Raw genomic sequence first — 55,544 nt, 5'->3', positions numbered from 1 at the left:
TTACATGTACATGCCGCCATTGACTGGAATGACCGCTCCTGTGATATAGCTGGCCTCATCACCTGCTAAAAACAGTACGGCAGCGGCGATATCTTCTGGTTGACCTAAGCGGCCAATAGGTACAGCATCTAACATAGAGTTGAGTAGCCGCTCGTCAAGCTCATCGGTCATATCTGTTTCGATCAGACCAGGCGCCACACAATTGATAGTGACTTGTCGTGAGCCAATCTCGCGCGCTAAAGTACGACTAAAACCTTCCAGACCTGCTTTAGTCGCTGCATAGTTGGATTGTCCAGCATTACCCATCTTGGCGACCACTGAGCTAATATTAATAATACGGCCACGGCGCGCTTTCATCATACCGCGAATCGCACGTTTACTCATACGGTATACGGAGGTGAGGTTAGTATCAATAACACTTTCCCAATCCTCATCTTTCATGCGCATCAGTAAGCCATCTTTGGTAATACCTGCGTTATTGACCAATACTTGTACGGCGCCATAAACACTCTCGATCTCTTCAAACAGCTTATCAATCTGCTCAGGATCGCGGACATCTAACACACGGCCTATACCGCCAGAGTCATGCAAATAATCATCAATAAGGGCGGCCCCTTTCTCAGTCGTTGCGGTACCAATGACAAAGTGACCTTCTTTTGCAAAGCGTTTGGCAACAGCTTTGCCTATGCCTCGGCTAGCACCAGAAACTAAAGTAATCGTGCGACTCATGATAATGCCTCCACTAATTTATCAAGGCGGGCAGGCTTATCCGTTGGATAGCTCGTAATAGGCTGCGCTTGACGCTTGGCCAAATTACTCAGTACGTTACCGCTGCCACATTCAATTAGAATATTGATTTGTTTATCCGCGAGCTCTTGCATAGTCTTTGACCATAACACTGCTTCACTGAGCTGCTCAGTCAAAGCTTGCTTAATGCCGGGTGAACTGGTTTCAACCCGTGCATGACGGTTTTGAATAACCGGAATCGTCGCTTGATCAAAATTAATAGCTGCCAAAGCTTCAGCTAGCGCTTGGCTAGCCGGTTCCATTAAAGCGCAATGCGAAGGCACGCTTACTTTAAGAGGAATAGCTTTTTTGCCCGTATTTTGTACTTTGTCGATGACAGCAGCAACGCCAAGAGCATTGCCTGAGATTACCACTTGCCCCGGACTATTGAAGTTTGCAGCGTTGACGATAGCGTCGTCCACATGCTCAGTCGCTTGCTCACATAAGGTTTTAACGCGGCTATCTTCGAGACCCAATACCGCCGCCATAGCGGTATCGATACCGGCGACTGCTTCTTGCATTAACTGACCACGTGTATGTACTAGCTGTATTGCATCAGCGAAACTAAGCACTCCAGAAGCACACAATGCGCTGTACTCTCCAAGAGAATGTCCCGCTAAGTAGCAAGGAGCAATATTCGCTTCAGTCAGCTTTTCTTGTAAGATACGCCAAATGGCGATACTCGCAGCTAATAGAGCTGGCTGAGTATATTGCGTCTGGTTTAGCTTTTCTTCGTCCTGACAAATCGCCCACAAGTCCTCTCCCAGCGCGGTGCTGGCCTCAGCGAAAGTATCACGAATCTGCGGATAAATCTCGCTGAGCTCTGCGGTCATACCGACTGCTTGCGCACCTTGCCCAGGAAAGACAATTGCAATACGGGGTTTTGTTGTTATCGTATCAGGCGTTAATGCCATAGCCAATATTCCTTAGTGATTAAAAGCGCTTTTAACAATAAGCAAATATAATAAACATTCTAGTTATCATAACTGATTTTAGCCGCTCATCGTCTGTATTAATAACTTGTTTATTCATGATTCAAAATAACCATGAGCAAACTATACACTGCTCAGCTTCATTATCATAGTTAACAACTGTACTCAGAGCATTATAACTATAATGAATTGCATCGATTAAAGACAAGCTATTAAGATAGACTTAACCAGTTAATAATTTATCAAATTTCAGATAACAAAAAGCCAAGCCACCGCGCTATACAATGTAGGATAGCAAGATAACTTGGCTTTTTTATAATCTGCTGGTTCAACAGTAAATATCATTATTAATAGCAGCTATCATCATTATAGCTAGCTACTATATTTAATGTGTTTACTTATTAAACAATAGATTATGCGTCTTGAGCGACTTTGAACAACTGACGACCGCGATAGAACCCGTCTTTAGTCATATGATGACGACGATGTTTTTCACCAGTAGTAGCATCTACGCTAAGCTCAGCCACTTCCATACGGTGGTGTGAACGGCGCATGTCACGACGAGAACGGCTTTTACGACTTTTTTGAACAGCCATGATATAGCTCCTATACTTAAAAAAAGGTAAGCTTAAAATTCAGCTTTAATCGATACTGACTTAAGCTTATGATCTATCAAACATCAACCACGAAAACTTAACACAGTACTAAATTAATGAGTTTGCTATCTATATTACTTGCCGATTGAGTCTAACTAAACCTTAGATTACGATAGGGTTAGCGGCCAACAGCGACTTACTAGAATGCAATAAACGGGATATTATACGCGGGTTTGTCAAATTAATAAAGCCCTGTGACAAACTCTTCTATCCCTATGCCTAAAAAAGACTACAGCTTGCCTTTGAGCGCTGATAAAGCAGCAAAAGGGTTTTCGCTCTCTTCCTCTTCTGGAATTTCTCCAAACTGCTCAACACTCATTTCACAATCATCATGTTTTGGTGCTAAAGGCATCTTGAGCAGCAGCTCATCTTCAATAAGCTTCTTAAGCGGTAGTAGGCGCTCAGGGGTCTGGTTGTCAACTATTTCCTCAAGGAGCAAATAGTCTTGCTCTTCATCCATTGAGCTTGCCTGACTCTCATCATCTAACAGCGCAATATCATAATCATCGGTCAGAGCCGTAGCTACGGGCTGCAAACAGCGTTGGCAAGTCAGCCATACCTCGCCTTTTGTTTCAAAGGATAAATGTAAAACATTATTACGACGATATAGATGCGTGTGCAGTGGCAAATTAGCTTGTTGATGCTCATCCGTCAATGAGGTGGCTAAGCGCTCAAAGGAGGTAGGATCAACCTCACCTTGCCATTCAAAGCCAGTATCTTCCCATTTAGTTAAAGAAATATATTCAGGTATACGCACAAGAGATGGCGCTTGATTATCATTAGTAGCAGCCTTTGATACAGAGTTAGTTTGAGAAGGTGACATAAGCGGCCTCGCTGATCAAAATGGGGTATAATATTGCTTGCCATACTAACCGAAAGCGCGCTAGGACACTAGAGCTAGTATGTTACTGTTTTTGCAGCGTAAAAACTGCGATTCATTAGCCCTGACAGCTATTCTTTTGCCCGTTATGTTTAGTCTTTTAGCGCTAATTTTACGATTTATTTTTCTATATAATTATTTTTATGACATTGCAAATTCCTACAACTGATACTCAACCTGAATTTTCTACTCTGTTGACTGATGATGACGCAGATACACTATTAGCGGCGCTCAATGGCTTAGCTATAGATGAAGGTCGTTTGCCTAGCTTGAGTAACAACAGTCTTGAGACCAATCTCAATGGCTTTGACGCTAATCACCTAAAGCGACTGGAAGACGATGATAAAGCCACTACAGCTTTAATGCAGCTATTTAATCAGCTATTTATCGATCAGCAAGTACAACTGGTACGCGGTGGTCATGAGCCTGAATACTTTCCAGCGCATAACGGCGAGTTGGCTCGTATTGAATTCGCACATGGATTTTTTAATAGTGCTTTGCATGAGATCAGCCACTGGTGTATCGCAGGCAAGGCTCGTCGGCAACTTAGCGACTTTGGTTACTGGTACGCTGCAGACGGACGCAGTGAAGCTCAGCAGCACGCGTTTGAGCGCTTAGAGATCAAACCACAAGCTTTAGAGTGCTTATTTACCTTAGCCTGTCAGCGGCCTTTTCAAGTCTCCCAAGATAATCTATTCGCTGATTTTGATAGCAGTCACAGCACTTTTGCCAGTGACGTCTATCGGCAAGCGCAAAGCTATATTGCTCAGCCGCAAAGCTTACCTAGAGATGCTCAAACCTTACTAAAAACACTTTTGGGCCTATTTATGAATAAAGACAGTCATTTGACTTATTAATAACAATAGTCATTTAACGATTTACCATCATTTGTAACGTCTCGCTACTACTATCTAAAACCTTTTTGATTTTATACTGTGTATTGAATAACCATTTATTTAATGTAAATGAGAAAAACAATAAACGAGGAGCCATTATGCAAACGCTGTATGTTCATCCGGAAAATCCGCAACCTCGGCTTATTGAACAAGCCGCTGCTATGCTGCGTGATGATAAGCTCATCATCTATCCAACCGATACGAGCTATGCATTTGGCTGTCGTTTGGGAGCGAAAGACGCGCTAGAAAAACTGAAACATATACGCGCTCTTGACGATAAGCATCAATTCACTTTATTATGCCGTGACCTAAGCGAGATTGCCACTTACGCCACGGTTGATAATATCCAATTCAAACAGCTCAAGGCACACACCCCTGCTCCTATCACCTTCATTTTAAATGCCACCAAAGACGTTCCTAAGAAATTGGCACACGCGAAGAAAAAGACCATTGGTATTCGCGTACCGAGCAACCCTATCGCGCAAGCATTACTGGAAGCGATGGATGAGCCTATCTTGACTAGCTCACTTATTTTACCTGATCGTGATGACATCTTAGATGACCCTTTCGATATCGAAGAGCTGTTAGATAATCAAGTCGATGGCCTAATTAATGCCGGCATTAAAACCACAAAGCTGACCACTATCGTTGACATGACCAACAGTCAACCTGATATTATCAGACAAGGCGCGGCTGACGTGAGTGATTTGCTCCTTTAAATCATACAAGCTCAAAACGATTAAACACAAAAAAGCGCCAATCAATTGGCGCTTTTTTATATAACATTCAGATTGCTTATAGATTAGTCACGATCAACTAACTCTACATAAGCCATTGGCGCATTATCACCATCACGGTGACCGCATTTAACGATACGTAAATAACCACCTGGGCGCGCTTGATAACGAGGACCTAGCGTGCTAAATAGTTTACCTACCATAGCTTTGCTACGCATACGGCTAAATGCCAAACGGCGATTAGCAACGCTATCTTCTTTTGCTAAAGTGATTAATGGCTCGGCAACGCGGCGCAATTCTTTAGCTTTAGGTAAAGTTGTTTTGATCAGTTCATGCTCAAATAATGAGTTAGTCATGTTCTGGAACATTGCTTTACGATGACTGCCGGTACGACCCAGCTTGACTCCACTCTTACGATGGCGCATAGTCAAATATCCTTAATGTTTAACGGCTGCGATAAGAGAAGCGATCATCAACCCGCAGGTCAGCTGGTGGCCAGTTATCTAGGCGCATCCCAAGCTCTAAATCTTTAGACGCAAGAACGTCTTTGATTTCGGTTAATGACTTCTTACCAAGATTTGGGGTTTTTAGAAGTTCAGTCTCTGAACGTTGTACCAAATCACCGATATAGTAAATGTTTTCAGCTTTTAAGCAGTTGGCTGAGCGAACCGTTAGTTCAAGATCGTCCACAGGGCGTAATAGCACAGGATCGACCTCTTCTTTTTCTTTCACAGGCTCAGGCGCTTCTTCAGCTTCTAAATCAACAAAGATAGAAATCTGTTGTTGTAAAATAGTGGCCGCTTTACGAATTGCTTCTTCTGGATCTATAGTGCCATTAGTTTCAAGCTCAATGATGAGACGATCAAGGTCAGTACGCTGTTCAACACGAGCGTTCTCTACTTGATAGGCAACACGAAGCACAGGGCTAAAGCTTGCATCAAGCTTTAAGCGGCCAATTGCTTTGGTATCACCATCTTCACGGCGCTGATTTGCTGGCTCATATCCACGACCCATTACTACACGCAAACGCATCTTAAGATGACCGCGCTCACTCAATGTACCCAATACTAAGTCTGGGTTAATAATGTCTACATTGTGCGGCAAGTCAATATCTGCAGCAGTAATGGTGCCTGGACCTTGTTTATCCAAGGTCAAGAATACTTCATTTTGGTCATGAAGCGTCAATGCCAAGCCTTTTAAATTCAAAAGCAAGTCAAGCACGTCTTCCTGCAGACCCTCTAAAGTTGAGTATTCATGGTCAACACCATCAATCTCCGCTTCAATGACTGCAGCACCAGGTAATGAAGATAACAAGATGCGACGCAGGGCATTCCCTAAGGTATGACCAAAGCCGCGTTCTAACGGTTCGAGCGTGACTTTCGCAATCGTCTCGTTAACCGTATCCACGTTAATGGCATTCGGCGTTAGAAACTCAGTTGCATTTAGCATCATGATGTCACCTCGATTTGTTTATCTGGATTAATTAACGTTAATGGCTCAATGCTATAGACATAACATTGAGCAGTACGTTACTTACTTAGAGTATAGCTCAACGATCAAGCTTTCGTTAATTTCAGCAGGTAGATCAATACGATCTGGAGCATGCTTAAACGTGCCCTGTAGTTTGCTGTTATCAACATCAAGCCATTCTGGAATGCCACGTTGTGACGCTAGTTCAATAGCGTTTTTGATACGTAGCTGTTCGCGAGACTTCTCTTGAATAGCAATGACATCACCATCTTGCAACTGGATCGATGGAATGTTCACACGAACAAACTCATCACGACCAGCTCTTTTTACCATAACGGTGCGATGGCTGACTAGCTGACGTGCTTCAGCGCGAGTTGAGCCAAAGCCCATGCGGTATACCACGTTATCCAAACGACTCTCAAGCATAGCTAGTAGGTTTTCACCCGTAGCACCGCGCTTACGCGCCGCTTCTTTATAGTAGTTTGCAAACTGACGCTCTAGTACACCATAAATACGCTTAACTTTTTGTTTTTCGCGTAGCTGTAGAGAATACTCTGAGCTTTTGTTACGGCTAACGCCGTGCTGACCAGGTGGACGACCAGCTTTCTTTGTTTTAACATCATACGGCTTAACACCAGACTTAAGGCCTAAGTCAGTGCCTTCGCGACGTGATAATTTGAGTTTTGGTCCAATATAACGGGCCATTGTTCTGTCTCCTTTAAGCTCTTATTATTAAAAGCTTCGTCTCTAATATTAGACGCGGCGCTTTTTCGGCGCACGGCAACCATTGTGTGGGATTGGGGTTACATCAGAGATGCTGTTAATTTTATAACCCAATGCACCTAGTGCTCTTACCGCAGACTCACGACCCGGTCCTGGTCCTTTGACCAAAACATCGACATTCTTAACACCATATTCTTGCGCCGCTTTACCAGCAACTTCAGCTGCAACCTGAGCTGCAAATGGTGTAGATTTACGTGAACCACGGAAGCCTTGTCCACCTGAAGTGGCCCAAGCCAATGCATTACCTTGACGATCGGTAATCGTTACAATGGTGTTATTAAAAGACGCATGGATATGGGCAACGCCCTCCGATACTGAACGACGAGTCACCTTTTTGCGACTACGAGTGTCTTTAGCCATCTTTTAGCTTCCTAAGTTAATTATCTTTTGAGAGGGCGTGTCGGACCCTTACGAGTACGAGCGTTGTTTTTGGTATTTTGACCACGAACAGGTAAGTTACGACGATGACGGATGCCACGGTAACAACCTAGATCAACCAAACGCTTGATATTCATTGACACTTCACGACGAAGATCACCTTCAGTCATGTATTCTGCAACTTGTGCACGGATAGCATCTAACTGTGTATCATCTAACTGACTGACTTTAGTAGTAGGGGCAATGCCAACTGCTTCTAAGATTTTCTGAGCAGTGGTACGACCTACACCGAAGATGTAAGTTAGTGAAATAACAGCATGCTTATTATCCGGAATGTTTACGCCGGCAATACGAGCCATTGATTTCTCTCCATTAAAGAAAAATATGCATTATTTATCATAAATAGCGCATTTTTTCAGATTTGTTGCTGTTAATACCGAACTGCTATTTTTTCTGCTTTAAAACTTTTATTGGCATTAACAAACAATAAAAATAGCATTAAAGCAAAAGCAATAAAAGTTTCTGGTATGAACTACGGCAAGTGGCGGATGATATCGCATCCGCCACTTTTTTTCAAGTATTAATTTAATAAATTGCTTAGGCTTAGAGCCATGACAAGTTATCAATTAACCTTGGCGTTGCTTGTGGCGCGGTTCTGCTGTGCATATAACATGTACACGACCTTTACGGCGTACAATTTTGCAGCTACCACAAATCTTTTTTACTGAGGCTTGAACTTTCATGGAATGCTCCTTGAATAACCACCGCACTCTTCTATGACTGAGTGGGCGATTGAATTAACGTCTGATCATGGTATTGATGGGTCATCAAATGCGCTTGAATTTGCGAAATGAAGTCCATTACCACAACCACCATAATCAGTAGCGACGTACCACCAAGTTGGAACGGCACACCAAATGAGGATTGAACGACCATCGGCATCAAACAAATAACCGTCATGTACATCGCGCCTATGAAGGTCAGTCGATTTAAGACATGGTCAAGATAACGCTGAGTTTGTTGTCCGGGGCGGATACCTGGAATATACGCACCACTACGTTTAAGGTTTTCAGCAACCTCGCGTGGACTAAAAACCAATGCCGTATAAAAATAGCAGAAGAAGATAATCATCGCGCCGAACAGAACTAAATAAAGCGGCTGTCCAGGAGACAACACTAACGCTATATTTTGTAATATCTTTTGGGTAAAAGTAGGATCAGCAGATTGACCAACCCATTGTCCTAAACTCGCTGGAAACAATAATAAGGAGCTGGCAAAAATAGCAGGAATAACCCCTGCCATATTTAATTTCAGCGGCAAATGCGACTGCTGCTGAGCATAAATTTTGCGACCTTGTTGCTGCTTTTGCGCATAGTTTACGGGGACACGGCGCTGAGCACGTTCGATATAAACGATACCCGCGGTCACCGCGATGCCTAATACCACAAAGATAAAAAGTACAATCAAGTTCATCTGCCCTTGATTGACCTGTTCGATAGATTGAGAAATCATCCCTGGCGTACCGGCGACAATGCTTGCAAAAATCAGCATCGAGATACCGTTACCTACGCCGCGCTCTGTAATCTGCTCACCAAGCCACATTAAGAACATAGCGCCTGCAACCAGTGAGGTCACAGCAGGAATATAAAAAGTCAAACCGCTAGATAAAGTCAGATTCTGACTGATTAAACCGGCACACATCCCTAATGACTGCACTAGCGCTAAAGCAAGCGTCCCTTGACGGGTATACTTGTTCAGCGTGCGTCGACCTGCCTCCCCCTCTTTTTTGAGGGCTTCAAGCGAAGGTACAACTGCGGACATCATCTGTACAATAATTGACGCTGAAATGTACGGCATGATACCTAGTGCCATAATCGACATACGTTCAAGCGCTCCACCTGAGAACATATTGAACATGCTCAAAATAGTGTTTTCATTACGCGAGAACAGATCTGCCAAATTAACCGGGTTAATACCCGGTACCGGAATGTGCGACCCTAAACGATAAACAATCAATGCGCCGATCAAAAATAACAAACGCGTCCAAAGCTCATCATACTTACGTATAAAAGCAAAAGGATTGAGCGGAATACCACTTGAGGTCATTGATTGTTTTGACACGTTACTACTCCTCGATGCTACCACCAGCAGCTTCGATTGCTTGCTTAGCGCCTTTCGTTACTTTGATACCTTTAAAGGTATAAGCTTTAGTAACTTCACCTGACAGCATAACACGGGCACGTTTCATGTCGTGACGGATAAGATTAGCTGCTTTTAGAGTTTCTAAGCTAACCACATCGCCTTCAACTTTATTCAGCTCAGACAAACGTACCTCAGCGGTAGTCATTGCCATTTTACTGGTAAAGCCAAATTTAGGTAGACGGCGATATAAAGGCATTTGGCCACCTTCAAATCCTGAACGAATGCTAGAACCTGAACGTGATTTTTGACCTTTAACACCGCGGCCACCTGTCTTACCAAGACCTGAACCGATACCACGACCACGACGCTGGGCGGTTTTTTTCGCGCCAACACCTGGTGATAATTCGTTTAATCTAAGTCCCATTACGCTTCCTCCACTTTTACCATGTAGTTGACGCGATTGACCATACCACGGGTTGAAGGAGTATCTTCAACTTCTACAGTATGATTAATACGGCGTAAACCCAATCCTTTCAAGCTCGCTTTGTGGCTCTTGAGGCGATGGGCACCTGATTTAAATTGAGTGACTTTCATTTTTTTCATCGTAACTCACCTAGTCTAAGTTAACCCAAGATTTCGTCTACAGATTTACCACGTTTCGCTGCCATCTTTTCTGGAGTTGACATATCACGTAAACCGTTAAATGTCGCGCGAACGACGTTAGCGGTATTGGTAGAACCATAACATTTAGTCAAAACATCTTTGACACCAGCAACTTCTAATACCGCACGCATTGCGCCACCAGCGATAACGCCAGTACCTTCAGATGCAGGCTGCATAAAGACTTTACTCGCACCATGACGTGCTTTGATCGGATGATATAAGGTAGCTTCGTTTAGCTCAACCGTAATCATATTGCGTTTTGCTGCTTCTAAAGCTTTTTGAATAGCAGCAGGCACTTCGCGGGCTTTACCACGACCGAAACCAACGCGACCATTACCATCACCCACTACTGTCAAAGCAGTGAAAGAGAAGATACGACCACCTTTAACCACTTTTGCAACGCGATCAACGGTAACTAGGCGTTCTACTAAACCATCGCTTTGTTCATTTTTATCATTTCTATCGTTTCTAGCCATGATTAAAACTCCAATCCATTTTCGCGAGCAGCTTCAGCTAAAGCTTTTACTCGACCATGATATTTAAAACCACTACGGTCAAAGGCAACTTTAGTAATGCCAGCTGCTTTTGCGCGTTCTGCGATCATTTGTCCTACAGACGTCGCTGCATCAGCGTTACCAGTCGCGCCTGAGCGCAAGCTGCTGTCTAAGGTAGATGCCTGAGCGATCACTTCACCACCGTTTGGAGAGATAATCTGGGCATAGATGTGCTTTGGCGTGCGGTTTACCGTTAGACGATTAACGCCTAAATGACGGATATGTGCACGGGTTTTCTTAGCTCGACGCAGACGAGCTGCTTTTTTATCAAACATGTCCTCTCACCTTATTTTTTCTTGGCTTCTTTGCGAATCACCTTCTCGTCACTATAACGAATACCTTTACCTTTGTAAGGCTCTGGTGGACGGAAACCACGGATATTAGCCGCTGCTTGACCAAGCTGCTGTTTATTGTTTGATTTCAAAACAATCTCAGTTTGCGTTGGTGTTTCAGCTGACACGCTTTCAGGCAATGTATATTCTACTGGATGCGAATAACCTACGTTTAAGGTTACTTTATCGCCAGCAGCTTGTGCGCGATAACCAACACCGATGAGTTGAAGGCGTTTTTCGAAGCCTTCACTAACGCCAGTAACATGATTGTTAAGCAAGGCGCGAACGGTGCCAGTGTGCATCATGGCTTCTTTTGAGTCGACTGTAGGTGAGAGAATGATAGCATCATCTTCCTGTTTCAGCTCGACCAATTCATGCAGGTGTAAAGACAAAGTACCATTCTTGCCTTTCACTTCGACCTGCCGATCGTTCAAAGTAACACTTACGCCGTTTGGCAGTGTCACTGGGGCTTTAGCCACACGAGACATAGGAATATTCCTTAAAAAAATTAAAACATCTGTTAGCTGACTACCATCAAAACATAAATTAAATTCAGTTAGGATAATAGCGAAAAAACTAACAGGCTAAAAAGCGTGTTAGTTTATCATAATTGATCTTAATTAACACCTATCAATTTATAATTAGTAAGTGCTGATGTGATATCAGGCTTACAGCTATTCAAAAAATAGTCTGTAAGCTTAATAAGATACAAATAGACTTTATCGTTTTATTGCTTAGCAAAAATGCTGATTAAGCAACAAAGGCAACGATTTCACCACCGATACCAGCAGCGCGCGCAGCACGATCACTCATGATACCTTGACTGGTTGAAACGATAGCCACACCCATACCTTGCTTAACAGTAGGGATGTTATCTTTGCCGCGATGCTGGCGTAGACCAGGACGGCTATAACGTTGAATCGTTTCGATGACAGCTTTGCCCTCGAAGTATTTTAATTCAATAGTTAATGTCGCTTTATTGTTCGCTTCTTCGCTAACTTCAGCGCTGGCTACATAACCTTCACTAACCAAAAGATCAGCGATAGATTTACGTAGTTTTGAGCTTGGCATAGCTACGGACACTTTATTAGCCATTTGTGCGTTACGAATACGGGTTAGCATATCCCCAACAGTATCTTGCATACTCATGTGATTACTCCTTACCAGCTTGCTTTACGAACACCAGGCACATCGCCTTGCATGACACGCTCACGCAGAATATTGCGTGATAAGCCAAACTTACGGAAATAGCCATGAGGACGACCAGTGATAGCACAACGATTACGTAAACGTACTGGCGATGAGTTGCGTGGCAGAGCTTGTAGCTCTAACATCGCATCCATACGCTCTTCATCACTTGCGTTCATGTCACTGATAGTTTCTTTTAGCTTCACACGCTTTTCAGCGTATTTAGCAACCATTTTTTCGCGCTTTAATTCGCGATTGATCATGCTCTTCTTTGCCATAACGTCTTTACCTTATTTAAATGGGAAGCCGAATGCTTTGAGTAACGCACGACCTTCTTCATCAGAGCTTGCTGACGTAGTAATTGTCACATCCATACCACGGATACGATCAATCTTATCAAAATCTACTTCTGGGAATACGATTTGCTCTTTGATACCCAATGAGTAGTTACCACGTCCGTCAAAAGCCTTAGGTGAAAAACCACGGAAGTCACGAATACGAGGAATCGCAATAGCAATGAGACGATCTAAAAATTCGTACATTTGCTCACCGCGAAGCGTTACTTTACAGCCGATTGGCCACTCTTCACGAATTTTGAAACCAGCAACTGATTTGCGTGCTTTGGTAACCACAGGCTTTTGACCAGCAATAGCGGTCATATCTGCTACGGCACCTTCAAGTAATTTCTTATCTTGTGATGCGCCGCCGACACCCATGTTCAATGTGATTTTAGTGATTTTAGGCACTTGCATCACATTTTCTACACCGATTTCTTTTTGAATCTGTTGCTTAAGTTCATTGTTATATAAAGCTTTTAATCTTGCCATTACTATTACACCCTTAGTGTCTTACGCAGTCGCCACTACTTCACCGTTTGAGCGATAAACGCGTTGTTTAACGCCTTCATCATTCGTCTGATAAGTAATACGGTCTGCTTTTTGGGTTTGCGCATTTAAAATTGCGACATTTGAAATATGCAAAAAGGCTTCTTGCTTAACGATACCACCTTCAACACCAGTCGCCTGATTTGGCTTTTGATGTTTGGTGACGATGTTAATGCCTTCAACTTTGATGCGATCGTTTTTAACAGCTTGTACAGTACCTTGCTTGCCTTTGTCTTTACCAGCAATCACGATAACTGTATCGCCTTTACGTAATTTAGCCATGGGTTACCTCACAATACTTCTGGTGCTAGGGATACAATTTTCATAAACTGATCACCACGTAGTTCACGAGTTACCGGTCCAAAAATACGAGTTGCAATAGGTGCTTTATTTTGATTGAGCAATACCGCAGCATTGTCATCAAAACGAATCACTGAACCATCAGGGCGACGAACGCCTTTTTTGGTACGTACAACTACCGCATTCATCACGTCGCCTTTTTTAACACGACCACGAGGAATAGCTTCTTTAACCGTTATCTTAATGATATCGCCGACAGATGCATAACGACGATGAGAACCACCCAGTACTTTAATGCACTGAACTCTTCTTGCACCGCTATTGTCTGCAACTTCCAGCATAGATTCGACCTGAATCATAGCGTTACTCCACACGTATGAGCAATAAAAGCCAGTTGCTGCCGCTAGCACAGTATGAGTAAGCGGCAGGTTTACACTAGTAGCCGCATTTTACTCATAGGTGTGTGATAAACGCTCGGCGCAATCAGCATCCCTAAAAAGGCGGATATTTTAACAGCTTCTGACTTTCAATGCAATTTACTTAAATTTTTTCTACAGTTTCAACCACGTCAACTAAAGTCCAAGACTTCGTTTTTGAGATTGGACGCGTTTCTTTGATGCGGACAAGGTCGCCTTGTTGGCAGACATTGTTCTCATCGTGGGCTTTGATTTTAGTAGAACGACGAAGCTGCTTGCCATACAAAGGATGACGAACCAGACGCTCAATCAAAACCGTGATGGACTTATCCATCTTGTTGCTGACAACACGACCAGTTAGGACGCTAGCATTGGTAGTTGCTTGATTGTTATCGCTCATGAGTCGCCTCGTTGTTTCTCGTTGATCAAAGTCTGAAGCTGAGCAATCGTACGACGATTGCCTCTGACTTCATGGGTATTCCCCAACTGACCGGTTGCTTTAGCCATACGAATACGGAAAGCATCAAGTTGCTTTTCATCAAGTAACTGGGTCAGTTCTTCTAATGATTTATCACGTAATTCACTGATCTTCATTACATTATCGTCCGCTTAACAATGGTAGTTTTAAAGGGCAGTTTTGCTGCTGCAAGCGTTAAGGCATCGCGAGCAAGCTCTTCTGAAACCCCTTCGATTTCATATAGCACTTTACCAGGTTTGATTTCGCAGACCCAATACTCGACAGGACCTTTACCTTTACCCATACGTACTTCTAGAGGCTTATTAGTAATTGGCTTGTCTGGGAAGACACGAATCCAAATCTTACCACCACGCTTAATTTTACGGGTGATGGTACGACGTGCTGCTTCAATTTGACGGGCAGTCATACGACCACGAGTCAAAGATTTTAGACCAATTTGTCCAAATGCAACGGTGCTTCCACGATGAGCGAGCCCTGTGTTACGACCTTTGTGCATTTTACGAAACTTGGTACGTTTTGGCTGTAACATAGTTTAACCTCTGTCTGAGTTTCGACGGTTTCCGTTTCCGCGACCACGGCGTTTTGGCGCACGAGTCTGCTCTTCTTTGACCGGATTATAAACACTGTTCATACCGTCAAGGATTTCACCGCGGAAGATCCAAACTTTTACACCGATAGTGCCGTAAGTGGTTTCCGCACGTACTGATGCGTAATCAATGTCAGCACGTAGTGTATGCAAGGGCACACGACCTTCACGGTACCATTCAGTACGAGCAATCTCAGCGCCGCCTAAACGACCAGAGAGCTCAACTTTGATACCTTTAGCACCAGAACGCATGCTGTTTTGTACCGCGCGCTTCATCGCACGGCGGAACATCACACGGCGCTCAAGCTGGCTACCAATACCATCAGCAACTAGACGTGCATCAAGATCAGGCGAGGTGATTTCTTCAATGTTGACCTGAGCAGGTACGCCCATAATTTTGGTCAATTCTTTTTGAAGTCTTTCGATATCTTCGCCTTTCTTACCGATAACGATACCAGGACGCGCAGTGGCGATGGTGATCTTAGCGGCGCCAGTAGGACGCTCGATCGTGATGTTGCTGATCATGGCGTTATCTAGCTTTTTACGTAGATATTCACGAACTTGAATGTCGTTGATGAGGTATTCTGAGTATTGCTTTGGATCAGCATACCAGTTTGCATTATGCTTTTTGACAACACCAAGACGAATTCCGATTGGATGTACTTTCTGACCCATAGCTTATTCTCCTACCTTTATAGTAATGTGACAGGTACGCTTACTGATACGATCAGCGCGACCCTTAGCACGTGGTAGGATACGCTTTAGCGTAATGCCTTCATCAACATAGATGGTCGCGACTTTTAGGTCGTCGATATCTAAGCCGTGATTATGTTCGGCATTGGCGATGGCTGAGTTAAGGCATTTCTTAACGAACACAGCGCCTTTTTTATTGCTATACGTTAGGATATCCAAAGCACGCTCAATCGGCTTGCCACGAACTTCATCAGCAACGAGTCTAACTTTTTGTGCCGAGATGGCGGCACCGCGTAATTTTGCAGTTACTTCCATGGTAAGCACCTTATCTTTTTGCTTTTCTGTCAATGCCATGACCACGATATGTACGAGTCGGGGCAAATTCACCTAGTTTATGACCAACCATCTGCTCGCTTATGATAACCGGTACGTGAGTACGGCCATTATGAACAGATAACGTTAAGCCAACCATTTGGGGCAGAATCATCGAGCGACGCGACCATGTTTTAATGGGCTTGCGTGAGTTGGTGTCAATTGCAGTCTCAACTTTGGCAAACAAATGCGCATCAATGAATGGACCTTTTTTCAATGAACGAGGCATGAAATTCTTCCTTATTTCTTCTTGGCGCGGCGGCGACGGATGATCATATTGTCAGTACGCTTATTATGACGCGTTTTAAGTCCTTTAGACTTCTGACCCCAAGGGCTAGTTGGATGGCGACCTTTAACACGACCTTCACCACCACCATGTGGGTGGTCAACCGGGTTCATAGCGACACCGCGGACAGAAGGACGAACACCACGCCAACGTGAGGCACCGGCTTTACCAAGTGACTTCAAGTTGTTTTCAGTGTTTGATACTTCACCGATAACCGCACGGCACTCAACGTGTACACGGCGAGTCTCGCCTGAACGTAAACGTAGAATGGCGTAAATACCATCACGACCTAGTAACTGAACGCTTGCACCCGCTGAACGAGCCATCTGTGCGCCTTTACCGATTTTAAGTTCGATATTATGGATCACAGTACCCAAAGGGATGTTTTTAAGCGGCATACAGTTACCTGGACGAATCGGAGCAGTATCGCCCGATAGTACAGAATCACCAACTTTTTGCTTCTTAGCAGCAATGATATAACGGCGCTCGCCATCAGCGTACTTAAGTAGAGCAATATGAGCAGTACGGTTAGGATCGTATTCGATACGCTCAACTGTCGCTGGGATATTGTCTTTAGTACGTTTGAAGTCAATAATACGATAATGATGCTTGTGACCGCCGCCAATGTGACGAGTGGTTATGCGACCATTGTTATTACGACCACCTGACTTACCTTTTGATTCGACAAGTGCTGCATAAGGACGACCTTTATAAAGGTGTGGATGCACCACTTTTTCAACAAAACGACGGCCTGGTGATGTTGGCTTTGCTTTTACGATAGGCATGAGTGTAATCCTTATTCGTTGTTCGCTGTTTCACTAGTAGAATCAGTCGTATTTGCGACCTCTTCACCAGCATCAGCCATTTGTACATCTTGACCAGCTTTTAAGGTAACATAGGCTTTTTTGAAGTCATTACGACGGCCGATGCTTCTACCAAAACGCTTTGTCTTACCTTTAACATTCAAAGTGTTCACTTTAGTGACTTCAACACCTTCAAACATCAACTCAACTGCTTTTTTGATTTCAAGCTTAGTGGCATTAGAATCAACTTTGAATACTTGCACACCAAATGAATCACCAAGCATTTGAGATTTTTCTGAGAATACAGGTCCTCTTAAGACCTGATAAAGTCTTGCGTTATTCATGCTAGTGCTTCCTCAAATTGTTTCGCAGCTTCAACTGACATGATGACTTTGTCAAAGGCGATCAGGCTCACCGGATCCACTTCAGATGTACCTAGTACATTGACGTGTGGAATGTTGCGAGCGGCTAAATATAAATTCTCGTCAACTTCTTTAGTGACGATTAATGCACGAGGTGCATCTAATTCATTTAGCTTTGCGATCAGCTCTTTGGTCTTAGGTGCAGAAACACTTATTTCTTCAACCAAAATCAAACGCTCTTGGCGAATGAGTTCAGCTAGGATGCACTGCATAGCACCGCGGTACATTTTGCGGTTAACTTTTTGTGACCAGTCTTGTGGTTTCGCGGCAAATGCACGACCACCAGAACGCCAGATTGGGCTACGAATAGAGCCTGCACGAGCGCGACCAGTACCTTTTTGGCGCCATGGCTTGATGCCACCGCCAGAAACTTCGGCACGGGTTTTTTGCGCACGTGTACCTTGGCGAGCACCAGCTAAATAAGCGGTGACGACTTGATGCACTAATGCTTCGTTGAATTCACGACCAAAAGCCGTATCAGAAAGCTCAACCGCCGCACCTGTAACTGTTTTTAAATCCACGTTAATCCCCTTGCTTAGGCTTTGACTGACGGACGTACGATGACGTCGCCACCGGTGGCACCAGGGATGGCACCCTTGATGACAAGTAACCCTTTTTCAGCATCAACTGAGACCACTTCTAGGCCCTGTACGGTGACGCGTTTGTTACCCATCTGACCTGGCATCTTTTTGCCTTTGAATACTTTACCTGGTGACTGGTTTTGACCAGTTGAACCAAGGGCACGATGAGAGACTGAGTTACCATGAGTGGCGTCTTGCATGCTAAAGTTGTGACGCTTTACGCCGCCTTGAAAGCCTTTACCTTTACTCTGTCCTGTGACATCAACAATCTGACCTTGTTCGAACAAGTCAGCTAGGATCTCACCACCAATCTCACGGCCTTCAAGGTCGCTATCATTGGTACGAAATTCCCAAACACCGCGGCCCGCTTTAACGCCAGCTTTTGCGAAGTGACCTTTTTGAGCTGCAGTTACGCGGCTGTCACGACGAGTGCCTGTGGTGATTTGGATGGCTTGATAACCATCTACGTCATTACTTTTTACTTGAGTAATGCGGTTTGCATCGACCTCAATCACAGTAACAGGGATAGAAACACCTGCTTCTGTGAAGATTCGGGTCATGCCGCATTTTTTACCGACTAAACCGATCGCCATTTTAAACCTCTTTATATCTTCTATTAATGGATTGGGCGTTGTTGCGTATTAACCCAAAGCAATTTGGACGTCAACACCTGCCGCTAAATCTAACTTCATTAACGCGTCCACAGTTTTGTCAGTAGGCTGAACGATATCAACCATACGCTTGTGAGTACGAATTTCGTACTGGTCACGCGCGTCTTTGTTGACGTGTGGCGAGGTTAAAACGTCGAAGCGCTCAATGCGAGTCGGCAACGGTACAGGACCACAAACTTGCGCACCGGTGCGCTTTGCTGTATCAACAATCTCTTGTGCCGATTGATCAATCAGGCGATGATCAAAAGACTTAAGACGGATACGGATTCTCTGGTTAGCCATGCCAGCAAGCTCCTAATATGTGCTTTGTTCATTCTTGCGCTGCAAGTGGATAAACATAAGCCGTTTGGTTAAAGATCTACTTTAAGCGGCTTCCCATTCTATCTCAGAATTGTCTCTTGAAGAGAACCAGCAGCGTGCCAAAAGCAAAATAATTTAAAGCCCCGCCGACTCTTCCAGTTATCGGAAAATCAGCAAAGCCATAATGAAATAGTGCTAGAAACGATGCTCTAGCTGTCATAGCAGCCGCTTTTTTCTTAGGCGGATGCTTATAATTCAGTGGTGTGTATTATACACACCTTGTCGCTCATTGCAAGGGTAATATTAATCCAAAACAATATCGTATTGTTCTTGAGTATATAAATTCTCCACCTCAAAGGTAATGACCCGGCCTAGTAGATACTCTAAATCAGCGACAGTATCGGCCTCTGTGGTTAGCAGTAAGTCGATCACTGCTGCATGAGCGACGACGGTGAACTTCTTTGGTGAGTTGTAGGTGCGCGCGCAGCGCATAATTTCGCGAAATATCTCAAAGCAGACGGTCTCAGCGGTTTTGACAAAACCGCGTCCTTCGCAAGTGGCACACGGCTCACACAGCTGTTGGCCTAATGACTCACGGGTGCGCTTACGGGTCATCTCCACCAGACCCAGCTCGCTGACTTGGGTGATATTAGTTTTGGCATAATCTTCGGTCAATTGCTGCTGTAAGCTACTTAGGACATCATCCTTATGCTCTTGCTCAAGCATATCAATAAAATCAAGAATGATAATACCGCCTAAGTTACGCAAGCGCAGTTGACGTGCTATTGCGTGCGTAGCTTCTAGGTTGGTTTTATAAACGGTATCCTCAAGCGATCTACCACCAACAAAAGAGCCAGTATTGACATCGATAGTGGTCATCGCCTCAGTTTGATCAATAATCAGATAGCCCCCTGATTTTAGATTCACCCGGCGTTTAAGGGCGTCACTTAAGTCATCCTCAACACGGTGTACATCAAACAAGGCCGGCTCAGCGGTATAATGAGTTATGCGATCATAAACAAAAGGCACAAACTCTTTGGCAAAGTGACGCAGTTGCGCGTAGATTTGCGCGTTATCAATAATGACCTTTTCGGTATCGATATGGACTAAATCACGGATGGAGCGCAGCGGCAATGACAGCTCTTGATAAATCAGCTCCGAGCTTTGATGATGGCTCATTTCTTGCCGGCGGGCACCAATAGTACGCCATAGCTGCAACAGATAGTAGATATCTTCTTCAAGCTTATTTACCGGGACGCGCTCAGCGGCAGTACGAGCGATCAGACCACCTTGCAGATTGACTGTTTGCATCAGACAAGTCAGCTCAGTCTTTAGGCGCGTACGCTCCTCCTCGCCATCGATACGCTGGGAGATGCCGATATGATCACTGGATGGCAAATACACCAAATAACGCGACGGCAAAGAGATGTTAGTGGTGAGGCGTGCGCCTTTACTACCCAGCTGATCCTTAGTGACTTGCACTAAAATGCGTTGACCTTCGTGCAGGCGATGTTGAATGAGGTTTTGGCTAGCCGCTGAAACGATTTCGGTGGTTTTGACTTCTGTGCTTTCAGCGCTTACTACCGGCGGCGTTGCAGCGAGTGTCGACACTAAGCTTTCAGCTTTGTCTTGTTGCATCTTAAGCGTGCTAGTCGTTTGGTTATCACTCGCTTGTGGATTTGCCTTGTGGCTAAGCTCGCTTTTACTTATAGATCTAGGAGGACGCTGCATGTCATTGACGTGCAAAAAAGCGGTGCGCGATTGGCCAATGTCGACAAAAGCAGCCTGCATGCCAGGTAGTACCCGTACCACTGTCCCTAAATAGATGTTGCCAACTAAGCCAAGTTTATGATGGCGCTCAATGTAGATCTCACTGAGTACCCCATTATCCATAACTGCTACGCGTGATTCCATCGGACTAACATTTATCAGCAGCTCTTCAGACATAATGCCTCTTCTTATATGGTCTTATATGACACAGCTTTATTGACAGTGACTCTCTTTAAAGATTTATAGTGTAGCAAATAGCACACTCTTCTGCCCACTACCCTGCCGTATCATTATGTGAGTTTGCTTCTCTTAGCTGACTTGCAGCTGGTCAATCACTGCTAAGGTCTGCGCCAAAGGTAGGCCTACCACATTAGTATAACTGCCATTGATACGGGTGACCCAAGCGGCTGCCAATCCTTGTATAGCATAACCACCCGCTTTGTCTGCTGGCTCACCGCTATCCCAATAGCTATCCATCATCGCGCTAGTCAATGGGATAAAGCTGACATCGGTACTTTCCATAATTTGCTGCTCTGCTATGATCTGCCACCGCGCTTCATTTCTACCCGCATTAATGAGCTGCACCTTGACCGCGCGTACCGCGGTCCAGACTTGATGAGTGCTATCCGACATCTGCTGCCACATACTATGAGCATGAGCGCGATCGACTGGCTTGACCAACACTGTTTTGCCATCAGCTAGCACGCCAATGGTATCTGCGGTCAACACAATAGCCGTACGCAAACTTGAAAAGTCCGCACGCTCAGCACTAGCTGCTAGCTGTAAATTCAACTGCTCAATAGCCGCATCAGACTTGTCTTTGACCATACGCTCTATATAAGTGGTGGGCAGCTCATCGCTGAAAGGGGTCTCGTCGATATCGACGCTCATGGTTCTAAAGCTCAATTGAGCCAAAGTTAGCAGCTCACGACGACGCGGCGAGCCAGACGCTAAAATGATATTAGACATAATATACTTAAAGATTTACTGATAAAGGCGAGGATTTATAAAGTCTCAAAAGCTTATAGTTAGGCTTAGTTTATAAACCTATGACTAAGCTTAACGAGTAAATTTGCGTAAAGCTAAGAGTACCAATGGCCAGCTAATGATACTTAACACTAATGAAAAAGCGGACTGGGCGACAAAAGTGCTTTGGGTGATTATTTGTAATAGCCACAGAGTCAATTGAAATATGAATAAACTTAAACCAGCAATTATCCAAGCGCTAAGCGTATTTAACTGCTTAAGATAAATACTAGAGATTTTAATCGTAAAAGCGACTACGACAGCGGCAAAAGCCTGCTGTCCAAGAAGGCTATCGGTCAATAAATCAGCGATAAGACCCACAGCAAAGGCGAGAAAAACCCCAGCGTAGCGTGGCTGGAATAATAGCCAAAAAATAAGCACCATCACCATAAACAAAGGTCGTAGCGTTGCCAAATACTGGCTCAAAGGATAGACGCTAAGCGATGAAGCTACTATGAAGCTCAAAACCATAGCGCTTATCAATAGCCCAGTAGGGTGTTCAGAATCCGGATACGCCATAAGTACTACCTGTGCAAAAGCTTAGCGATGATTGCTGACTGGTTAATTACTAGCTGCCTGATTAATAGGGCGCTCTTTATCCTGCAGCACTAAGACATAAGCATTATCAACAAAATTGGCCGCGGGCGTTACCTTGATACTCTTGAAGTTATCCGCTTGTGTGTCTTCGATATGGGCAATCGTACCGACGCGGTAGCCCGCTGGAATACGGCCGCCAAGTCCTGAGGATATCAGCACATCACCAACGCGCACGTCTGAGGTTTTAAATACATAGTTTAGACTCAAAGAAGTAGGCAAACCTACGCCCGTAACGATAGCGCGCTGACCGGTGCGCTTGACCGTCACTGCCACTGATTGCTGCTCATCACTAATGAGTAATACGCGGCTAGTATTAGGATAGACATTGATAACTTGCCCTAATATGCCATGCTCATCGATGACCGTCTGTGCCACTTGGACGCCATCGCGCTCGCCTTTGTTAATCACCACGATTTGCTTGAGCAGGTTAGTATCGGTGCCGATAACTTGTGCAAGATTGAGATCGAACTGTTCGGGCCTTGTGGTCGATAAAATACCTTGCAACCGCGCGTTTTGCGCCAGAATATAATCTTGCTGTTGTAGCTTAGCCTGCGCATGCAGCAACTGCGACTTGAGTTGCACGTTTTCGCGGCGCAGTGATTCTTTTGACTCCAAACTGCCGCTCGCCCAGTGTTTGGCATAACTTGGTAATATCGCTGACTGGTAAATCGGCTGCATAGAGGCATGACTAGTATCGCGTATCGGCTTAAACCACTCTGGGTTTTTACTATCAAACCACATCAAAACCAAAGCCACTATCAGAGCGATAGCAGTGATGCGTAATGACAAAGGCTGACGAGCAAAAATACTTGGAGTCATATAAGATCTAGCTTTTTAAAGAGTATAAAGTTCTAAGCGTTTGAGGTTTGCTGAGCTAATAGCAATAAAGGCCGTCTTAGTGACCGCCTTTATCAATAAATCTAATGAGGTTATGCTAACGATGATTACTCATTTATTCAGGCGTTTAGACAAAGATCATGTTCAAGCTTTTATTATTAATAAAATCAAGCGCCATACCGCCGCCGCGACTGACACAAGTCAGCGGATCTTCAGCGACCGTCACTGGTAAGCCAGTCTCTCTAGAGACGAGTTTATCCAAATCGCGCAGCAAAGCACCGCCACCGGTCAACACAATACCGCGCTCAGCAATATCTGAAGATAGCTCAGGCGGCGTCTGCTCAAGCGCGGCTTTTACTGCACTGACGATACCGCTCAAAGGATCGCTTAGCGCCTTTTGAATCTCTTGCGAATTGATCGTAAATGTCTTTGGCACTCCTTCAGCCATACTACGGCCACGAACTTCTACTTCTAGCTGCTCTTCTTCATTAAGCGCTGAACCGACTTCGGTCTTGATGCGCTCGGCAGTCGTTTCACCGATAACGCAGCCGTGAGTACGGCGTACATGAGTGATGATCGCTTCATCAAAGATATCACCGCCAATACGGATAGATTCGGCATAAACACAGCCAGATAGCGCGATAACCGCAATCTCAGTGGTGCCGCCACCGATATCAACCACCATAGAGCCGCTTGCTTCATGAACTGGCATGCCTGCGCCAATAGCGGCCGCCATCGGCTCCTCTAACAACAACACCTTACTTGCGCCCGCTGAAGATACCGCTTCGCGAATCGCTTTGCGCTCTACTAAGGTAGATTTGCAAGGCACACAAACGACTACATTGGGTTGGGCCAAAAAGCGCTTGGCTTTTACCTTGGTAATAAAATGCTTGAGCATCTTTTGTGTCACTTCAAAATCAGCGATGACGCCGTCTTTTAAGGGTCTAATAGCGGTAATATTCGCCGGTGTTCGACCTAGCATTTGCTTGGCATCGATACCTACGGCGGCAACCGTCGGATTTTGGGTGCGATTGCTGCGCAAAGCAACGACCGTCGGCTCATCGAGCACTACCCCTTTATTAGGGATAAAAATTAAGGTGTTGGCAGTGCCAAGATCAATGGCGATGTTACTTGATAAAAATCCAAACAGGTTCATGACTATTATATCCAGCGTCTTACAAATGAAGGCAAATGAGGCGGCTAAGGCCTACTTATTAGTATTACAAGATCAGCATTTACCGCCTATGGTAACGAAAGCTTACCTGTGCAACAAGAGGGCCCTAAACTACAAAGGTGAAAGTGGGCTAAATTATACCGATTTAGGACGGAAAAAACATGGGTATTTACAGGAGTGAAGCAATAAATAACATCTTAAATGCTAGAATTTGTTACAGAAACTAAAGCGATGCCGTTGATGATTGCTGTAACTAAGATACAAGGTGTCTCCTCTGTATGCTAGTTTTTATTATGACGCTACACCCATAACAACAGATTTATAGCTGAAACGGCCTCTCATTAAGCTATGATGAAATGGCAGTAGCAATAATGACCATAATATTAGAAATAAAGATCTGGTTTAGTGCAAAGCCGTCAATACATTGTGGTCAATTGGTGGCTAATGTGCGCCTCTACTCTGTAAACTTAGGTTAGATGCTTTATAATAACACTCATATGACTATCACTCATCAGCTACCCCTTTAAACTTTTGAATACTGGTAAGCTTCTCTTATTAATGAGACTTATCAAGGAGTAGCAACCCTATCTACTATTTTACTTTCCGTTGGAGAAATTATGTCACAGCAAGCACCCGACAAAACCTCTATTGATCACGACCATGTGAGCCGTGAAGAGATTTTAGAAATCGCTACCTTAGCACGTTTAGGAGTGGATAAAGACACCGCTGGCAGCTACGCTGAAGATATCAGTAAGGTTTTAGGTTTAATGAAGACTTTAGGCAGCGTTGACACCACAGGCGTTACGGCTTTATCTAATATTCATGAAGTCTGCCAAGCGCTGCGGAGCGATGTCGCCAAGCATGATATCGATCGCGAGCGCAACCAGTCCATGGCACCGGCGGTTGAAGATGGGCTCTATCTCGTACCGCAAGTCATTGAATAGCTTATAGATACCAGCTTATTAGGCCCTTCTACTTTTATTTCTCATTTAGCTTTATATTCATTAGCTTTATAACTATAACGGACGACACCTTATGTCTGAGATGCATCTCTTATCCACCGAGCAGCTAATTACAGGCTTGCAGGACAAACAATTCAGCAGCGCGGAATTAACCGATCACTACATCAAGCGCATAGAAAGCTTAGATAGTCAGATCAATAGCTTCATTACCACTACCTTTGACAGCGCTCGTGCGCAAGCAAGCGCTGCTGACGAGCTCCGCGCGCAAGGCGATAAGCGTCCCTTGTTAGGCGTACCGATGGCGCACAAAGATATCTTTTGTACCCAAGGTGTGCTCACTACTTGCGGCTCAAAAATGTTGCATAACTTTATCTCGCCTTATGATGCCACTATCGTTAGCAATATCCGCGAGGCAGGGATGATTAATTTAGGTAAGCTCAATATGGATGAGTTTGCGATGGGCTCAGACAATAGCAGCTCTTATTATGGCAAGGTACAAAACCCTTGGAATCTAGAGCGCGTTCCTGGCGGGTCGTCTGGTGGTAGTGCAGCAGCAGTAGCGGCAGGCTTTGTGCCTATGGCAACGGCTAGTGATACTGGCGGCTCTATTCGTCAGCCGGCATCGTTTTGTGGTTTAACCGGTATCAAGCCGACTTATGGCCGCGTCTCGCGCTTTGGCATGATTGCTTATGCTTCAAGCTTAGATCAAGCCGGTACGATGGGCCGCAGCGCCCAAGATTGTGCTTATTTATTGCAGCCGATGGTCAGCTTTGATGAGCGTGATGCCACCTCAGTCAAACACGATATTCCAGATTATGTGCAAGATATCAAAGATGCCGAAGCTGCTGCTGGCGACAAACCTTTTGCCGGACTACGGATCGGTGTCGCGAAGGAATACTTCACCGAAGGCTTAGATAAAGAGGTCGAACAAACCGTACGCGCTGCCCTAAAACAATACGAAGAGCTAGGCGCGACAATTGTAGAGGTTAACATTACCAATCCTGATATCACGCTAGCGACTTATTATATGCTCGCTCCGGCTGAGGCTTCCTCTAACCTATCGCGTTTCGATGGCGTACGCTTTGGCTATCGCTGCGAGGATCCAAAGGATCTCACTGATCTTTATACGCGTACGCGTTCTGAAGGTTTCGGCCCTGAGGTGCAGCGCCGCATCTTGACTGGCACTTACGCGCTATCAGCGGGTTACTTCGATGCTTATTATACCAAAGCACAAAAAGTACGCCGTATGATCGTTGAGGACTTTGAAAAAGCCTTTACTAATTGTGATGTTATCGCCAGTCCAACCGCACCGACCGCTGCATATAAGCTCAGTGATGATCTAGATCCAGCCGCTATGTATCTAGGTGACGTCTATACTATTGGGGTCAACTTGGCAGGCTTGCCAGCGCTTAGCCAACCAGTAGGTCTAACCTCTGAGGGGTTACCTGTAGGCCTACAACTCATTGGTCAGTATTGGCAAGAGAGCAAACTGCTGAGCACCGCGCATCTCTTCCAACAACATACCGATCATCATTTACAGCATTCGCTTATCGCTAAGAAAAACGCATAAGCTAACTGTTGACGATTGAATCACTTACTGTATAAGACTACTTGGTCTCGCAAGATTAAAAACTGGACTCTAATAAGGATATAAGATGACTGTTATCGATATGTTGAAACAAGATCACGGCTTAGATAATGACCAAGCCAATAGCTTACAGGCTGAGCTAAAAAAGTTAGAGGCATTCTTTGATAAAAACTTTGAAGATAGTCCAGAATTTTTCCAAAAGTTTTATAGCAAGTTTGAACAGATGATTGCCCCTTATGGTTTTGAAGAAGGTGATGCGAAACAAGCTGAACCTTTGGTAAGTCATCTGTATCTTCAAGGCGATTTTAAGATCTTGGTAAGCTACATTATCCCTGCTTTTTATCAAAGTGGCGGAGATAGCGAGATTTTCTCAGATACTTATACCCAACTGATGAATAGCTATTAAAGTCTGTTTATAAAGCAGAGCTAGTGTAAGGTTTACTACTTGTCGAAGCAGCGCTTGTATAGTGCATAAAACATACTCTGCGCTAGCTTGGCTAAGTAATGACAAGCAAAAATAAGCGATTATGAATATTGTTATCATCGCTAGCTATCATAAATATAGATTACTTTTTTAGCATACCGCTGTTTTATTTTAAATTTTTTCGATAGGATTTTATGATGGAAATGACAGAATTTGCAGTTCGTAAAGAATTGCTCGTCGACGGCTTTGAGGTCGTCATCGGTATTGAGATTCACTGTCAGCTTAATACCGACAGTAAAATATTCTCTAGCGCCCCCACTGACTTTGGTAATGAGCCAAACACGCAAGCGAGTATCGTTGATCTAGGCCTACCTGGGGTATTGCCTGTTCTGAATACTGGTGTCGTCGACCGCGCCTTGAAGTTCGGTATCGGTGTCGATGCAGAATTAGGACTATTTAATACCTTTGATCGTAAAAACTATTTTTACCCCGACTTACCTAAAGGATATCAAATCACGCAAATGGCCAATCCTATCGTCGGCAAAGGCTACATCGATGTAGTGGTCAATGAAGGCGAAAAGGGTGAGTACCCCAAGCGTATGGGCATCACTCGCGCGCATTTAGAAGAAGATGCCGGTAAGTCTGTCCATGATGCCGCCCCTGGTATGACTGGCGTCGATCTTAACCGTGCTGGCACGCCATTGATCGAGATCGTCTCTGAACCAGATATGCGCTCAGCGGCCGAAGCTTTGGCTTATATCAAAGCCATCCATCAACTAGTGACTTGGCTTGGCATCTCAGACGCTATCATGGCAGAAGGCTCGTTCCGCTGCGACTGTAACGTTTCTGTGCGTCAGCCGGGCGGTGAGCTTGGTACCCGTACTGAGCTGAAAAACCTGAACTCGTTTCGCTCTATCGAGCGCGCTATCACTCGTGAGATCGAGCGTCAAATCGATATTATCGAGGACGGTGGTAAAGTCGTACAAGCCACTATGCTCTACGATCTTGAAAAAGACGAAACCCGCGTTATGCGTACCAAAGAAGATGCCAACGACTATCGCTATTTCCCTGATCCTGACCTGCTGCCTGTACGTATCGAGCAAGCCACTGTCGATGCGATTAAAGCGGCTATGCCTGAGCTGCCTGTTGCCCGTCGAGCCCGGTTCGAAAGCGAGCTTGAGCTGTCTGAATACGATGCGCGTATCTTGACCGGTAGCCGTCAGATTGCTGATTACTTCGAAGCCGTCGTTAGTGAGGTCGGTCAAGACAATGTCAAGACTGCGGCGAACTGGGTCATGGGCGATTTGCTCGGCGCTTTGAATAAAGATGATACGGATATTACTGACTCCCCTATCAGTGCTAAGCAAATGGCAGGACTGCTTGCAAGACTGTTCGATGATACTTTATCAGGTAAACTCGCCAAAAAAGTCTTTAGCGCCTTGTACGCACGTGAAGGTGGCGATGGCGATGATGCGGCGGATAAAATCATTAAGGATAAAGGTCTTAAGCAAGAGACTGACACTGGCGCGATCAAAGCTATCGTCGAAGAAGTCATCGCTAATAATCAAGCGATGGTCGATGAATATAAAGGCGGTAAAGAAAAAGCCTTTAACGGTCTGGTCGGGCAAGTTATGAAAGCCAGTCGCGGAAGTGCCAATCCGCAACAGGTCAATCAGATCCTAAAAGAGCTGTTGGGTTAGTGCCTTATCAGAGAACAATGACTGTTATAAACGCAATTAAGGGGTAATAATGGGCCGTAACAATTAGCTCTTGCAATCTAAAGAAATTTGGGTAGAATAGCAGTCATTCGGGGCGTAGCGCAGTCTGGTAGCGCACTACACTGGGGGTGTAGTGGTCGCAGGTTCAAATCCTGCCGTTCCGACCAAACACAATAGTTAGACAGAAAAGCCAATCATTGTTTTCAATGGTTGGCTTTTTTTGTGTTTGGATTTTGAATCGCTAGTTTCTAGACATAAAAATGGGTGTAAGAGACAAAATTCATGCTAAACAGGTGCTTTGGTTATCTTACTCAATGCCTGATTAATAATAAAAGTCTTGGCGCGAATACCATTAAAGCCAAACGACTCTAAGCGCTCAGTATGTTTAGCTTGATATCTATTAGCGTCCTCTAAATTATCAAACACATATATTCCGCCGGCCTCTTGCGTGTCTTCGTTCTCTGTCCATAGCTTATAGACCAGACCACTCTCAGTCGCGATGTCGCCAGCCAAGTCCTTCATTTGCGTATAAAACTCATCACCAAAAGGGCCACTGTACGGAAAATCCATTTGTAAAAGGTACTGCATAATTCGCTCCATTATTTATTGATGCTCAAGCTTATTACTCTATCATAAAGCATGCTCAACCATATAAAAGGACTATAGCGTTATAGCACTCTATTTAAATACTTGCGCGTAGTTCGCGAGTGAAAATTCTGTATCAGCTTTGATGTCCGTATCGGCTGTTTGGGCATGTAGATCGGATGAGCTATCCGGTAAATCCACCCAGTAGCTTTGCGGATGGTTAGCTTGCAAATACTCATATAGATACTGTCTGGTATTATCGACAATCTCATTATCTTTTGGATAGCTTGAGTCAGGCTGCCACTGATTATATATCAGCGCATGTAGGGTCAATGAGCGGCTTTTTATGGCCTCAATGCTCAGTAACGTATGGTTAATACTGCCAAGTCTGCCAGAGCTAACTAAAACAACAGGATAACCCTGCTCGGCGATATAATCCAAGGTTAGTAACGTATCGGTAATAGGTACCATAAGCCCGCCAGCACCCTCTAACAGTACGATATCGTAATCCTTTAGCAGTGCATTGGTCGACGCTGTGATAAGCTCAGGGTTGATCACCGTATGCTCAAGCGCGGATGATAAGTGCGGCGAGGCAGGCTTGCTAAAGACGTAAGGACAACTCGTCCCCTCCTTATCTACTGTCTGTAGAGGGATACCCATCATACTTCTATGGGCGATGATATCCTCTGCAATATTGGAGCACCCTGTTTGCACAAGCTTTTGCGTGATGACCTTGTTCCCTTGCTCGTGCAAAGTTTTGGCCAACTGCCCTGTCGCTACTGTTTTGCCAATATCGGTATCTATACCACCGATGAATAGTACCGTCATAGTTATCAATCCTTATTTTGAAGCGCATAAAATTTTAGCATTTTATTGATGACAATATACCGTTAGAATGACTAGCGGCATCATTGTAGTAGCCAAAATCTAGTGACTACTGATGCTAATACTAGAATCAAATAACCTTTAAATTAATGTAGGATTGCTGTTATGACCAGACCCACGCTTGACTGCGTCAATGATCACTTAGATATGCTCCGTGCTAACGATCAGTATCGACAACTTCCTAACATTAAGCATCAAGATCAGTGCATCATCGCTGATAATCAATCCCTGCTAAATATCTCCAGCAATGACTACTTAGGTTTAGGCAATGACACTGGCTTGCAGAGCGAGTTTTTGGCTCAGCTGCAAGCGCTTCCTGCGGCGCAGCTACCCAAAATGGGCTCGACTTCCTCGCGTCTGCTTACAGGTAATCACGAGCAGTTGCAATTGCTCGAACTAGACTTACTCAAGTGGTATCACCTTGCCTTATCAGATGATGAACGTCAAACCTCCACCAAGTCTATCTTGGTGCTCAACAGTGGCTATCACGCCAATATTGGGATTCTGCCTGCGCTTGCCAAACTGCCCCTTGAGACTTGTATACTATCAGACGACTTGATACACGCAAGTATGATAGATGGTATCCGTCTTATCCGTAGCAAGCAGTGCACTTATAAGCGCTATCGTCACAATGATTTAGCGCATCTGAAAGCTATTATTGACAGCTTAGATAAGTCTGTTGAACGCATTATCATCGTCACCGAAAGTGTCTTTAGTATGGATGGCGATCGCGCGGACTTAAAGGCCTTGGTCAAACTCAAAGCGGGCGATCCCCGAATTGAACTCTATGTCGATGAAGCGCATGCCGTCGGCGTCTTAGGTCATAATGGACTGGGTTTGAGCGAGGAGACGCAAACCTTGGAGGACATAGATTATCTCGTCGGCACCTTTGGCAAAGCTTTTGCCTCAACAGGCGCTTATATTATCTGTGATGAAAAGGTGAGAGAGTGGTTAATCAACCAAATGCGCTCCTTTATCTTTAGCACCGCACTGCCCCCTATTATGCACAGTTGGACCCGCTTTATCGTAGAGAAGATGCCTTCGCTTCATCCTCTGCGTACGCACCTAGCGCAGTTATCGATGCAAGTGCGAGACGCTATTGAGTCTACAAGTAGTAGCTCGATTAGCAGCTATCAATCACCTATTATCCCTTATGTACTTGGAAGCAATGACAAAGCGATAAGTAAGGCCAAGCAGCTGCGGGAGGCGGGGTTTTATGTACTGCCCATTCGCCCACCTACCGTCCCTGTAGGCACAGCGCGCATTCGACTGGTTATGAATGCTAATCTCACAATACAGGACTGTGACCGTTTAATATCGCTCTTATAAAATACTGAAGTTGTTTTTTGCTGTGAACAAAAGATCCTAGTCACTACTTATAGATAAGTACTGGTTAATCACGGCTTTTAATCGATCACATAGTGTGGTGACTTCTGCTTCGGTCATGATGATCGGCGGCATGATATAAATCAGTTTGCCAAAGGGTCTGACCCAAATTCGATTCGTAATGAGCAGTTTTTGAAAAGTAGGCATGTCCACATTGTTATTAAGTTCAATCACGCCTATAGCGCCTAGGATACGCACATCGGCTACTTGAGGATAGTCTTCGATTGCAGCGAGCTGTAATTGTAGATATTTCTCTATTTCTCTAGCGCGAGCAGGATAGTCATTCTCAATGACTAAATTTAGTGAGGCAATAGCTACTGAGCACGCTAGCGGATTGCCCATAAAGGTCGGACCATGCATCAAAGCTGCATAAGGACTACCCGCAATGGTATCAGCGACATCACGCTGGCATAGGGTCGCTGCAAACGTCATATAACCGCCGGTTAGGGCTTTGCCTATGGTCATAATATCTGGTGAGATATGCGCATGCTCACAGGCAAACATTTTACCCGTACGCCCAAACCCTGTGGCGATCTCATCAGCTATCATCAGCACATCGTAGTGACTGCACAACTGACGTATCAGTTGTAAATACTGCGGACTATAAAAACGCATGCCGCCAGCACCTTGCACGATAGGCTCAACGATAAAAGCGGCCATATGAGTATGATTCGTCTCAAAGAACTCAGTCAGCTTCGCGCGCGCACTCTTTGGCATCTCACTGTTAAAACCATCAATAGGCTTGTCTGTGAATAGCTGTACCGGTAGTTGATTGCCATAGATGCTGTGCATGCCGCCAACAGGATCGCAGATGCTCATGGCATGCCAAGTATCACCATAGTATCCAGAACGGGTCGTAGCAATTTTGTTTTTCTCGGGTTTGTCCTTAGCGAGCTGATATTGCATGGCCATTTTTAATGATACTTCAACGGCGATGCTACCGCTGTCTGCATAAAAAATCGCGTCAAGACCATTAGGGACGATAGAGAGCAGTTTTTTACCTAAATCGATAGCAGGCTGATGGGTGAGACCACCGAACATGACATGAGACATCTTTTGCAATTGCTCGCTGATGGCCTGATTAAGTGCAGGATGATTATAGCCATGAGTGCAGGCCCACCACGATGACATACCATCTATGAGGGGTTCGTCCGACTTTGTATACAGATAGACCCCATCACAGCGCTCGATGACCAGGTTGGGATAAGCAGGTGGCAGCGAGGTATAGGGATGCCAAAGGTGATGCTGATCAAACGCATCCGTATCCTCAGAGTCTGTAGCCAATCTAGATGTTTTATCTCTAGCTATTAAGTTATCGCTCATAAATCCATCAATCGCTTGTAAAAGGGTTATCACAATATAGCGGTAACTGCTTATAAAAGCTATACGCAGCCTCTTACTAAAACGAGGAATTGCTCTATAGACTTTTAGCCCCCAAGCCGTTAGGGTAAATAGCTTATCCTCTATTCCATTATTAGTCTTATTATGCCTAAACTTGCCTCTGAGCTTTCTTGTCATTCAAGCTATGCCCCATGGGAAGCTTATCACCGTCCTTACGTACGCGATCTAGCGTTTGTACTCGCCTGCCCTAATGTGTTGACCAAATGGCTTGATTTTGCACCGCATCAAAGCACTCATGAAGTCGAAGTCCATCCCAGTGAATTTTGGCTAGCGCAATTTGACGCTTATCGTCAGCGTTTGGATGAGCTTGATACTACTCACGCCTATCAAAATTTGACCCGTTATCTACTCAGTCGGCCTAGCCCCAATCGTTTGGGCTTTCACTTTGAGGGTTTGTTATCATTTTGGTTAGAAGACGGGTTTGCGCGTGGATTGCATCCGTATGAGACACTCGCCAATAACGTGCAGCTATACAATGGTAAGCAAACCGTTGGTGAGCTGGATTTGATTTTGTACAATCACAGCGAGCAGTTGATTGAGCATTGGGAGCTGGCGATTAAGTTCTTTATGGGAGCATACCCATTCGCGCCTGCAAACTGGGTCGGGATTAATTCTAACGATAATCTACAGCGTAAGATGACTTATATGCAGACCAAGCAGTTTAGAGTGGTTTGGGTCGATACCGAAGCGCATGGTCGCGTCAAAATCGATAAGCGTTACGGAGTGATTAAGGGACGCTTTTTTTTGCCGATGGGCACGACTGGTTTTGTCTATCCAGACTGGTTAGAGCCTACCTTTCCCATGCATCTATGGTGTGATATAAACGATAAGACTAGTCTTGCTAAGCTTAATACTAACCGTTTGCGGCAAGCGCATTATATAGAATGGTTCACCAAACGTGACTTTTATGATGCTCGTCAACCTCTAGCTAATTGTTTAGAAAACAAAAAACCTAAAGCTGGGTTATATTTTGCCCAAGATTGTCCAGTAGTGATTTATCCGCCTGTCATTAGTAGCTAAACTAAATTAATAGCCGTTACCAAGCGTAGCGACCATATAAGCTAATTTCACTACGCTTAGCTTTTTCAGAATCTAAGTCATCAGTCAGCACTTTTATACCGCCGTACTGACTATCTAAAGACAGTCCAAGCGCTCGCGTCTGCGGCTCAACCAATGCGGTAAGCATAAAGGGATAGCGATTATTACTGAGCAGATAACCCACAGATAGCTGATACAAGTCTTGCACCTCATTGGCTTGTCCATGTGCGCCAAGCTGCCAATTATTATTTAGTTGATGCATAAGACTACCCTCAACCCGCCAAGGTAGCGTCTGCGTGACATCCTTCGTCTCAAGCTGACCTTCCAGACTATATAGCGGTCGTCCATTAACATCATAATCAAGCGCATAGCGAGTGCTCGGCATCTCCTTCCAGCGCATACGTCCAAGGACATCATATCCGCGAATATTTAACTGCGTCTTATCTGAGAGCTTACCGGCTAGATTCAAATCAATTGAGTAACCGTAACCTGAAGGATCATCAGGATTCCAGCCTAGATTCTCCTCCCCTAGCGCTGGCTCGTCGTAGTAGTAATCAAGATAAGCATCCGCTTTATCAATAGTATCTCGAATATTATTGAGCTCACTATCTGCTAAAACCCGATTGCTCAAACTCCCGGTAACCTTACCATCTAAAGCATGTAATCCTTGCCAAATATTAGCTTGAGTCGTTAAGTGCCAATCAGGAGCTATAGACTGGGTAAAACCAATATTGGCCCCTACTCTTTCGTTATGCTTAGCCTCCAAAAATAGCGGATAAGATTTACTTGCGGTTGGGTTTTGCTTGTTCTCGTACTGCCAGTAGACTTCTGCCGTCTCTTCACTAAACTCCATCAGATAATCATAGCGCCAAGCTAACCCATAGCTAATAGCGCTGTTGGCAGGTTGTACATTAAGCCCCATCCGTCCTTGTACATAAGCATGCTCACCTGACTCTAAAGGCGCATCCCAATCATCGATAAAAGCGGCGATAGGCTGAGCAGGGCTATCTGCGCTCGCCATAACCTCAAACCCTACTTTGGGTGTTTGCGTTGGTATTTGGCTAGCAAAAAGATTGGTAGGCAGAAAAGTTGGCGCTCTACTCTCTGAAAGACTAGATTCTTGCGCGATAGCAGATATAGATAAGCTCGACCCTAAGCATATCAATGTCATAGAAGTAATAGAACTATCGAGTCGATAACGAGTTAATGGTTGCCAAGTTGTACGTACAGCTATAAGTAGTCTTGAGGAGATCATGGACGTTCCATAGATGACAAGCGATAGAATTTGGAGAGCAAAAAAAAGAGACAGGCCTTACTGTCTCTTTTTATATCTTCAATCATTGTATAGATTTCAAAACCCTTGAGGGATCATGTTGAATCTATAATCTTATAAAACAATTAAGCTGTTATCGGTAAACTTAGCCGTAATCTTACCGTCATTGTCCATCAGATCACCCAAGTCTTTACCATTAACGATGATATCACCAAGCTTACCATTACTATCGGTAATAAAATCACTATCCTCATCGACATTTAGGGTGATAGAGGCATTATTTTGCTTAATGATAAACTGAGTGCTGACGACGTCGTAGTCGTTGTTCAAAGTCGATTTTCCAGTAACAAATAGAGTCTTACCATCCACGCTGGCAGTTAGACCTTTAAGCTCAACAGCATTGCGAGCCGTACGCTCAAGCTGGGCTTGAAAGTCAAGTGGAATCGTTAATTTATCATTTTTGGTGACATCGCCTTTGATAGCTAGTAATATTTTCATACCTACAAAATTGCTAGCACTCTCTACAATATTACCCGTACTATCCACAGTGATAAACTTCTTGATATCATCGGCATTAGCAAGAGCATTCAGGGTAAGCGTTACATTAGTCGCTGGATTTTCCTTGATCATCTGACCAGTTAAATCAATCTTGTAAGGTATAGTGCGTACTGCTAAGGTACCGTCGGCAAGCTCTTTGCTAATGTCCATGACTTCAATAGCAAAGTTTCTCGCTTCGATCACGCTATCATTGGCTTCTAATTTTAGCTTAGCTAAAGTAATGACGCCTTTTTCGAGAGTGACGCCTGCTGCATTGGCTTCATCAAAATCAAACTCGTCATTGAAGGTGACTTTTTCGCTGAACTGGCCATTGACTGTGGCGCCTTTGGTCGTTGAACTCAATAGTACAGCTTCTTTGCCAGTACCAATTTTAATACTATTAAAACCAAGACTACCCTTAAAATTGTCAGTATTAGTGTTTGAGCTCAAGGCATTTTGATAATCATCGAAACTTAGGTCAAAAGCATCCTCAACCGTAACTATTTCTTCAAACTGACCTGTTTGCGAGTTGTAATCATACTCATAATCTTCAATCTCCACCTCAGTGGTTCCGGTTAAAGCAAACTGACCATCGGTATTTAAAGTCGCTAAAAAACCTGCTGCTGGTACAAGAGAGATATTACCTAAGGCCACCTCAAACTCTTCATCATTAGCTAACGCTATAATGTTTGCAGCCGTTAGTCTTGAGAGATTATTCTCTTGCATATAATAAGAAAGATTGTTCGGCACCTCTAAAGCATAGCCAAGTCGATCGTCCTGTTGGTCTGTGATGATAGCACTGGCACCCTCATAAGCTTCAGTGACTGCTTGATTATCACTAACGAACAGCTTAGCGGTACGTATCATCTCTTTAGCTTGCTCAAGATCAGACAGACTATTATCGACAGGAGGCTGAGTGGGAACACCTGGTGTGCCTGAGCCGTTATTAGAAGAAATATTGCTATCATTATCATCGCCACAAGCGCTCAATGCTAAAGTAGTGGCTAAGGCTAGTACCGAAAGTTTAAAAAATTTCATTGCAATATCCTTTATGTCAGACGCCTTTATCAAAGACTATTCTGAATCAAATTATTTTATATTCCGCATTATAAGCAACCTTAAAGATTTTTATAGAAACGGAATAAAGAAACTAAAGTTCGCTCATTTGTTGCCAGAATATTACAACTAACGGTGAGTTTAGTCTACAAGTTTTTGAGAAAATATAATTTTTCTTTGCAATAGTCATCGGCTCATTTCACTCTGATAGTTAGTAGTTCTCAATGACCTGCATAACTTCGTACCTGAGCATATCGGCGCTCGGCATGCGCTCAGCGTGAAAGCGAACGATAGCGATACCTGCGCTGGCGAGCGCTTTGTCTTTTTTATCATCGGCCTTTTGCCGCGATTTACTGCTATGGGTCCAGTCATCTAATTCGATAGCGACTAAAGTGGTTTGCGCGTCGATATCAGTAATCACATAATCAACGCTTTGACGGCAGATACGGTTGAACCAAAAACTGCGCTCGCTCGCCTCCTCGGAATTGGCTTCAATAATACGGGATAGCTGGACTTGGACGAAGATATGATATTCAGGGAAGGCGTTTTTGAGCTTATTAAAGAAGATGACTTCAGTATCGGTCATGATAGGCATAGTGGTGAAAGGCCAAATCGCCAAATCATCACCGCGTACCGGCGCAGGATCCGGCTCTGCTCTTTTTGAGTTTGACTGATGTTTTATAACGACTATCAGGCCTAAAAACCCGATAGCAGCGAGCAAAAATACAATGCCAAGTGACATAGGTATACCTTATAAATTTGAGGCGACCGCCCAGCCTTTGTAGGCTGATAAGTCATACAGTAGTAAATAGAGAAACAGCTGCTATCGTATACAAGCTTATCTTAATCAGCAATCAGTAAAATAAAAAACACGACAATGTATGTCGTGTTTTGAATGAATCGAGATAGTCGCGACTCAATATGAGCATCTATGTTTACCAATATTTGACCCAAGCCCCACTGGTATCTACTTTGGGGTCATTGTTGATCTTATCTTTTAGCGCCAGTGCTGCAACTTTGCCGCGCTCAGGGCCAACAACAACACGGACGCCGCGACTGGTCTTGCTAGTCGTCACTTGATATCCTGCATCTTTGAATTTTTTAGCGACTCTTTCGGCAGCTGCTTCATCGCTAGCCAGCGAGACTTGCACGCCAAAGCTGCCTTTGGCATCGGTCTCTTTAACTTCCTTACGCGCTTCTACCAAGCGCTGCTGGGCATCACGCTTTGCCTGTGCCTGCGCTTTTTCTTGCTCACGCTTGCGCTCCGCTTCTGCCGCTTCGCGCTCTAAACGCTGGATTTGTTTGCGCGAAGGGATAGTAATCGTCTGGCCTAACTGTAGGGCAGCGGATGATGAAGTATTATTGGCCTGTGCCAAAGCTTCGACGGGTACATTGTACTGACGTGCTAGTTTGATTAAGCCGTCACCGGACTTGACCTTATATTCGCTCGGTGAACTCGGTGGTTCAGACTTGGCTGCTTGTGCTTTTTGCTCAGCCGCCTTTTTTTCAGCAGCTCTTTGTTCTGCCACTCTTTGCTCAGCGGCTTTTCGTTCGGCTTGTTCTTTAGCCGCTGCCTTTTCTCGAGCCTCAGCTTCTGCTTTTTGTTTAGCGACGCGCTGCTGCTCTTGCTCAGCGACTGTTTTTGCTTCAGCTGCTCGTCGCTGGTCTTCTGCAGCGCGACTGTCCGTACTAGCGGATGCCACTGTAGTTGTAGCTGGTTGCGACTGTACCGTAGGAGTGTCTAGGGTGATTGGCGTCTCTTGTATCGACTCTTCTTCGGCGGCTACAGGCGTAGCATTATCAATATAGCGTTGGTTTTCCGCTCGTGCCTTGGCTAGAGCTTGTGCCTCTGCAGACTCTTGCTCAGCCAAAAACTGCTCAGCACGTTTTTCTTGTTCCGCCACTCGGATGGCACGCTCTTTTTGCTTTTGAGCCAATAGCTTTTTTTCAGTCTCGATATCTGTCGTCAGCGGGTTTACGGCCTGTTGCTCGTCAGTGCTATTCTCAACGAGCGCCGGTGTCGCAACCGTATTATCATTGGTTCCAATCTGTTGCACCATGGCATACAGCATCACGCTACCGCCAATAATCATGCCTATGCCCAATAAGGCTTGTCTAGAAAAATTCATCCGTTTCATTTCCTCAGTTGGTAACAATGATTACTCAATACCCTTGGCCCCTTAGACGCACAGCTTATAGTGCAAACTTATCTAATAAATCAATGCCATTTTTACTATAAACGACTTAGCATTCACTTATAAAGCCTATGACTATCATAGTAAAGCGCTTTGATTATAAAACAATTTTTTCATATTGTCTGCTATCGTACTATTTCAATAGGCTACCCAAAGCTTAGCTATAATTATCACTAAATACAATTAGGAAATTAAGAGTGTTCATCGGCTGATTTTGTCAATTTTAGCTTTCTAAAGAGTTCCGTTCTAGCGCTATACTGACTCTATAGCTAAAGCTGAAAGCGTCTCTCCAATGGTATGAAAAGAGCCGCAAACTAGTAGCAGGTCTTGTGGTTGGCTCTCCAAGGTAATAGCTTTCGTGGCTTGCTGTAGACTCTCAAAAGTATGAATATGCTCTTGAGGAATTTGAGCGCTCATCGCTGCTACTAATTGCTCAACGCTTGCCGCTCTTGGATAATCTATCTCAGCAACAAACCACTCAGATATCGGCAGATCGGCCTGAGTGAGACGTTCGATAACCAGCTCGATATCCTTATCCGCTAGCATAGAAAATACTATCTTAATCGTCGCCGTTTTATTATCGGCTTGTTGCCTGTGCTGCTGCCAAAGCGTAAATAACTGCGCGAGCATGAAATCAACGCCATGCTCGTTATGGGCGACATCGAATAGCCAGTGCCGATTAGCTAGCTGCCGATAATCAAAGCGCCCTGCTAGCTTGACGCTACTTAAGGCTTGTTTGATAGCGTCAATGCCGATATCGAGCGGACTGGCTAGTACAGCTGATAACGCGTTGGCAGTATTGGTCAGCGATAGCTTTGGGCGCGATAATTGTAGCGTCACTGCTGCATTACTATATTGCCAAGTGGGTTTAACGCTGGCATTTAGCTTATCCTTGCTATTAGCCTCTACTTCACGGTAATAAAAATCTTCTCCCACTTGATAGCAAGTCACGTTATGCTGCTCAATTAACGCTTTAACGCTATTAGGCATCTCAGTAGCGCCATAAATCAAGGGGATACCTTCGCGTAAAATACCGGCTTTTTCACGACCAATCGCCTCAATATTATCGCCTAACCAGTCGACATGATCGATGCCGATATTAGTAATCACTGCCAAATCAGGATCGATGATATTGACCACATCTAAGCGCCCGCCTAACCCAACTTCTAACACCCAAACCTCGCAGTCAGCTTCAGAGAAGATCAGAAGTGCGGCTAAAGTTGTCATCTCAAAAAAGGACAAGGTTAATCCGCATTGCAGCCTTGCGATCTCAACTTGATGAAAAGCGGCGATTAAGGTCTTGTCGCTAACCATCTCGCCATTAATACGGACGCGCTCATTGAACTCAATTAAATGCGGCGACTGATAGAGCGCGGTCTTATAACCCGCAGCTTGACATAGCTCGCTAATCATCGCAGTCGTTGAACCTTTGCCATTGGTGCCTGCCACCGTAAAAACGTAGGTATCTTCTTTGGCGGACTCGACGACTCCTAAACGCTCGGCGATCGGCAACACTCTAGAGAGTCCCATATCTATCGCTGAGACATGTATCTGCTGCATATAATCTAGCCATTCAGTCAGGCTAGAGCCTTTAGTAGGCGTACTCGCCTGAGTAGTTATAGAAGAGAAATCCATAAATAACCTATATCAAAAATGGGCATGAAAAGAACTATAAACCGTAATTATATTTGCCTCAAAGTGTATAGCAAATTTGCTCAAAACCCCAATTCAAAATGACAAGTCAAAACCAAAAAATAGCACTTACCGCTATTCACGATAAATGCTATTAAAGAAGCTGTTAGTTCAGCTCAAAGCAGTACTAAATCTTCGGCTAAGCGTCAACGTTGGGCTGATGACAAAGCTTAGCAAGGAGGCGATAAATAGTGTCTATCATTTGATGACGATGCACCACTTCATCGACAACGCCGTGCTCTAGCAAAAACTCAGCACGTTGGAACGGCTCTTCTAAAGTTTCGCGGACAGTTTGCTCAATCACCCGCTTGCCGGCAAAACCTATCATCGCTTTTGGTTCGGCTAAATGGATATCACCAAGCATAGCGAGAGATGCAGTAACGCCGCCGTACACAGGGTTAGTCAGCACTACAATATAAGGAATACCTGCCAGACGCAGGCGCTCAACGGCAGCTGCAGTACGCGCCATCTGCATCAAGGATAGTAACCCTTCTTGCATACGTGCGCCCCCAGAGGCAGCAAAACAAACCAAAGGCTTACGCTCTGCTAAAGACTTCTCCGCCGCTTGTACAAAGCGATCGCCGACTACTGAGCCCATAGAGCCGCCCATAAACTGAAAGTCAAAAGCGCAGGCTACCACTTCAAGATTGCGCAGCTTGCCGTATAGCACGATCAGCGCTTCGCTCTCGCCTGTCTTGGTCTGCGCTTGCTCCATGCGCTCAGGATATGGCTTACTATCGACAAATCCTAACGGATCTTTTGCGACAAACTCTTGCCCAAGCTCGCCATCGACTTGCTCCAAAAACCATTGTAAGCGTTCACGAGCCGTCATCGCAAGATGATGATCGCAGTGGGGACAGACATAACAGTTAAAGATAAGCGCCGTGTTAGTAATCATCGATAGACAATTTGGGCACTTGGTTGAAGGCTCAGTCTCAACCGCTGTTAATTGCGGCGTGAGCTGCTGCTTGATGCCGGGTACAGGACGATTAAACCACGATTGGCCTGCCGTATCGGTACTGGTTTTGGTACTATCCTCTGACATCTCAGGTTTTTCTATAGTCTCAGTCATATTATTCGCCATTATCAAAAGGTTATCCGGCACGTTTGCTCATAACCATTTATAGTGTTATGGATTACTGCTTATACATCATTGCAGATATGGTCTTAGTTTACACACGTAAACTAAAATTAGCAAAGCTATTAAACCTATTGCGATTAGCGACTATTTACAATAGCTTGCTCGGACCGATAGAGTATTAGACCCTAAGTAGGACAATACTACAAACTATCTAAAGCACCTCTTAGCTCATCCATCTTAGTCATAATACGCTGCTGCGCTTCGGCTACCGCCTTACTATCGTTCCCATCAATATCGGCAAAGTTCTGCACTAAAGCACTCCCGACAATGACACCATCCGCGTGCTCACCAATGGCTTTGGCTGAGGCGCCATCACGGATACCAAAGCCGACACACACTGGCAAATCAGTCTCCGCTTTGATCGCTTGGACTTGCTGCGCGACATCAGTCGTATCAAGCGTGGCTGAACCGGTGACGCCTTTGAGCGAGACGTAATAAATATAACCGCCACAATGGGTCAAGACTTGCTCACGGCGCTCAGGCAAAGTCGTCGGCGATAATAAGAAGATCTCATTCATCGCATGCTCTGATAAATGCTGAGTAAAGCTACCCGCCTCTGCTGGCGGTAAATCAACCATGAGGATGCCATCAACGCCTGCCTGCTCACAGAGCTGTACGAAGTTATCATAACCAATGATTTCAACAGGATTGAGATAACCCATCAGGATAATAGGCGTCTGTGTATCTTGCTTACGAAACTCAGCAACCATATTTAGCGCATCACGAGTGCTCGTGCCCGCCGCTAATGCGCGTTCACCTGCTAAAGCAACGGTCGGACCATCGGCCATAGGGTCAGAGAAAGGTAAACCAACCTCAATCATATCTGCGCCATGCTTGACTAAATCATGCAGCAAGCCTACAAAGCTACTAGAATTAGGATCACCAGCCATTACATAAGGAATTAGCGCTTTTTTATTTTGCGATTTTAAGGTTGCAAAGGTACTTTCAATTCGGGTCATAATTTTCTCTAATTATTATTTATTTAATAAAACGAGAGGCTATTATCAGCCTCTATTAATCATATTTTTGAATGCTACAACTCAATGCCTTCCGCCTTCATCACCGAATGCAGATCTTTATCACCGCGACCTGACATATTGACCACGATGGTCTGTTCAGGGGTCATGGTTTTGGCCAGTTTTAACGCATAAGCACAAGCATGAGCGGTCTCAAGGGCTGGGATAATGCCTTCTTTACGCGTGACTTCATGGAAGCCTTCTAACGCTTCTTTATCAGTACAGCCGACATATTTGACACGGTTCATATCTTTTAGAAAGCTATGCTCAGGGCCAACACCTGGGTAATCAAGACCGGCAGAGATCGAATGCGTTTCTTGAATCTGACCCTCGTCATCTGCCATTAGATAAGTCCGGTTACCATGCAACACGCCAATACGACCTGCAGCGAGTGGCGCAGAATGGCGTCCGGTTTCGATACCATCGCCAGTAGCTTCAACACCATACATCTTCACGTCAGTATCGTTTAAAAAGTCAAAGAATAAACCGATAGCATTGGAGCCACCGCCAACACAAGCGACAAGCGCGTCCGGTAATCTGCCCGTTTGCTGTTGATGCTGTACGCGCGTCTCTTTACCGATAATCGCTTGAAAATCACGTACCAATAACGGATAAGGATGCGGACCCGCGACCGTACCAATTATATAGTACGTAGTATCGACATTCGTCACCCAATCGCGCATGGCTTCATTCATTGCATCTTTTAAAGTACGCGAACCTGACGTTACTGGCACTACTGTTGTGCCAAGCAAACGCATGCGGTAGACGTTCATTTTTTGTCGCTCGACATCGTCCGCGCCCATATAGACGATACACTCTAATCCTAACCGTGCGGCAATAGTAGCCGTCGCTACGCCATGCTGACCCGCACCAGTCTCCGCGATGATGCGTTTTTTGCCGCTCATCTTCGCTAGTAGCGCTTGCCCGATAGTGTTATTGACCTTGTGCGCGCCGGTATGATTGAGATCTTCACGTTTGAAGTAAATTTGTGCGCCGCCTATCTCATCGCTCAAACGCTTGGCGTGATACAGTGGTGTCGGACGACCGACGTAATTGACCAAGTCGTTATGATACTCTTCCCAAAAGGCCGGATCGGCTTTGACTTTAGTATAAAGCGTTTCAAGCTCTTCTAGCGCTGCCATTAGAGTCTCAGAGACAAAGCGACCGCCATGCACCCCAAAATGACCACGAGGATCGGGGTATTGGTTGAAGTCGGCTACGTTTTTTGGGTTGGTAAAAGTATTTATAGCTTGTGCTGAATTAGCTTCGGTTATAGTACTCATCAAAATATCCTGTAGATAATAAATTTTAAAAATGCTTATAAGTTAAAGGGAAAGTAGCAAAGGCAGTGGGCTGTATAGGATCAGTAATAGTATCTATGGAATAAAATAATGAATGGCGAATAAACAGCCTAGCCAAATGACAGCTAGCAGTATCCAAATCAAATATTTAAATTGCCAATACCAAAACCCTGCGGCAAAACAGGCAAAAGCACAGCTAAAGAAAAAATAGCCGTGGAAGACAGCGGCTGCACCCGTATAATGAGAAACAGGCGAACCATATCTACCGCCTAACGCAATTTGCTGCTCAACCAGTCCAATATAAGATAGAGAGCTGAAAACAATGATACCTAAAATACAGCAGAGCCAAGTAAATCGATAAAACCCTTTTGCTTGATCTTTGCCATAATCAATCTCTTCACCGATCATTGCCATCGATCTCGTTTAACCGCTTTCATAAAGCCGCGCATTTTTTCTTTATCTTTTTTACCTTTAGCAGACTCAATGCCGCCGCTCACATCGACAGCATAAATCGGCAGATCTAAAGTCGCCGCGACATTGTTAATATCTAGCCCGCCTGCCAAAATAATCGGCAGCGCACTGTCTTTTGGGATTAAATCCCAATCAAACTGATCACCGGTACCACCATATTTCTGCGGATTATAAGCATCGAGTAAAATACTACTTGCGCCAGCTTTAGCAAAATCATTAATTTGAGCATTGACACTTGCTAGCGTATCTTGCTCAATGTTGACACGTAGTGCTTTTATCCAGCGTTTATGCACGCTATTAGCCAGTTGCTGACATTGCTCAGGACTCTCATCGCCATGAAACTGGATAATATCAAAAGCGACTTTATCGGCTAACTCCATAAGCTCGTCTTTATCCATATTGACCACTAAGGCGACGACGCTAGTAAAGGCTGGCACTCCGGTAGTCAATTGCTGCGCTTGCGCTATGGTCACCGCACGCGGACTTGGCGGATAAAACACTAAGCCTACAGCATCGACCCCTAGCTGGGTGGCTGCTTTAATATCAGCAAGCTGAGTGAATCCGCAAAATTTTACCTGCATCTTTTAGCCTTAACCAATTAACTTAAGGATTGTCTTAATAAGGTAGGAGTAGTTGTTGATCGAAACATCTATCACTAGGTATGGATATAATTTGTTAAATAAAGAGCAAATCAATTGCATCCAAAAACTTATCCTAGCATACTTTTATTCATAGTTTTGTTTATGATTACCATAAGGATTTTTCAATGTCTAAAAAGGCAGCGGCAACTAGCAGCGGTAAAGATAACGATAGTAAAGAAAAGTCAGATAATAATGCACATCTGCCCCATTATCTAATGTGGTTTCGCCGTGATTTACGCGTACATGACAATACCGCTTTGGCCGCTATTTGTGAACACGCTAATGCCAATGAAGCGCCTGTTACCGCCGTCTACTTTATCACTCCTGAGCAGTGGCATGAGCACGATGACTCGCTCACACAAGTCGATCATATCGCACGCACTTTGCCGATTCTAGCGCAGGATCTAGAAGAGCAATTAAACATCACTTTGAACGTTTATCTCTGTGCAGATTTCAATGAATCTATAGAAGCTATCATTGAGCTTTGTCAGCAGCTAAAGATCACTACTATCATGGCCAATCATGAGTACGAAGGCAATGAGATCAATCGTGATGAAAAGTTAGCAAAGCAACTTGCTAAAGACGATTTTGAGTTTATTCGTCATCACGATCAGTGTATATTGCCGCCGCTGAGTATTACCACTAACGACAGTGATAGTATGTATAAAGTCTTTACTCCATTTTATCGTAAATGGCGCGATACTTTGGAAGCAGGTTCGCTTAGCGCTCATAAATCCGCAAAAGTGACTGCTAATAATAAAACCAAAGCCAGCATAAAATCTATGGCGATAAGCTCTGCTAAAGACAACGCCAATACTAGCGCCAGTATAGAAAAGCTTGCTCAAGAGATAGTCGCTGATTATCAAAAATCCCTAGAAAACGACGACGAGCAATTATTCACCGATAAGCCCGCGCAGCTTAAGCAAGCACGCGAGGATTATCCGGCTGGTGAAGACGCCGCTATTCAGCGTCTAAATGATTTTGTCGCTGATGATATCGAAGATTATGATGTCAGTCGTGACAAGCCAATTTTGCAAGGCACTAGCCATATGTCGGCCTACTTAACGATTGGCGCTATCAGTCCAAGGCTATGTTACCTGCAAGCAGCACAAGCGCAAGAAAAACTGCACGGTAATGATAGCGATAATGAGGATATTAATCGTTGGATAAGCGAGCTGGCTTGGCGAGACTTTTATCGTCATGTGCTCGTCGATAAGCCCAAACTCATCGAGCATAAAGCCTATAAAGAAGATGCCGATAACAAGGTCAATTGGTCGTATGATGAAGACGACTTTGCTGCTTGGTGCGCGGGCAAAACAGGCGTGCCGCTAGTTGATGCCGCGATGCGTTGTCTGAACGCCACAGGCTTTATGCACAATCGCTTGCGCATGGTGACGGCGATGTTTTTGACCAAAGACTTGCTCATCGATTGGCGCTGGGGCGAGCGCTACTTTATGCAGCAGCTCATCGATGGTGACTTTGCCTCTAATAATGGCGGTTGGCAGTGGAGCGCCTCCACTGGTACAGACTCTGCGCCGTATTTCCGCATTATGAACCCGTTTAGCCAAGGCAAAAGCCATGATGCCAATGGCGAGTTTATCAAAACTTGGCTGCCTGAGCTAAAAGACATCCCTGCCAGTACTTTGCATTCTGAGGACAAAATGCGTCAGGCGCTGAAAAAAGGCGGTAAGTTTGCGGATATAGACTACCCTGCGCCTATGGTTGAGCATAAAAAAGTGCGCAAACTGGCCATTGCTGAGTTTAAAAAATAGAGAACAGTTAAATTTTCATCTAAAAATCAACGTAAAAAACAGCGCTCAATTATCACAAACTGAGCGCTGTTTTTACTATCATGAATTCGCTATAAAAATTAACTCGCGGTACTCGTCGGCATCCGGCAAGCGCCCGCGCCTTGCGTAGTCACTGTGATCACCGCTCCGGTCATGGCAAATAGCTGTTGCAATTGTTGTTGGGCGTTTTGCAAGGCTAAAGTCATGACATCACCGCGGCAGGCGCGCTCAAGCACTTCTTTTTTGGCCATACTTTGTGCTTGCTCTAATATGGTCGGATCAACTTGCATCATCCCAAACGCACCTGTCTGCCAGTCGTATATCTCAATATCATCAAGGTATACGGCAAAGACCTCTGAAGGCGGTATAGTGATGTTAATCTTTGGCATGATAGCGACTGGATTTTCAGTACTGGCATTTTGCTCATTGTTATCGTCGAGCGCCTCGGTTGGCTGTACCACTTGTACCATCTCGGACGTCAAGGCGCTCAGATCGATACCTGCTTGCACGCGCCCTTTAGCAATGAATAAGGCCTTTTGCTCATCTTGCCACAGCTTTGCCCAGCTGCCCTCGCGCTCACTGGTAATAATGGTATCGACACTAAAAGCCACCGTTTGTAGACGATTAAGCTGCTGAATTTGCGTCACTACCCCTTCGCGGGTAATCGTCTCGACAGGCTCTTCCTCAGGATTGCTTTGCATCACATAAATCGCAAAGGCTAACGCCGCTAAACCTATAAATAGTAATAGCCACGATATCTTGGCAATTTTTGGCTTCGGCTTACGCTCTTTAATAAGCCTATTATTAGGGTCAGAGGCGGATTGCTCAGGAGTACTCATAGCGGCTACCTTTTTATGGATTATTGGTTGTTGATACAACGCTTATTAACGCTAAACGTTAATGGCTTAAAACCTTCAATGCAGAATATTTATTTTAAAATCATAAGCTTATGATAAATAAACACTGATACTTAAATGCTATCAAAGCGCCTAACTTCAAGGAGTCGCTACTAATTGTCTACACAAATCCTGATTAAGGGATATTTAAACCCTTCGCTTTGTTTTAATAATAAGGACTTGCTAGGATGGAAATGACAAAAAGTCATTGCGTCTGAGCCTAACTTTACCTAACATAGACAGGTTACGCTGAGGCACTATAAAAGCTCTATTATAAAATCGTTAATCGACTCGTTTCAGCGACTTTTTACCAAGGCAAGCTAGCGCTGGCATAAAATTTTAGCCTTACGTTTAGCGTCTTTTTTATTTATTGTATGATTGAAGATAAGGTTACGCTTTATTTATGAAAGCCAGTCAGTTCTTGTTCGCCACGCTAAAAGAGACTCCAAGTGATGCCGATATCGCCTCAAGCCAATTGATGGTGCGTGCCGGTCTTATTCGTAAAATCGCTTCTGGACTCTATATTTGGTTGCCTTTGGGACTACGCGTCCTACAGAAGGTGGAACGTATCGTCCGTGAGGAGATGCAAAATATCGGCGCGCAAGAAGTGCTCATGCCGATGACTCAGCCCGCTGAGCTATGGCAAACCACCGGGCGTTTCGAAGATTACGGCCCTGAGCTGCTACGTTTCAAAGACCGCCACGATCGCGACTTTGTACTCGGTCCCACGCACGAAGAGGTCATCACCACATTGGCTCAAAGCGAGCTGCGTAGCTATAAGCAGCTACCGATTACGTTTTTCCAGATTCAAGGCAAATTCCGTGATGAGATTCGTCCGCGCTTCGGTGTGATGCGAGCGCGCGAATTTACCATGAAAGACGCCTACTCTTTTCATGTCGATCAAGCCTCGCTTGCCAAGACTTATCGGGATATGTATGACGCTTATACGCGTATCTTTACCCGTCTAGGCCTAGATTTTCGCGCCGTGCAGGCAGACACCGGTTCTATCGGCGGCTTTGCATCGCACGAGTTCCACGTGTTAGCCGACAGCGGCGAAGATGATATCGCCTTTTCGGACGCCTCTGACTATGCGGCGAACGTTGAGCTTGCCGAATCACTATCCTTTAACATGGCTGAGCGTCAACCGCCAAAGCAAGCGCGCGAGGATGTGCTCACCGAAGGCATGACCTCTTGTAAGATGGTCGCTGAACACTTAGATATCCCGCTGGCTAACACCGTCAAAACCTTGATCGTCCATGGTCATAAAGAAGACGATACGCCGCAGTTAATCGCAATAGTTTTGCGCGGCGATCATCAGCTTAACACCATTAAAGCTGAAAAAATTGAAGAAGCCAATGTGCCTTTAACCATGGCCTCTGATGCAGAGCTAAAAGCGGCAGGTCTCCATAAAGGCTATATCGGCGTTGATCTAGATATGCCGGTGTTTGTCGATCGCTCAGCAGCCACTTTATCCGACTTCGTAGCGGGCGCGAATGTCGTTAATAAACATACTATCGGTATGAACTGGGTACGTGACACCCGTATCACTCGCATCGTTGATGTGCGTAACGTCCAAGAAGGCGACCCCTCTCCTGACGGTAAAGGGACTTTGAAGATCAAGCGCGGTATCGAGGTCGGTCACATCTTCCAATTGGGCGATAAGTACTCACAAGCGATGAATGCGACCGTTTCTGGCGAAGATGGCAAGCCCGTCACCTTAATGATGGGCTGCTACGGTATCGGCGTTAGCCGTATTATCGCTGCTGCTATCGAGCAAAATAACGATGAAAACGGTATCATGTGGCCACAAACGCCAGACGTTGAGGATTCATTGGCGCCGTTTGAAGTGGCTATTGTGCCAATGAAGTCTAAAGAAGACACCGTGATGGAGACCGCGACCGCGCTTTATGAAGAGCTAAAAGCAAAAGGCGTCAATGTCCTACTCGATGATCGTAACGAGCGCCCTGGGGTCAAGTTTGCTGATCTTGAACTGGTTGGTATACCACATCGTATTGTGGTCTCCGATCGTAACTTAGCTGAAGGTAAATACGAGTACGTCGATCGCCGCGATAGTGAAAAGCAAATGCTGAGCCGCGAGGAAGTATTGGCAAAGGTAGTTGGTTAATACGCTTTTATATAAAAAATAGCCTAGCTCATTGATTGAGCTAGGCTATTTTTATGCTTCATGCTTGATTAGCACCCACTACTGACGAATCAAACGACTCGGCTTAGGCAATAGCGAGGTATCACTGACGCGACAAGGATTGATATCGATACCACCGCGGCGCGTGTACCAAGCTCTGACCATCAGCTTTGTAGGCTGATAAAACTCGCTTAAATCGGCAAATATCTGCTCGACACACTGCTCATGAAAACCATTGTGTTGACGGAAGCTCAAAATATAGCGCAGCATACTCGCGTCATCAACTTCGATATCGCTACTCATCTCTACCGCCAAAGTTCCCCAATCGGGCTGATTGGTCACTGGGCAGTTACTACGCAGAAGATTAGAATAAAAAGCGTAAGGCTCCCTACTCTCTTTATTAGATACTTCCTGTTTATTATCTATCGGTTTGCTCTGTAATAGCGAAGCATCAGGATGCAGTGTTAGAGCCACTTTATCGGTACTATCTGCTAGTGCATTATCAATACAAGCGCCGTTAGGCTGCGTAATTAACAGCTCAGAGTCAATCTTTGTCAAATCAAACAATTCAACTTTTACCTCACCCTGTGCACACGCCGAGAGGTCTTTTGCAAGCAGCACCTCTACGTCATCCCAACAGGCAAACTTAGTAAAGTTAATGCTATTAAGATAAAGCTTAAGCGATTTGGACTCCACGATAAAAAGGGACGTTGCAGGAATACTAAAACGCGCCATCGCTACTTGCGAGATACCTTGGGTATTTAGCCAAGACACCTCAAAAGCGTGCCACCAGTCCATACCCATATTGAGTTTATCAGCTTGCCAGTCAATAGCCTCACGCCCCATACTGCGGTCAATTGGATATAAGGTTTCGGGACTATACTCAGTGGGATAGTCGGTGGTTTGCTCGCCTAAAATACCGTGGATACTCATAACCTGCCTTTTCTCTTTGCTAGTAAACGTTACTTATTAAAAACTAACCGTCTTAACATCGAACTACAAGCGAATCCGCGAGCCGTCACTTAACAAGCGATAGGAGATAATATAGAACACCACGCAAAAGACAAAAATAGCCGCCATCGAATACCAGACGTTAACGTCAGAGTAACCCAAAATACCGTAGCGGAAGGAATTTACCATATAGACAATCGGGTTCAATAACGACACGTTTTGCCAAAAAGTTGACAAGCCTTCCATCGAGTAAAACACCCCGCCCAAAAAAGTCAGTGGCGTCAAAACAAAGCTTGGAATGATGGAAATATCATCGAAGGAGCGCGCAAATACCGCGTTAATAAAACCGCCTAAGGAAAACAAAATAGACGTTCCTAATACGGTAAAGATAGTGACGAATAAATGCTCAATGCCTAAGTCGGTAAAAAACAGCGCCACGATAGAGACAATGATCGCAATCACCAAGCCGCGAAAGATACCGCCGCTGACATAGCCAGTCAAAATCGCATGCTTGGACACCGGCGATACCAGTAGCTCCTCGATACTGGCGGTAAATTTAGCACTAAAAAAGCTTGAGACCACATTTGAGTAGCTATTGGTAATCACCGCCATCATGATAAGGCCCGGGACGATGAACTGCATATAAGGCACGCCGCCCATCTCACCAACTCTATCGCCGATCATGCGGCCAAAGATAATAAAGTACAAGGTCATGGTAATGACAGGAGGCAGTAAAGTCTGTGGCCAAATACGCAGAATACGGCGAATCTCTTTTAGCAGGATGGTCTTAAAAGCCACCCATTTTTTGCTCCAAGACATAGACTCATTCGGATTTACAACGACGGGCTCTCTCATAGTCCTGCCTCCTTCATGCTATCGGCACTCTGAATGTTTTGCTCCACCAAACGCATAAACAACTCTTCTAGCCGGTTCGATTTATTACGCATACTAGCGACATCAATATCGCGCTCTGTTAATTGCTCAAAAACGCAGTTGAGGGTTTCACCTTGAGTTAAGGTCACCTCAAGGGTCATCTCATCAGGCTGCACAATGTCAGTGACTTGCTCAATAACTAAAGACTCCGTCAGCGGTTTGGTTAAGTCCAAAACAAAGGTTTCAACCGATAACTGCCCGAGTAAATCTTTCATTTCAGTATTGATGCGTATCTCGCCGTGATCCAAGATAGCGATGCGCTTACACAGCTGCTCAGCTTCCTCCAAATAATGCGTGGTCAGAATAATCGTCGTATTTTCTTCAACGTTGATCTGCTGCATAAACTCCCACATAGAGCGGCGCAGCTCGATATCGACACCTGCCGTCGGCTCATCGAGGATGAGGAGCTTTGGCTTGTGAATCAGAGCGCGAGCAATCATCAAACGCCGTTTCATGCCGCCCGATAGCTCACGCGCTTTACTCCCGCGTTTATCCCATAGCCCTAAAGCAGTTAACAGTCGCTTGGCACGCGGCTTGGCTTCACTAGCCGGTATACCGAAGTAACCCGCTTGGGTGATCAAGATATCTTCAACTTTCTCAAACATGTTGAAATTAAACTCTTGCGGCACCACGCCAAGGTACTGCTTAGCGACTGAAGGATTGGCTAATAAATCGGTACCAAAGATCTCCACACTGCCAGTCGTTGGCTTAAATAGCGAGCTGATGATACCGATCATCGTTGATTTGCCAGCACCGTTAGGCCCGAGCAGCGCAAAGAACCCACCTTGCGGCACGGTTAGATTGGTTCCTTTTAAAGCCGAAAACCCATTATCATAAGTTTTGGATAAGTTCTTAATTTCAAGTGCTGGTACCTCAGACATGAAGACCTCTTTATTAATGATATAAATAGTTTATAACGTTTCAACGTTTCTAAAAGTTTCTATCAGGCTGTTTTATTATTATTGCTGCAAGCTGTCTAAGTGAGGTTGGTTAAGAGATATTTCAACTGACCTATCGTCTAAAAGCCTTAAAACACGCTATCAATAATTCCAATCATCGCTTTGAACCATCGCTAAGCTATCAGTACTGTTTTTTGTACTATGCTCGCAATAGAACGCCCTCTAAAGTAAGCCATCAAAAAAAGCGCCTATCTCAACTTATGAAATAGACGCTCATTCAAAAAACGACTGCTTGTTAATGATTACTTATTGATTAAATAATAGCGATATAGCGGCTTAACTCGCTTCCGCAATCATATAATCCACCGCGTTCTGTACTTCTTCATCAGGGATAGAAGCGCCACCTTTGGCAGGCATAGCATTGAAGCCGTTAATGGCATGATCATATAAAGTCTCTTCGCCTTTGGAGATACGTGGGCCCCAAGCGCTAGCGTCACCCAACATAGGCGAGCCTAATAGGCCTGAAGCGTGACACGTTTGGCATACGGCATTGTAGACCGTTGCGCCATCACGAGGGCCTGCGCCTGCGACGGGTCCGGCGGCGCGAGTAGTGACGTTACAAGTCTCGCCCTCAAAACAGACGTTACCGACAGGCTGAATACGAGCAATGAGGTTGGGGTATAGAGCGATAAGCTTTTGCACTTGTGGTGTATCTTCAGGGATTGGCTCTTCTTCAACAGCAGGTGCTGCTGCCGCTTGCACCGTTTCGTCAGCCGCCACGTCGTCCTCAGCCATTGCCGTATCACCTTCAGCCACTGCTGCTGCTTCGGTGGTATCAGCCGCTGCTTGGGTTTCATCACCCAAAACTTGCGGCGCGTTTTCTACCACCTCCTGTGCTTCCTCTACATCAGAGACGGCTACAGGTGTGTCTACTATTTCTTCAGCTTGGCTCACAGCGATACTAGCGATTCCTAGAATGGCAGCTGCCGATAACATCACTACTTTTCTCATTCGTCACGTTCTCTTATTACATCGACAAGCGGCGGCATTTGAATAGCTGACGCCTTACCCTTATAACGGCATAACTTTTATCATTCTCTAGTTGGCCGTTATGCAGCAGGCATTACTATTCTATATGCAGTCGCACTTGTCATCGGTGATTATTTATCAGTATGAATTCTCCCTAACATTATAAGGGAAAAGGCGGGTAAATTGCCATGCCTGTTTACTGACTATACTGTTTTTTCGCAAAAAAACATAAAGCTCAGCATCAGTCGTTGGCTTTGCTGCTTTTATTTGTTAGACTAAGCGGTCTTTATTTTTAGACAAGCGCTCGTAGCTCAGTTGGATAGAGTATCGGTCTCCGAAGCCGAGGGTCGTGGGTTCGATTCCCGCCGAGCGCACCATGATTTTAAACTTAAGATCTAGTCAAGTTTCGCCTCAAACTTTAGATGGTTTGAGGTTTTTTTGTGTCTGTATTTCCTCTATCAATTTACAATAAACGCTTATACCACTCGTCATAACATCACTTAGCACTACTCATAAACACCACCTAAGCACTCAGCTTATTGTCAAGTTTAGTCTCTAGCATCAACCTGATAAACGTCTTAAACTGATCAGGATGAGACAGTAGGTGCATAGTCATACCTTCATAGGCTTCTTGGCTCTCAAACAATGCGTCCATGGCGGCATCAGGATAACCGCCGAGCATAATCTGATCGGTACTGTTATTACTAAACTGCTTTACCACGATCTCATTTTCAGTCACTTTATCCCAAATCGTGTTTTGGAAATTGATCATGTCTTTATCGGTAAAGTCCTCGCCAGCGAACACTTCATTTAACCGGTTAATGACTTTTGATAACCGCTCTTCTTCTTTATCTTTAGGTTTGGCCGTACCAGCGCCGCCGCCAGCTTCCAGCTCACCACTACCCTCTTGTAGCTTTAGATCCTGCTGATGCAGCTTTGAGACACGGTAGTGACTCATGACGATGTTGGTCAGATCAATATCATCTTCATCGGTCACGCT

The 55,544-nt window shown here is 44.8% G+C and carries 65 protein-coding genes, 2 tRNA genes and 1 pseudogene; 12 read left to right on the top strand and 56 right to left on the bottom strand.

The window, feature by feature from the left end; translation table 11 throughout:
- The 4 genes from fabG to ACS8E3_RS10820 form a co-directional block, all read right to left on the bottom strand.
- Complete coding sequence (gene fabG / locus ACS8E3_RS10835) at window positions 1-735, bottom strand: 3-oxoacyl-ACP reductase FabG (RefSeq protein WP_439244171.1); 735 nt, start codon at window positions 733-735, stop codon at window positions 1-3.
- On the bottom strand, window positions 726-1,700 hold the full coding sequence (fabD, locus tag ACS8E3_RS10830) for an ACP S-malonyltransferase (RefSeq protein ID WP_439244104.1): 975 nt from the start codon (window positions 1,698-1,700) through the stop codon (window positions 726-728). The genes fabG and fabD overlap by 10 nt, the downstream gene beginning before the upstream one ends.
- 431 nt (window positions 1,701-2,131) lie before the next feature.
- Complete coding sequence (gene rpmF, locus ACS8E3_RS10825; protein ID WP_025644354.1) at window positions 2,132-2,314, bottom strand: 50S ribosomal protein L32; 183 nt, start codon at window positions 2,312-2,314, stop codon at window positions 2,132-2,134.
- 289 nt (window positions 2,315-2,603) lie between these two features.
- Window positions 2,604-3,197, bottom strand: a complete 594-nt coding sequence (locus ACS8E3_RS10820; protein ID WP_439244103.1) for a YceD family protein — start codon at window positions 3,195-3,197, stop codon at window positions 2,604-2,606.
- A gap of 200 nt (window positions 3,198-3,397) precedes the next feature.
- Between ACS8E3_RS10820 and ACS8E3_RS10815 the strand changes: the two genes are divergently transcribed.
- Both ACS8E3_RS10815 and ACS8E3_RS10810 read left to right on the top strand, forming a co-directional pair.
- Window positions 3,398-4,111: an elongation factor P hydroxylase gene (locus ACS8E3_RS10815; RefSeq protein WP_439244102.1), complete on the top strand. Its 714-nt coding sequence runs from the start codon at window positions 3,398-3,400 to the stop codon at window positions 4,109-4,111.
- 137 nt (window positions 4,112-4,248) lie between these two features.
- A complete protein-coding gene (locus tag ACS8E3_RS10810; RefSeq protein WP_439244101.1) occupies window positions 4,249-4,869 on the top strand; it encodes an L-threonylcarbamoyladenylate synthase in 621 nt (206 codons plus the stop codon).
- 83 nt (window positions 4,870-4,952) lie between these two features.
- Here ACS8E3_RS10810 and rplQ read toward each other — a convergent pair whose 3' ends face one another.
- The 33 genes from rplQ to ACS8E3_RS10645 all read right to left on the bottom strand — a co-directional run bounded on the left by rplQ (window position 4,953) and on the right by ACS8E3_RS10645 (window position 24,584).
- Complete coding sequence (gene rplQ, locus ACS8E3_RS10805) at window positions 4,953-5,312, bottom strand: 50S ribosomal protein L17 (protein ID WP_439244100.1); 360 nt, start codon at window positions 5,310-5,312, stop codon at window positions 4,953-4,955.
- A 19-nt stretch (window positions 5,313-5,331) separates the two neighbouring features.
- Entirely contained in the window at window positions 5,332-6,339 is a 1,008-nt protein-coding gene (locus ACS8E3_RS10800) for a DNA-directed RNA polymerase subunit alpha (RefSeq protein WP_439244099.1), read from the bottom strand.
- Window positions 6,340-6,420: 81 nt separating this feature from the next.
- Window positions 6,421-7,062 carry a 30S ribosomal protein S4 gene (gene rpsD / locus ACS8E3_RS10795; RefSeq protein ID WP_439244097.1) on the bottom strand — a complete coding sequence of 214 codons (642 nt, stop codon included), beginning with the start codon at window positions 7,060-7,062 and terminating at the stop codon, window positions 6,421-6,423.
- A 48-nt stretch (window positions 7,063-7,110) separates the two neighbouring features.
- Entirely contained in the window at window positions 7,111-7,500 is a 390-nt protein-coding gene (gene rpsK / locus ACS8E3_RS10790) for a 30S ribosomal protein S11 (RefSeq protein ID WP_025644368.1), read from the bottom strand.
- 20 nt (window positions 7,501-7,520) lie between these two features.
- Window positions 7,521-7,877 (bottom strand): 30S ribosomal protein S13, encoded by a 357-nt coding sequence (gene rpsM / locus ACS8E3_RS10785; protein WP_149490921.1) that lies wholly within the window; start codon window positions 7,875-7,877, stop codon window positions 7,521-7,523.
- 267 nt (window positions 7,878-8,144) lie between these two features.
- Entirely contained in the window at window positions 8,145-8,261 is a 117-nt protein-coding gene (rpmJ, locus tag ACS8E3_RS10780) for a 50S ribosomal protein L36 (protein ID WP_025644371.1), read from the bottom strand.
- Between the two features lie 31 nt (window positions 8,262-8,292).
- Entirely contained in the window at window positions 8,293-9,624 is a 1,332-nt protein-coding gene (gene secY / locus ACS8E3_RS10775) for a preprotein translocase subunit SecY (RefSeq protein WP_439244170.1), read from the bottom strand.
- Between the two features lie 19 nt (window positions 9,625-9,643).
- Window positions 9,644-10,084 carry a 50S ribosomal protein L15 gene (gene rplO, locus ACS8E3_RS10770; RefSeq protein ID WP_439244095.1) on the bottom strand — a complete coding sequence of 147 codons (441 nt, stop codon included), beginning with the start codon at window positions 10,082-10,084 and terminating at the stop codon, window positions 9,644-9,646.
- Entirely contained in the window at window positions 10,084-10,263 is a 180-nt protein-coding gene (gene rpmD, locus ACS8E3_RS10765) for a 50S ribosomal protein L30 (RefSeq protein ID WP_010196714.1), read from the bottom strand. The genes rplO and rpmD overlap by 1 nt, the downstream gene beginning before the upstream one ends.
- A 20-nt stretch (window positions 10,264-10,283) precedes the next feature.
- Window positions 10,284-10,799, bottom strand: coding sequence for a 30S ribosomal protein S5 (gene rpsE / locus ACS8E3_RS10760; protein ID WP_439244093.1), 516 nt, complete (start codon window positions 10,797-10,799; stop codon window positions 10,284-10,286).
- A gap of 2 nt (window positions 10,800-10,801) precedes the next feature.
- The gene (rplR, locus tag ACS8E3_RS10755; RefSeq protein WP_025644381.1) at window positions 10,802-11,152 is read right to left on the bottom strand and encodes a 50S ribosomal protein L18; all 351 of its coding nucleotides are present in this window, start codon (window positions 11,150-11,152) and stop codon (window positions 10,802-10,804) included.
- A gap of 11 nt (window positions 11,153-11,163) precedes the next feature.
- Window positions 11,164-11,697 (bottom strand): 50S ribosomal protein L6, encoded by a 534-nt coding sequence (gene rplF / locus ACS8E3_RS10750; RefSeq protein WP_439244092.1) that lies wholly within the window; start codon window positions 11,695-11,697, stop codon window positions 11,164-11,166.
- A gap of 262 nt (window positions 11,698-11,959) precedes the next feature.
- Window positions 11,960-12,358, bottom strand: a complete 399-nt coding sequence (gene rpsH / locus ACS8E3_RS10745; protein WP_025644385.1) for a 30S ribosomal protein S8 — start codon at window positions 12,356-12,358, stop codon at window positions 11,960-11,962.
- Between the two features lie 11 nt (window positions 12,359-12,369).
- Entirely contained in the window at window positions 12,370-12,675 is a 306-nt protein-coding gene (gene rpsN, locus ACS8E3_RS10740) for a 30S ribosomal protein S14 (RefSeq protein WP_439244090.1), read from the bottom strand.
- Between the two features lie 12 nt (window positions 12,676-12,687).
- Window positions 12,688-13,224, bottom strand: a complete 537-nt coding sequence (gene rplE, locus ACS8E3_RS10735; RefSeq protein WP_439244089.1) for a 50S ribosomal protein L5 — start codon at window positions 13,222-13,224, stop codon at window positions 12,688-12,690.
- A 21-nt stretch (window positions 13,225-13,245) separates the two neighbouring features.
- Window positions 13,246-13,563 (bottom strand): 50S ribosomal protein L24, encoded by a 318-nt coding sequence (rplX, locus tag ACS8E3_RS10730; RefSeq protein WP_317200609.1) that lies wholly within the window; start codon window positions 13,561-13,563, stop codon window positions 13,246-13,248.
- An 8-nt stretch (window positions 13,564-13,571) separates the two neighbouring features.
- Window positions 13,572-13,940, bottom strand: coding sequence for a 50S ribosomal protein L14 (gene rplN, locus ACS8E3_RS10725; RefSeq protein ID WP_317200662.1), 369 nt, complete (start codon window positions 13,938-13,940; stop codon window positions 13,572-13,574).
- Window positions 13,941-14,121: 181 nt separating this feature from the next.
- Window positions 14,122-14,397: a 30S ribosomal protein S17 gene (rpsQ, locus tag ACS8E3_RS10720; protein ID WP_025644394.1), complete on the bottom strand. Its 276-nt coding sequence runs from the start codon at window positions 14,395-14,397 to the stop codon at window positions 14,122-14,124.
- Window positions 14,394-14,591, bottom strand: coding sequence for a 50S ribosomal protein L29 (rpmC, locus tag ACS8E3_RS10715; protein WP_110923946.1), 198 nt, complete (start codon window positions 14,589-14,591; stop codon window positions 14,394-14,396). Before rpmC ends, rpsQ begins: the two co-directional genes overlap by 4 nt.
- Window positions 14,591-15,004, bottom strand: a complete 414-nt coding sequence (rplP, locus tag ACS8E3_RS10710; protein WP_025644399.1) for a 50S ribosomal protein L16 — start codon at window positions 15,002-15,004, stop codon at window positions 14,591-14,593. The genes rpmC and rplP overlap by 1 nt, the downstream gene beginning before the upstream one ends.
- 3 nt (window positions 15,005-15,007) lie before the next feature.
- The gene (gene rpsC / locus ACS8E3_RS10705) at window positions 15,008-15,736 is read right to left on the bottom strand and encodes a 30S ribosomal protein S3 (RefSeq protein ID WP_439244087.1); all 729 of its coding nucleotides are present in this window, start codon (window positions 15,734-15,736) and stop codon (window positions 15,008-15,010) included.
- Between the two features lie 3 nt (window positions 15,737-15,739).
- A complete protein-coding gene (rplV, locus tag ACS8E3_RS10700) occupies window positions 15,740-16,069 on the bottom strand; it encodes a 50S ribosomal protein L22 (protein WP_025644408.1) in 330 nt (109 codons plus the stop codon).
- Between the two features lie 10 nt (window positions 16,070-16,079).
- On the bottom strand, window positions 16,080-16,355 hold the full coding sequence (rpsS, locus tag ACS8E3_RS10695) for a 30S ribosomal protein S19 (RefSeq protein ID WP_439244085.1): 276 nt from the start codon (window positions 16,353-16,355) through the stop codon (window positions 16,080-16,082).
- A gap of 11 nt (window positions 16,356-16,366) precedes the next feature.
- Complete coding sequence (gene rplB, locus ACS8E3_RS10690) at window positions 16,367-17,197, bottom strand: 50S ribosomal protein L2 (RefSeq protein ID WP_439244084.1); 831 nt, start codon at window positions 17,195-17,197, stop codon at window positions 16,367-16,369.
- Window positions 17,198-17,208: 11 nt separating this feature from the next.
- Complete coding sequence (gene rplW, locus ACS8E3_RS10685) at window positions 17,209-17,559, bottom strand: 50S ribosomal protein L23 (RefSeq protein ID WP_025644414.1); 351 nt, start codon at window positions 17,557-17,559, stop codon at window positions 17,209-17,211.
- Entirely contained in the window at window positions 17,556-18,158 is a 603-nt protein-coding gene (rplD, locus tag ACS8E3_RS10680; RefSeq protein ID WP_025644417.1) for a 50S ribosomal protein L4, read from the bottom strand. The genes rplW and rplD overlap by 4 nt, the downstream gene beginning before the upstream one ends.
- Window positions 18,159-18,172: 14 nt before the next feature.
- Window positions 18,173-18,811: a 50S ribosomal protein L3 gene (rplC, locus tag ACS8E3_RS10675; RefSeq protein WP_025644419.1), complete on the bottom strand. Its 639-nt coding sequence runs from the start codon at window positions 18,809-18,811 to the stop codon at window positions 18,173-18,175.
- Window positions 18,812-18,859: 48 nt separating this feature from the next.
- Window positions 18,860-19,171, bottom strand: a complete 312-nt coding sequence (gene rpsJ / locus ACS8E3_RS10670; RefSeq protein WP_025644420.1) for a 30S ribosomal protein S10 — start codon at window positions 19,169-19,171, stop codon at window positions 18,860-18,862.
- A gap of 321 nt (window positions 19,172-19,492) precedes the next feature.
- A complete protein-coding gene (locus ACS8E3_RS10665) occupies window positions 19,493-21,136 on the bottom strand; it encodes an Rne/Rng family ribonuclease (RefSeq protein ID WP_439244083.1) in 1,644 nt (547 codons plus the stop codon).
- 132 nt (window positions 21,137-21,268) lie between these two features.
- Entirely contained in the window at window positions 21,269-21,928 is a 660-nt protein-coding gene (locus tag ACS8E3_RS10660; protein WP_439244082.1) for a Maf family protein, read from the bottom strand.
- A gap of 90 nt (window positions 21,929-22,018) precedes the next feature.
- Window positions 22,019-22,504 (bottom strand): rod shape-determining protein MreD, encoded by a 486-nt coding sequence (gene mreD, locus ACS8E3_RS10655; RefSeq protein ID WP_439244080.1) that lies wholly within the window; start codon window positions 22,502-22,504, stop codon window positions 22,019-22,021.
- A 42-nt stretch (window positions 22,505-22,546) separates the two neighbouring features.
- Window positions 22,547-23,401: a rod shape-determining protein MreC gene (gene mreC / locus ACS8E3_RS10650; protein WP_439244079.1), complete on the bottom strand. Its 855-nt coding sequence runs from the start codon at window positions 23,399-23,401 to the stop codon at window positions 22,547-22,549.
- Window positions 23,402-23,546: 145 nt separating this feature from the next.
- Window positions 23,547-24,584 carry a rod shape-determining protein gene (locus ACS8E3_RS10645; RefSeq protein ID WP_025644429.1) on the bottom strand — a complete coding sequence of 346 codons (1,038 nt, stop codon included), beginning with the start codon at window positions 24,582-24,584 and terminating at the stop codon, window positions 23,547-23,549.
- Window positions 24,585-25,210: 626 nt separating this feature from the next.
- Here ACS8E3_RS10645 and gatC point away from each other — a divergent pair.
- The 5 genes from gatC (at window position 25,211) to ACS8E3_RS10620 (ending at window position 29,452) form a co-directional block, all read left to right on the top strand.
- Window positions 25,211-25,537, top strand: coding sequence for an Asp-tRNA(Asn)/Glu-tRNA(Gln) amidotransferase subunit GatC (gene gatC / locus ACS8E3_RS10640; RefSeq protein WP_439244077.1), 327 nt, complete (start codon window positions 25,211-25,213; stop codon window positions 25,535-25,537).
- Between the two features lie 91 nt (window positions 25,538-25,628).
- Window positions 25,629-27,125 carry an Asp-tRNA(Asn)/Glu-tRNA(Gln) amidotransferase subunit GatA gene (gatA, locus tag ACS8E3_RS10635; protein WP_439244075.1) on the top strand — a complete coding sequence of 499 codons (1,497 nt, stop codon included), beginning with the start codon at window positions 25,629-25,631 and terminating at the stop codon, window positions 27,123-27,125.
- An 85-nt stretch (window positions 27,126-27,210) separates the two neighbouring features.
- Entirely contained in the window at window positions 27,211-27,549 is a 339-nt protein-coding gene (locus ACS8E3_RS10630; protein WP_439244073.1) for a hypothetical protein, read from the top strand.
- Between the two features lie 215 nt (window positions 27,550-27,764).
- On the top strand, window positions 27,765-29,267 hold the full coding sequence (gatB, locus tag ACS8E3_RS10625; protein ID WP_439244071.1) for an Asp-tRNA(Asn)/Glu-tRNA(Gln) amidotransferase subunit GatB: 1,503 nt from the start codon (window positions 27,765-27,767) through the stop codon (window positions 29,265-29,267).
- A gap of 108 nt (window positions 29,268-29,375) precedes the next feature.
- A tRNA-Pro gene (locus ACS8E3_RS10620) sits at window positions 29,376-29,452 on the top strand.
- Window positions 29,453-29,570: 118 nt separating this feature from the next.
- Here ACS8E3_RS10620 and ACS8E3_RS10615 read toward each other — a convergent pair.
- Together ACS8E3_RS10615 and bioD are read right to left on the bottom strand one after the other, a co-directional pair.
- Complete coding sequence (locus tag ACS8E3_RS10615; protein ID WP_439244069.1) at window positions 29,571-29,873, bottom strand: monooxygenase; 303 nt, start codon at window positions 29,871-29,873, stop codon at window positions 29,571-29,573.
- Window positions 29,874-29,963: 90 nt separating this feature from the next.
- The gene (gene bioD / locus ACS8E3_RS10610) at window positions 29,964-30,698 is read right to left on the bottom strand and encodes a dethiobiotin synthase (protein ID WP_439244067.1); all 735 of its coding nucleotides are present in this window, start codon (window positions 30,696-30,698) and stop codon (window positions 29,964-29,966) included.
- Between the two features lie 162 nt (window positions 30,699-30,860).
- On the opposite strand from bioD, the gene ACS8E3_RS10605 reads away from it, so the two are divergent.
- Window positions 30,861-32,084: an 8-amino-7-oxononanoate synthase gene (locus ACS8E3_RS10605; protein WP_439244065.1), complete on the top strand. Its 1,224-nt coding sequence runs from the start codon at window positions 30,861-30,863 to the stop codon at window positions 32,082-32,084.
- 36 nt (window positions 32,085-32,120) lie between these two features.
- On the opposite strand, the gene bioA is transcribed toward ACS8E3_RS10605, so the two are convergent.
- On the bottom strand, window positions 32,121-33,464 hold the full coding sequence (bioA, locus tag ACS8E3_RS10600; RefSeq protein WP_439244063.1) for an adenosylmethionine--8-amino-7-oxononanoate transaminase: 1,344 nt from the start codon (window positions 33,462-33,464) through the stop codon (window positions 32,121-32,123).
- A gap of 162 nt (window positions 33,465-33,626) precedes the next feature.
- Here bioA and ACS8E3_RS10595 point away from each other — a divergent pair, with 162 nt between their 5' ends.
- The gene (locus ACS8E3_RS10595) at window positions 33,627-34,562 is read left to right on the top strand and encodes a DUF1853 family protein (protein WP_439244061.1); all 936 of its coding nucleotides are present in this window, start codon (window positions 33,627-33,629) and stop codon (window positions 34,560-34,562) included.
- A 16-nt stretch (window positions 34,563-34,578) separates the two neighbouring features.
- On the opposite strand, the gene ACS8E3_RS10590 is transcribed toward ACS8E3_RS10595, so the two are convergent.
- The 10 genes from ACS8E3_RS10590 to ACS8E3_RS10545 form a co-directional block, all read right to left on the bottom strand.
- Window positions 34,579-35,835 (bottom strand): hypothetical protein, encoded by a 1,257-nt coding sequence (locus tag ACS8E3_RS10590; RefSeq protein ID WP_439244059.1) that lies wholly within the window; start codon window positions 35,833-35,835, stop codon window positions 34,579-34,581.
- Between the two features lie 132 nt (window positions 35,836-35,967).
- Window positions 35,968-37,428: a hypothetical protein gene (locus tag ACS8E3_RS10585; RefSeq protein ID WP_439244057.1), complete on the bottom strand. Its 1,461-nt coding sequence runs from the start codon at window positions 37,426-37,428 to the stop codon at window positions 35,968-35,970.
- A 229-nt stretch (window positions 37,429-37,657) separates the two neighbouring features.
- Entirely contained in the window at window positions 37,658-38,188 is a 531-nt protein-coding gene (locus ACS8E3_RS10580) for a DUF2726 domain-containing protein (protein WP_439244055.1), read from the bottom strand.
- 193 nt (window positions 38,189-38,381) lie between these two features.
- The gene (locus ACS8E3_RS10575) at window positions 38,382-39,575 is read right to left on the bottom strand and encodes an SPOR and LysM peptidoglycan-binding domain-containing protein (RefSeq protein ID WP_439244054.1); all 1,194 of its coding nucleotides are present in this window, start codon (window positions 39,573-39,575) and stop codon (window positions 38,382-38,384) included.
- 318 nt (window positions 39,576-39,893) lie between these two features.
- On the bottom strand, window positions 39,894-41,276 hold the full coding sequence (locus tag ACS8E3_RS10570) for a bifunctional folylpolyglutamate synthase/dihydrofolate synthase (RefSeq protein ID WP_439244051.1): 1,383 nt from the start codon (window positions 41,274-41,276) through the stop codon (window positions 39,894-39,896).
- Window positions 41,277-41,472: 196 nt separating this feature from the next.
- A complete protein-coding gene (gene accD / locus ACS8E3_RS10565) occupies window positions 41,473-42,378 on the bottom strand; it encodes an acetyl-CoA carboxylase, carboxyltransferase subunit beta (RefSeq protein WP_439244167.1) in 906 nt (301 codons plus the stop codon).
- 236 nt (window positions 42,379-42,614) lie between these two features.
- Window positions 42,615-43,433 (bottom strand): tryptophan synthase subunit alpha, encoded by an 819-nt coding sequence (trpA, locus tag ACS8E3_RS10560; protein ID WP_439244049.1) that lies wholly within the window; start codon window positions 43,431-43,433, stop codon window positions 42,615-42,617.
- Between the two features lie 74 nt (window positions 43,434-43,507).
- Window positions 43,508-44,773, bottom strand: a complete 1,266-nt coding sequence (gene trpB, locus ACS8E3_RS10555; protein WP_439244047.1) for a tryptophan synthase subunit beta — start codon at window positions 44,771-44,773, stop codon at window positions 43,508-43,510.
- Between the two features lie 93 nt (window positions 44,774-44,866).
- Entirely contained in the window at window positions 44,867-45,205 is a 339-nt protein-coding gene (locus ACS8E3_RS10550) for a hypothetical protein (RefSeq protein WP_439244046.1), read from the bottom strand.
- On the bottom strand, window positions 45,196-45,843 hold the full coding sequence (locus ACS8E3_RS10545; protein ID WP_439244045.1) for a phosphoribosylanthranilate isomerase: 648 nt from the start codon (window positions 45,841-45,843) through the stop codon (window positions 45,196-45,198). Before ACS8E3_RS10545 ends, ACS8E3_RS10550 begins: the two co-directional genes overlap by 10 nt.
- A gap of 185 nt (window positions 45,844-46,028) precedes the next feature.
- Between ACS8E3_RS10545 and ACS8E3_RS10540 the strand changes: the two genes are divergently transcribed.
- Window positions 46,029-47,675 (top strand): cryptochrome/photolyase family protein, encoded by a 1,647-nt coding sequence (locus ACS8E3_RS10540; protein WP_439244044.1) that lies wholly within the window; start codon window positions 46,029-46,031, stop codon window positions 47,673-47,675.
- Window positions 47,676-47,773: 98 nt separating this feature from the next.
- Here the strand turns inward: ACS8E3_RS10540 and ACS8E3_RS10535 are convergent, their stop codons facing one another.
- Window positions 47,774-48,532, bottom strand: a complete 759-nt coding sequence (locus ACS8E3_RS10535) for a DUF4230 domain-containing protein (protein WP_439244042.1) — start codon at window positions 48,530-48,532, stop codon at window positions 47,774-47,776.
- A 460-nt stretch (window positions 48,533-48,992) separates the two neighbouring features.
- Between ACS8E3_RS10535 and ACS8E3_RS10530 the strand changes: the two genes are divergently transcribed.
- A complete protein-coding gene (locus tag ACS8E3_RS10530) occupies window positions 48,993-50,714 on the top strand; it encodes a proline--tRNA ligase (protein WP_439244040.1) in 1,722 nt (573 codons plus the stop codon).
- Window positions 50,715-50,792: 78 nt separating this feature from the next.
- Here ACS8E3_RS10530 and queF read toward each other — a convergent pair whose 3' ends face one another.
- The 4 genes from queF to ACS8E3_RS10510 all read right to left on the bottom strand — a co-directional run bounded on the left by queF (window position 50,793) and on the right by ACS8E3_RS10510 (window position 54,526).
- On the bottom strand, window positions 50,793-51,665 hold the full coding sequence (gene queF / locus ACS8E3_RS10525) for an NADPH-dependent 7-cyano-7-deazaguanine reductase QueF (RefSeq protein WP_439244038.1): 873 nt from the start codon (window positions 51,663-51,665) through the stop codon (window positions 50,793-50,795).
- A 63-nt stretch (window positions 51,666-51,728) separates the two neighbouring features.
- The gene (locus ACS8E3_RS10520; RefSeq protein WP_439244165.1) at window positions 51,729-52,502 is read right to left on the bottom strand and encodes an ABC transporter permease; all 774 of its coding nucleotides are present in this window, start codon (window positions 52,500-52,502) and stop codon (window positions 51,729-51,731) included.
- A gap of 32 nt (window positions 52,503-52,534) precedes the next feature.
- Window positions 52,535-53,497 (bottom strand): ABC transporter ATP-binding protein, encoded by a 963-nt coding sequence (locus ACS8E3_RS10515; RefSeq protein ID WP_439244037.1) that lies wholly within the window; start codon window positions 53,495-53,497, stop codon window positions 52,535-52,537.
- Window positions 53,498-53,851: 354 nt separating this feature from the next.
- The gene (locus tag ACS8E3_RS10510) at window positions 53,852-54,526 is read right to left on the bottom strand and encodes a c-type cytochrome (protein ID WP_439244035.1); all 675 of its coding nucleotides are present in this window, start codon (window positions 54,524-54,526) and stop codon (window positions 53,852-53,854) included.
- Window positions 54,527-54,844: 318 nt separating this feature from the next.
- On the opposite strand from ACS8E3_RS10510, the gene ACS8E3_RS10505 reads away from it, so the two are divergent.
- Window positions 54,845-54,921, top strand: a tRNA-Arg gene (locus tag ACS8E3_RS10505).
- Between the two features lie 146 nt (window positions 54,922-55,067).
- On the opposite strand, the pseudogene ACS8E3_RS10500 reads toward ACS8E3_RS10505, so the two are convergent.
- Window positions 55,068-55,544 (bottom strand): annotated as a pseudogene (locus ACS8E3_RS10500) (type I restriction endonuclease subunit R); the annotation flags it as partial.

This window comes from Psychrobacter sp. 2Y5 (genome assembly GCF_051847375.1).
Lineage (GTDB): Bacteria > Pseudomonadota > Gammaproteobacteria > Pseudomonadales > Moraxellaceae > Psychrobacter.
This window is presented reverse-complemented; position numbering and strand designations above follow the sequence as displayed.

Coding starts and splice junctions, on each gene's coding strand:
- ACS8E3_RS10820 (WP_439244103.1), bottom strand. CDS start 3,197: ATGTCACCTTCTCAAACTAACTCTGTATCAAAGGCTGCTACTAATGAT.
- rplE (WP_439244089.1), bottom strand. CDS start 13,224: ATGGCAAGATTAAAAGCTTTATATAACAATGAACTTAAGCAACAGATT.
- ACS8E3_RS10605 (WP_439244065.1), top strand. CDS start 30,861: ATGACCAGACCCACGCTTGACTGCGTCAATGATCACTTAGATATGCTC.
- gatC (WP_439244077.1), top strand. CDS start 25,211: ATGTCACAGCAAGCACCCGACAAAACCTCTATTGATCACGACCATGTG.
- ACS8E3_RS10535 (WP_439244042.1), bottom strand. CDS start 48,532: ATGAGTACTCCTGAGCAATCCGCCTCTGACCCTAATAATAGGCTTATT.
- ACS8E3_RS10660 (WP_439244082.1), bottom strand. CDS start 21,928: ATGTCTAATATCATTTTAGCGTCTGGCTCGCCGCGTCGTCGTGAGCTG.
- ACS8E3_RS10615 (WP_439244069.1), bottom strand. CDS start 29,873: ATGCAGTACCTTTTACAAATGGATTTTCCGTACAGTGGCCCTTTTGGT.
- ACS8E3_RS10810 (WP_439244101.1), top strand. CDS start 4,249: ATGCAAACGCTGTATGTTCATCCGGAAAATCCGCAACCTCGGCTTATT.
- rplP (WP_025644399.1), bottom strand. CDS start 15,004: ATGTTACAGCCAAAACGTACCAAGTTTCGTAAAATGCACAAAGGTCGT.
- trpA (WP_439244049.1), bottom strand. CDS start 43,433: ATGACCCGAATTGAAAGTACCTTTGCAACCTTAAAATCGCAAAATAAA.
- rplW (WP_025644414.1), bottom strand. CDS start 17,559: ATGAATAACGCAAGACTTTATCAGGTCTTAAGAGGACCTGTATTCTCA.
- rpsM (WP_149490921.1), bottom strand. CDS start 7,877: ATGGCTCGTATTGCCGGCGTAAACATTCCGGATAATAAGCATGCTGTT.
- ACS8E3_RS10595 (WP_439244061.1), top strand. CDS start 33,627: ATGCCTAAACTTGCCTCTGAGCTTTCTTGTCATTCAAGCTATGCCCCA.
- mreC (WP_439244079.1), bottom strand. CDS start 23,401: ATGACTCCAAGTATTTTTGCTCGTCAGCCTTTGTCATTACGCATCACT.
- rpsQ (WP_025644394.1), bottom strand. CDS start 14,397: ATGAGCGATAACAATCAAGCAACTACCAATGCTAGCGTCCTAACTGGT.
- ACS8E3_RS10665 (WP_439244083.1), bottom strand. CDS start 21,136: ATGTCTGAAGAGCTGCTGATAAATGTTAGTCCGATGGAATCACGCGTA.
- rpmD (WP_010196714.1), bottom strand. CDS start 10,263: ATGAAAAAAATGAAAGTCACTCAATTTAAATCAGGTGCCCATCGCCTC.
- rpsE (WP_439244093.1), bottom strand. CDS start 10,799: ATGGCTAGAAACGATAGAAATGATAAAAATGAACAAAGCGATGGTTTA.
- mreD (WP_439244080.1), bottom strand. CDS start 22,504: ATGGCGTATCCGGATTCTGAACACCCTACTGGGCTATTGATAAGCGCT.
- gatB (WP_439244071.1), top strand. CDS start 27,765: ATGGAAATGACAGAATTTGCAGTTCGTAAAGAATTGCTCGTCGACGGC.
- rplF (WP_439244092.1), bottom strand. CDS start 11,697: ATGTCTCGTGTGGCTAAAGCCCCAGTGACACTGCCAAACGGCGTAAGT.
- rplQ (WP_439244100.1), bottom strand. CDS start 5,312: ATGCGCCATCGTAAGAGTGGAGTCAAGCTGGGTCGTACCGGCAGTCAT.
- ACS8E3_RS10520 (WP_439244165.1), bottom strand. CDS start 52,502: ATGTCTTGGAGCAAAAAATGGGTGGCTTTTAAGACCATCCTGCTAAAA.
- gatA (WP_439244075.1), top strand. CDS start 25,629: ATGTCTGAGATGCATCTCTTATCCACCGAGCAGCTAATTACAGGCTTG.
- secY (WP_439244170.1), bottom strand. CDS start 9,624: ATGACCTCAAGTGGTATTCCGCTCAATCCTTTTGCTTTTATACGTAAG.
- rplB (WP_439244084.1), bottom strand. CDS start 17,197: ATGCCTATCGTAAAAGCAAAGCCAACATCACCAGGCCGTCGTTTTGTT.
- fabD (WP_439244104.1), bottom strand. CDS start 1,700: ATGGCATTAACGCCTGATACGATAACAACAAAACCCCGTATTGCAATT.
- bioD (WP_439244067.1), bottom strand. CDS start 30,698: ATGACGGTACTATTCATCGGTGGTATAGATACCGATATTGGCAAAACA.
- rpsN (WP_439244090.1), bottom strand. CDS start 12,675: ATGGCAAAGAAGAGCATGATCAATCGCGAATTAAAGCGCGAAAAAATG.
- ACS8E3_RS10545 (WP_439244045.1), bottom strand. CDS start 45,843: ATGCAGGTAAAATTTTGCGGATTCACTCAGCTTGCTGATATTAAAGCA.
- ACS8E3_RS10575 (WP_439244054.1), bottom strand. CDS start 39,575: ATGAATTTTTCTAGACAAGCCTTATTGGGCATAGGCATGATTATTGGC.
- ACS8E3_RS10800 (WP_439244099.1), bottom strand. CDS start 6,339: ATGATGCTAAATGCAACTGAGTTTCTAACGCCGAATGCCATTAACGTG.
- rpmC (WP_110923946.1), bottom strand. CDS start 14,591: ATGAAGATCAGTGAATTACGTGATAAATCATTAGAAGAACTGACCCAG.
- rplN (WP_317200662.1), bottom strand. CDS start 13,940: ATGATTCAGGTCGAATCTATGCTGGAAGTTGCAGACAATAGCGGTGCA.
- rplC (WP_025644419.1), bottom strand. CDS start 18,811: ATGGCGATCGGTTTAGTCGGTAAAAAATGCGGCATGACCCGAATCTTC.
- ACS8E3_RS10585 (WP_439244057.1), bottom strand. CDS start 37,428: ATGAAATTTTTTAAACTTTCGGTACTAGCCTTAGCCACTACTTTAGCA.
- rpsH (WP_025644385.1), bottom strand. CDS start 12,358: ATGAGTATGCAAGATACTGTTGGGGATATGCTAACCCGTATTCGTAAC.
- bioA (WP_439244063.1), bottom strand. CDS start 33,464: ATGAGCGATAACTTAATAGCTAGAGATAAAACATCTAGATTGGCTACA.
- rpmF (WP_025644354.1), bottom strand. CDS start 2,314: ATGGCTGTTCAAAAAAGTCGTAAAAGCCGTTCTCGTCGTGACATGCGC.
- queF (WP_439244038.1), bottom strand. CDS start 51,665: ATGAGTATCCACGGTATTTTAGGCGAGCAAACCACCGACTATCCCACT.
- ACS8E3_RS10580 (WP_439244055.1), bottom strand. CDS start 38,188: ATGTCACTTGGCATTGTATTTTTGCTCGCTGCTATCGGGTTTTTAGGC.
- rplO (WP_439244095.1), bottom strand. CDS start 10,084: ATGGGACTTAGATTAAACGAATTATCACCAGGTGTTGGCGCGAAAAAA.
- rplR (WP_025644381.1), bottom strand. CDS start 11,152: ATGTTTGATAAAAAAGCAGCTCGTCTGCGTCGAGCTAAGAAAACCCGT.
- ACS8E3_RS10510 (WP_439244035.1), bottom strand. CDS start 54,526: ATGAGAAAAGTAGTGATGTTATCGGCAGCTGCCATTCTAGGAATCGCT.
- rpmJ (WP_025644371.1), bottom strand. CDS start 8,261: ATGAAAGTTCAAGCCTCAGTAAAAAAGATTTGTGGTAGCTGCAAAATT.
- ACS8E3_RS10515 (WP_439244037.1), bottom strand. CDS start 53,497: ATGTCTGAGGTACCAGCACTTGAAATTAAGAACTTATCCAAAACTTAT.
- ACS8E3_RS10590 (WP_439244059.1), bottom strand. CDS start 35,835: ATGATCTCCTCAAGACTACTTATAGCTGTACGTACAACTTGGCAACCA.
- ACS8E3_RS10530 (WP_439244040.1), top strand. CDS start 48,993: ATGAAAGCCAGTCAGTTCTTGTTCGCCACGCTAAAAGAGACTCCAAGT.
- rpsJ (WP_025644420.1), bottom strand. CDS start 19,171: ATGGCTAACCAGAGAATCCGTATCCGTCTTAAGTCTTTTGATCATCGC.
- ACS8E3_RS10550 (WP_439244046.1), bottom strand. CDS start 45,205: ATGGCAATGATCGGTGAAGAGATTGATTATGGCAAAGATCAAGCAAAA.
- trpB (WP_439244047.1), bottom strand. CDS start 44,773: ATGAGTACTATAACCGAAGCTAATTCAGCACAAGCTATAAATACTTTT.
- ACS8E3_RS10540 (WP_439244044.1), top strand. CDS start 46,029: ATGTCTAAAAAGGCAGCGGCAACTAGCAGCGGTAAAGATAACGATAGT.
- ACS8E3_RS10815 (WP_439244102.1), top strand. CDS start 3,398: ATGACATTGCAAATTCCTACAACTGATACTCAACCTGAATTTTCTACT.
- rpsK (WP_025644368.1), bottom strand. CDS start 7,500: ATGGCTAAAGACACTCGTAGTCGCAAAAAGGTGACTCGTCGTTCAGTA.
- ACS8E3_RS10570 (WP_439244051.1), bottom strand. CDS start 41,276: ATGGATTTCTCTTCTATAACTACTCAGGCGAGTACGCCTACTAAAGGC.
- rpsD (WP_439244097.1), bottom strand. CDS start 7,062: ATGGCCCGTTATATTGGACCAAAACTCAAATTATCACGTCGCGAAGGC.
- rplX (WP_317200609.1), bottom strand. CDS start 13,563: ATGGCTAAATTACGTAAAGGCGATACAGTTATCGTGATTGCTGGTAAA.
- accD (WP_439244167.1), bottom strand. CDS start 42,378: ATGTCAGAGGATAGTACCAAAACCAGTACCGATACGGCAGGCCAATCG.
- rplV (WP_025644408.1), bottom strand. CDS start 16,069: ATGGAAGTAACTGCAAAATTACGCGGTGCCGCCATCTCGGCACAAAAA.
- rpsS (WP_439244085.1), bottom strand. CDS start 16,355: ATGCCTCGTTCATTGAAAAAAGGTCCATTCATTGATGCGCATTTGTTT.
- rpsC (WP_439244087.1), bottom strand. CDS start 15,736: ATGGGTCAGAAAGTACATCCAATCGGAATTCGTCTTGGTGTTGTCAAA.
- ACS8E3_RS10630 (WP_439244073.1), top strand. CDS start 27,211: ATGACTGTTATCGATATGTTGAAACAAGATCACGGCTTAGATAATGAC.